Annotated in this window: 56 protein-coding genes and 1 pseudogene (2 of these 57 cut by a window edge); 4 read left to right on the top strand and 53 right to left on the bottom strand. The window is 46.0% G+C overall.

What is annotated here, in order from left to right; translation table 11 throughout:
* The 6 genes from BLP57_RS03165 to BLP57_RS03140 all read right to left on the bottom strand — a co-directional run.
* On the bottom strand, positions 1-684 hold the start of the coding sequence (locus tag BLP57_RS03165) for an ATP-dependent DNA helicase (RefSeq protein ID WP_092069478.1). It extends 1,683 nt beyond the left edge of the window; 684 of the gene's 2,367 nt are visible here — the first part of the coding sequence; it begins with the start codon at positions 682-684; the stop codon falls past the left edge of the window.
* Between the two features lie 178 nt (positions 685-862).
* A complete protein-coding gene (locus BLP57_RS03160; RefSeq protein ID WP_092069405.1) occupies positions 863-1,084 on the bottom strand; it encodes an HPr family phosphocarrier protein in 222 nt (73 codons plus the stop codon).
* Between the two features lie 428 nt (positions 1,085-1,512).
* Entirely contained in the window at positions 1,513-2,832 is a 1,320-nt protein-coding gene (locus BLP57_RS03155; protein WP_015525836.1) for an aspartate kinase, read from the bottom strand.
* A 182-nt stretch (positions 2,833-3,014) separates the two neighbouring features.
* A complete protein-coding gene (locus BLP57_RS03150; protein ID WP_015525835.1) occupies positions 3,015-3,296 on the bottom strand; it encodes a DUF2325 domain-containing protein in 282 nt (93 codons plus the stop codon).
* 143 nt (positions 3,297-3,439) lie between these two features.
* Positions 3,440-4,129 (bottom strand): tRNA (N6-threonylcarbamoyladenosine(37)-N6)-methyltransferase TrmO, encoded by a 690-nt coding sequence (gene tsaA / locus BLP57_RS03145; protein WP_059085197.1) that lies wholly within the window; start codon positions 4,127-4,129, stop codon positions 3,440-3,442.
* Between the two features lie 87 nt (positions 4,130-4,216).
* Complete coding sequence (locus tag BLP57_RS03140; protein WP_175442944.1) at positions 4,217-5,083, bottom strand: GGDEF domain-containing protein; 867 nt, start codon at positions 5,081-5,083, stop codon at positions 4,217-4,219.
* Between the two features lie 135 nt (positions 5,084-5,218).
* Between BLP57_RS03140 and BLP57_RS03135 the strand changes: the two genes are divergently transcribed.
* Positions 5,219-5,473 (top strand): hypothetical protein, encoded by a 255-nt coding sequence (locus BLP57_RS03135; RefSeq protein ID WP_092069400.1) that lies wholly within the window; start codon positions 5,219-5,221, stop codon positions 5,471-5,473.
* Between the two features lie 73 nt (positions 5,474-5,546).
* Here BLP57_RS03135 and BLP57_RS03130 read toward each other — a convergent pair whose 3' ends face one another.
* The 12 genes and pseudogenes from BLP57_RS03130 to ppdK form a co-directional block, all read right to left on the bottom strand.
* Positions 5,547-6,290 (bottom strand): DeoR/GlpR family DNA-binding transcription regulator, encoded by a 744-nt coding sequence (locus BLP57_RS03130; RefSeq protein WP_044961183.1) that lies wholly within the window; start codon positions 6,288-6,290, stop codon positions 5,547-5,549.
* A 71-nt stretch (positions 6,291-6,361) separates the two neighbouring features.
* On the bottom strand, positions 6,362-6,619 hold the full coding sequence (locus BLP57_RS03125) for an HPr family phosphocarrier protein (RefSeq protein WP_015525831.1): 258 nt from the start codon (positions 6,617-6,619) through the stop codon (positions 6,362-6,364).
* A gap of 39 nt (positions 6,620-6,658) precedes the next feature.
* Positions 6,659-7,873 (bottom strand): annotated as a pseudogene (locus BLP57_RS18640) (fructose-specific PTS transporter subunit EIIC).
* A gap of 20 nt (positions 7,874-7,893) precedes the next feature.
* Entirely contained in the window at positions 7,894-8,805 is a 912-nt protein-coding gene (gene pfkB / locus BLP57_RS03115) for a 1-phosphofructokinase (RefSeq protein ID WP_022426093.1), read from the bottom strand.
* Positions 8,806-9,069: 264 nt separating this feature from the next.
* Positions 9,070-9,864, bottom strand: coding sequence for an aminotransferase class IV (locus BLP57_RS03110; protein WP_092069397.1), 795 nt, complete (start codon positions 9,862-9,864; stop codon positions 9,070-9,072).
* Between the two features lie 86 nt (positions 9,865-9,950).
* On the bottom strand, positions 9,951-11,372 hold the full coding sequence (gene pabB, locus BLP57_RS03105) for an aminodeoxychorismate synthase component I (RefSeq protein WP_092069395.1): 1,422 nt from the start codon (positions 11,370-11,372) through the stop codon (positions 9,951-9,953).
* 4 nt (positions 11,373-11,376) lie between these two features.
* Positions 11,377-11,964, bottom strand: coding sequence for an anthranilate synthase component II (locus BLP57_RS03100; RefSeq protein WP_092069392.1), 588 nt, complete (start codon positions 11,962-11,964; stop codon positions 11,377-11,379).
* 153 nt (positions 11,965-12,117) lie between these two features.
* On the bottom strand, positions 12,118-12,327 hold the full coding sequence (locus tag BLP57_RS03095; protein WP_021650997.1) for a DUF1858 domain-containing protein: 210 nt from the start codon (positions 12,325-12,327) through the stop codon (positions 12,118-12,120).
* 144 nt (positions 12,328-12,471) lie between these two features.
* Positions 12,472-13,809, bottom strand: a complete 1,338-nt coding sequence (locus BLP57_RS03090) for an MATE family efflux transporter (RefSeq protein WP_173733058.1) — start codon at positions 13,807-13,809, stop codon at positions 12,472-12,474.
* Positions 13,810-13,871: 62 nt separating this feature from the next.
* On the bottom strand, positions 13,872-14,336 hold the full coding sequence (locus BLP57_RS03085) for a GtrA family protein (protein WP_015525821.1): 465 nt from the start codon (positions 14,334-14,336) through the stop codon (positions 13,872-13,874).
* A gap of 141 nt (positions 14,337-14,477) precedes the next feature.
* Positions 14,478-15,530 (bottom strand): 16S rRNA (cytosine(1402)-N(4))-methyltransferase RsmH, encoded by a 1,053-nt coding sequence (gene rsmH, locus BLP57_RS03080; RefSeq protein ID WP_092069475.1) that lies wholly within the window; start codon positions 15,528-15,530, stop codon positions 14,478-14,480.
* A 195-nt stretch (positions 15,531-15,725) separates the two neighbouring features.
* The gene (gene ppdK, locus BLP57_RS03075; RefSeq protein ID WP_015525819.1) at positions 15,726-18,356 is read right to left on the bottom strand and encodes a pyruvate, phosphate dikinase; all 2,631 of its coding nucleotides are present in this window, start codon (positions 18,354-18,356) and stop codon (positions 15,726-15,728) included.
* Positions 18,357-18,627: 271 nt separating this feature from the next.
* On the opposite strand from ppdK, the gene BLP57_RS03070 reads away from it, so the two are divergent.
* Positions 18,628-19,506 carry an aldose 1-epimerase family protein gene (locus BLP57_RS03070; RefSeq protein ID WP_092069387.1) on the top strand — a complete coding sequence of 293 codons (879 nt, stop codon included), beginning with the start codon at positions 18,628-18,630 and terminating at the stop codon, positions 19,504-19,506.
* Positions 19,507-19,595: 89 nt separating this feature from the next.
* On the opposite strand, the gene BLP57_RS03065 is transcribed toward BLP57_RS03070, so the two are convergent.
* From BLP57_RS03065 to BLP57_RS03050, 4 genes are read right to left on the bottom strand one after another with little or no spacing between them, the layout of a single operon-like run.
* Positions 19,596-21,776, bottom strand: coding sequence for an alpha-galactosidase (locus BLP57_RS03065; protein WP_092069384.1), 2,181 nt, complete (start codon positions 21,774-21,776; stop codon positions 19,596-19,598).
* A gap of 27 nt (positions 21,777-21,803) precedes the next feature.
* Positions 21,804-22,646 carry a carbohydrate ABC transporter permease gene (locus BLP57_RS03060; RefSeq protein WP_015525816.1) on the bottom strand — a complete coding sequence of 281 codons (843 nt, stop codon included), beginning with the start codon at positions 22,644-22,646 and terminating at the stop codon, positions 21,804-21,806.
* Positions 22,646-23,524 (bottom strand): carbohydrate ABC transporter permease, encoded by an 879-nt coding sequence (locus BLP57_RS03055; protein WP_092069381.1) that lies wholly within the window; start codon positions 23,522-23,524, stop codon positions 22,646-22,648. Before BLP57_RS03055 ends, BLP57_RS03060 begins: the two co-directional genes overlap by 1 nt.
* A gap of 2 nt (positions 23,525-23,526) precedes the next feature.
* A complete protein-coding gene (locus BLP57_RS03050; protein ID WP_092069378.1) occupies positions 23,527-24,822 on the bottom strand; it encodes an ABC transporter substrate-binding protein in 1,296 nt (431 codons plus the stop codon).
* A 461-nt stretch (positions 24,823-25,283) separates the two neighbouring features.
* Between BLP57_RS03050 and BLP57_RS03045 the strand changes: the two genes are divergently transcribed.
* Positions 25,284-26,156 (top strand): AraC family transcriptional regulator, encoded by an 873-nt coding sequence (locus tag BLP57_RS03045; protein WP_022426301.1) that lies wholly within the window; start codon positions 25,284-25,286, stop codon positions 26,154-26,156.
* Positions 26,157-26,187: 31 nt separating this feature from the next.
* Here BLP57_RS03045 and BLP57_RS03040 read toward each other — a convergent pair whose 3' ends face one another.
* From BLP57_RS03040 to BLP57_RS03005, 8 genes are all read right to left on the bottom strand, one after another.
* Positions 26,188-27,582 (bottom strand): glycine--tRNA ligase, encoded by a 1,395-nt coding sequence (locus BLP57_RS03040; protein ID WP_092069375.1) that lies wholly within the window; start codon positions 27,580-27,582, stop codon positions 26,188-26,190.
* A gap of 193 nt (positions 27,583-27,775) precedes the next feature.
* Entirely contained in the window at positions 27,776-28,534 is a 759-nt protein-coding gene (recO, locus tag BLP57_RS03035) for a DNA repair protein RecO (protein WP_092069364.1), read from the bottom strand.
* Positions 28,535-28,536: 2 nt separating this feature from the next.
* Positions 28,537-29,445: a GTPase Era gene (gene era / locus BLP57_RS03030; RefSeq protein ID WP_015525809.1), complete on the bottom strand. Its 909-nt coding sequence runs from the start codon at positions 29,443-29,445 to the stop codon at positions 28,537-28,539.
* A 68-nt stretch (positions 29,446-29,513) separates the two neighbouring features.
* Positions 29,514-32,435, bottom strand: a complete 2,922-nt coding sequence (locus BLP57_RS03025; protein ID WP_092069361.1) for an insulinase family protein — start codon at positions 32,433-32,435, stop codon at positions 29,514-29,516.
* Between the two features lie 141 nt (positions 32,436-32,576).
* Entirely contained in the window at positions 32,577-33,155 is a 579-nt protein-coding gene (locus BLP57_RS03020) for a DUF6553 family protein (RefSeq protein WP_015525807.1), read from the bottom strand.
* A gap of 57 nt (positions 33,156-33,212) precedes the next feature.
* Positions 33,213-33,806, bottom strand: a complete 594-nt coding sequence (locus BLP57_RS03015; protein WP_242872544.1) for a DUF5662 family protein — start codon at positions 33,804-33,806, stop codon at positions 33,213-33,215.
* On the bottom strand, positions 33,757-35,682 hold the full coding sequence (locus BLP57_RS03010; protein WP_242872543.1) for a Type II secretory pathway, pullulanase PulA and related glycosidase: 1,926 nt from the start codon (positions 35,680-35,682) through the stop codon (positions 33,757-33,759). Before BLP57_RS03010 ends, BLP57_RS03015 begins: the two co-directional genes overlap by 50 nt.
* Before the next feature lie 62 nt (positions 35,683-35,744).
* Entirely contained in the window at positions 35,745-36,500 is a 756-nt protein-coding gene (locus tag BLP57_RS03005; RefSeq protein WP_021977111.1) for an exodeoxyribonuclease III, read from the bottom strand.
* 200 nt (positions 36,501-36,700) lie between these two features.
* On the opposite strand from BLP57_RS03005, the gene BLP57_RS03000 reads away from it, so the two are divergent.
* Entirely contained in the window at positions 36,701-37,075 is a 375-nt protein-coding gene (locus tag BLP57_RS03000) for a DUF1292 domain-containing protein (protein WP_021977112.1), read from the top strand.
* 94 nt (positions 37,076-37,169) lie between these two features.
* Here the strand turns inward: BLP57_RS03000 and BLP57_RS02995 are convergent, their stop codons facing one another.
* The 23 genes from BLP57_RS02995 to BLP57_RS02885 all read right to left on the bottom strand — a co-directional run.
* Positions 37,170-37,682 carry a deoxyuridine 5'-triphosphate nucleotidohydrolase gene (locus tag BLP57_RS02995; RefSeq protein ID WP_015525804.1) on the bottom strand — a complete coding sequence of 171 codons (513 nt, stop codon included), beginning with the start codon at positions 37,680-37,682 and terminating at the stop codon, positions 37,170-37,172.
* Positions 37,683-37,725: 43 nt separating this feature from the next.
* Positions 37,726-38,217, bottom strand: coding sequence for an anaerobic ribonucleoside-triphosphate reductase activating protein (gene nrdG, locus BLP57_RS02990; protein ID WP_044961222.1), 492 nt, complete (start codon positions 38,215-38,217; stop codon positions 37,726-37,728).
* A gap of 3 nt (positions 38,218-38,220) precedes the next feature.
* Positions 38,221-40,314 (bottom strand): polyribonucleotide nucleotidyltransferase, encoded by a 2,094-nt coding sequence (locus BLP57_RS02985; protein ID WP_015525802.1) that lies wholly within the window; start codon positions 40,312-40,314, stop codon positions 38,221-38,223.
* Positions 40,315-40,511: 197 nt separating this feature from the next.
* Entirely contained in the window at positions 40,512-40,778 is a 267-nt protein-coding gene (gene rpsO / locus BLP57_RS02980; RefSeq protein WP_015525801.1) for a 30S ribosomal protein S15, read from the bottom strand.
* A gap of 155 nt (positions 40,779-40,933) precedes the next feature.
* Complete coding sequence (locus tag BLP57_RS02975) at positions 40,934-41,833, bottom strand: bifunctional riboflavin kinase/FAD synthetase (RefSeq protein WP_015525800.1); 900 nt, start codon at positions 41,831-41,833, stop codon at positions 40,934-40,936.
* Positions 41,834-41,867: 34 nt separating this feature from the next.
* Positions 41,868-42,758, bottom strand: coding sequence for a tRNA pseudouridine(55) synthase TruB (gene truB, locus BLP57_RS02970; protein ID WP_059085251.1), 891 nt, complete (start codon positions 42,756-42,758; stop codon positions 41,868-41,870).
* Positions 42,759-42,765: 7 nt separating this feature from the next.
* The gene (locus BLP57_RS02965) at positions 42,766-43,722 is read right to left on the bottom strand and encodes a DHH family phosphoesterase (RefSeq protein ID WP_022426620.1); all 957 of its coding nucleotides are present in this window, start codon (positions 43,720-43,722) and stop codon (positions 42,766-42,768) included.
* A gap of 9 nt (positions 43,723-43,731) precedes the next feature.
* Positions 43,732-44,100 carry a 30S ribosome-binding factor RbfA gene (rbfA, locus tag BLP57_RS02960; protein WP_015525797.1) on the bottom strand — a complete coding sequence of 123 codons (369 nt, stop codon included), beginning with the start codon at positions 44,098-44,100 and terminating at the stop codon, positions 43,732-43,734.
* Between the two features lie 12 nt (positions 44,101-44,112).
* Positions 44,113-46,806 (bottom strand): translation initiation factor IF-2, encoded by a 2,694-nt coding sequence (gene infB, locus BLP57_RS02955; RefSeq protein ID WP_092069354.1) that lies wholly within the window; start codon positions 46,804-46,806, stop codon positions 44,113-44,115.
* Positions 46,807-46,848: 42 nt separating this feature from the next.
* Complete coding sequence (locus BLP57_RS02950; RefSeq protein WP_021650310.1) at positions 46,849-47,166, bottom strand: L7Ae/L30e/S12e/Gadd45 family ribosomal protein; 318 nt, start codon at positions 47,164-47,166, stop codon at positions 46,849-46,851.
* Entirely contained in the window at positions 47,153-47,431 is a 279-nt protein-coding gene (rnpM, locus tag BLP57_RS02945) for an RNase P modulator RnpM (RefSeq protein WP_015525795.1), read from the bottom strand. Before rnpM ends, BLP57_RS02950 begins: the two co-directional genes overlap by 14 nt.
* On the bottom strand, positions 47,431-48,624 hold the full coding sequence (gene nusA / locus BLP57_RS02940) for a transcription termination factor NusA (RefSeq protein ID WP_015525794.1): 1,194 nt from the start codon (positions 48,622-48,624) through the stop codon (positions 47,431-47,433). Before nusA ends, rnpM begins: the two co-directional genes overlap by 1 nt.
* A 41-nt stretch (positions 48,625-48,665) precedes the next feature.
* Entirely contained in the window at positions 48,666-49,130 is a 465-nt protein-coding gene (gene rimP / locus BLP57_RS02935) for a ribosome maturation factor RimP (protein WP_021650312.1), read from the bottom strand.
* A 193-nt stretch (positions 49,131-49,323) separates the two neighbouring features.
* Entirely contained in the window at positions 49,324-51,198 is a 1,875-nt protein-coding gene (locus tag BLP57_RS02930) for an amino acid ABC transporter ATP-binding/permease protein (protein WP_092069469.1), read from the bottom strand.
* A 77-nt stretch (positions 51,199-51,275) separates the two neighbouring features.
* On the bottom strand, positions 51,276-53,012 hold the full coding sequence (locus BLP57_RS02925) for an ABC transporter ATP-binding protein/permease (RefSeq protein WP_092069352.1): 1,737 nt from the start codon (positions 53,010-53,012) through the stop codon (positions 51,276-51,278).
* 7 nt (positions 53,013-53,019) lie between these two features.
* A complete protein-coding gene (locus BLP57_RS02920) occupies positions 53,020-53,403 on the bottom strand; it encodes a YbaN family protein (RefSeq protein ID WP_092069349.1) in 384 nt (127 codons plus the stop codon).
* A 25-nt stretch (positions 53,404-53,428) separates the two neighbouring features.
* The gene (locus tag BLP57_RS18505) at positions 53,429-53,668 is read right to left on the bottom strand and encodes a hypothetical protein (RefSeq protein WP_092069346.1); all 240 of its coding nucleotides are present in this window, start codon (positions 53,666-53,668) and stop codon (positions 53,429-53,431) included.
* Positions 53,669-54,018: 350 nt separating this feature from the next.
* Positions 54,019-54,765, bottom strand: coding sequence for a hypothetical protein (locus BLP57_RS02910; protein ID WP_092069344.1), 747 nt, complete (start codon positions 54,763-54,765; stop codon positions 54,019-54,021).
* A 127-nt stretch (positions 54,766-54,892) separates the two neighbouring features.
* On the bottom strand, positions 54,893-55,360 hold the full coding sequence (locus BLP57_RS02905; RefSeq protein ID WP_255363752.1) for a metal-dependent transcriptional regulator: 468 nt from the start codon (positions 55,358-55,360) through the stop codon (positions 54,893-54,895).
* A 48-nt stretch (positions 55,361-55,408) separates the two neighbouring features.
* A complete protein-coding gene (locus BLP57_RS02900; protein ID WP_092069338.1) occupies positions 55,409-55,609 on the bottom strand; it encodes a hypothetical protein in 201 nt (66 codons plus the stop codon).
* Positions 55,610-55,777: 168 nt separating this feature from the next.
* A complete protein-coding gene (locus BLP57_RS02895) occupies positions 55,778-56,188 on the bottom strand; it encodes an HI0074 family nucleotidyltransferase substrate-binding subunit (RefSeq protein ID WP_022426615.1) in 411 nt (136 codons plus the stop codon).
* On the bottom strand, positions 56,175-56,465 hold the full coding sequence (locus BLP57_RS02890) for a nucleotidyltransferase family protein (protein WP_021650318.1): 291 nt from the start codon (positions 56,463-56,465) through the stop codon (positions 56,175-56,177). The genes BLP57_RS02895 and BLP57_RS02890 overlap by 14 nt, the downstream gene beginning before the upstream one ends.
* Before the next feature lie 74 nt (positions 56,466-56,539).
* A protein-coding gene (locus BLP57_RS02885) for a DNA gyrase/topoisomerase IV subunit A (RefSeq protein ID WP_092069336.1) crosses the window boundary here: on the bottom strand, positions 56,540-57,671 show its 3' portion. It continues 1,115 nt past the right edge of the window; the window shows 1,132 of its 2,247 coding nt (coding positions 1,116-2,247); the start codon falls outside the window, past its right edge; the stop codon is at positions 56,540-56,542.

Genomic DNA, 57,671 nt, shown 5'->3' with positions numbered 1-57,671 from the left:
GGCAGACATGGTTTTTCCCACACCGGTAGGCGCCTGAACAAATAAGGTCTTCCCGCTGGAAACCGTATGGTACACACCACTAACGATATCCCGCTGCCCTTCTCTGTATGGAAACGGAAACTGCAGATCCTTCATGGATGCATTTCTCTCTTTTTTCCAGTTAAGAGAATATGCGATCCATTTGTGATAGGCATCCAGAAGTTTCTGATACCAGCCTTTAAGCTCCTCTATGGAAAAATCCTCACGAAATCTCCTGGTTTCTTCCGTCTCAAGATGAGCGTAGGTCATCTGAATGTGGATTTCAGAAATCCCTTCTTTTTCTCCCCAGATCATTCCGTAACACATGGCCTGGGCACGGTGGACAGGTATTGGCATGTCCATTGCCTGGACATTTCCGTAAGTCCCCTTGATCTCATCAATATAAACGGCTCCGTCCTCTGTAAAGATCCCATCTGCACGGCCCTCGACCTGAATGACCACATCGTCGTATTCACTTTCTTTTTTCAGAGAAACCTCTGCCTGATAATCGCCCTTCATACTCCGCTGTATCTTGCGGTGAAGCCTTCCGCCTTTTAACATGGCTTCCTTATCTCCGGATGTCCCACTGCTGTTATCCAGATCTCCGCTCCTCAGTATAAATTCCACAAGATTTCTGACAGAAATCCGCACTCTTGGTTTTTCCATATTTTCACTCCCGGCAGCTACCGGAATTCCAGTCCGGCAGCTATTCTTTTTCCATGCTATACCAGGATTATACCATAAAATATGATTCGAAAGCTTCCCATAATAAAAAGGACGCATGTTCTGCTTTTCTTCTCATGAACTGCGCCCTTTTATCACCGTTTTTCTTTATTCATATTTCTCAACCTACTGCATACTTGGAAAGAACACGATTAAAATCCTCATCCTCTCCGTAACACTTTACTGTCAGAGTCTTTGTCAGATCCAGACTCAAAAGTCCGAGGATCGACTTTGCATCAATGATAATACGGTTATAAAATACATCAATATCAAAATTACATCTGCTGGCTGCATTGACAAACTCCTGTGCACTTTTTTCATCCAGTTTGATCTGTTTCTCCATAGCTGACCGCCTGCCTTTCTGATTTTTTCATATTTCAGTTTTACACAAAAGTTAAGTTTTTGTCAATACTGTTTATTTCATATCAAACTTTTTTCGACACAATGTACAATATCTTTGTCTTTCCTTTGGAAATCCTGTTGAATTTGATTGTATTATTTTTAGATAAATCTTGGATTTTTTCCAAAAAAATCCGCCGCAGGACGGTATGTTACACGTACTGCGGCGGTTTTAAATAAATCGGATATTCGGAATCCGCTTCGCTACTTCCTCATAAACAAAATCCGTTTCCGGATTTATATCAATCGGATATTCGAAATCCGCTTCGCTACTTTCTCATAAACAAAATCCGTTTCCGGATTTATATCAATCGGATATTCGGAATCCGCTTCGCTACTTCCTCATAAACAAAATCCGTTTCCGGATTTTGTTTATATCCGTGTCAGAACAAAAATATCGTAGATTGCTCTGACTGCTTTTTCGAAATCACGATTCTCTACACCGATGATGATATTCAGCTCACTGGAACCCTGGTCGATCATTTTTACGTTTACATTTGCATGGGCAAGAGCAGAGAAGATCCTTCCTGCAGTGCCTCTCTGGGATTTCATTCCACGACCAACAACTGCGATCAGTGCAAGGTCAGATTCCATCTCCACAAAATCAGGCTGCACCAGACGGTGGATACCTGCGATAACCTGCTGCTCTTTCTCCTCAAATTCGTCCTGATGAACATATACAGTCATGGTATCGATTCCGGATGGTACATGCTCAAAGCTGATCCCCTGATCTTCAAATACCTGAAGTACCTTGCGTCCGAACCCGATCTCACTGTTCATCATGGATTTCTCGATATTAATAGAGCAGAAACCTTTCTTTCCGGCGATACCGGTAATAGTAAATTTCGGCTTCTTACAGGTGCTCTCTACGATCAGAGTACCTTTATCCTCCGGGCTGTTTGTGTTACGGATATTGATTGGAATTCCCTCTTTACGAACCGGGAAAATGGCATCCTCATGAAGAACAGTAGCTCCCATGTAGGAAAGCTCACGAAGCTCTCTGTATGTGATTGCCTCGATAGGCTCCGGATTGTGAACGATACGCGGATCTGTTACAAGAAAACCCGAAACGTCCGTCCAGTTCTCATAAATATCTGCATGGATAGCCTTTGCAACCAGGGAACCTGTCACATCAGAACCACCTCTGGAAAATGTCTTTACTGTGCCATCTGCACATGCGCCGTAAAATCCCGGAATAACCGCATGCTGGGATTTGCTGAGTTTTTTGGAAAGGAGTTTATTGGTCTCCTCCGCTTCCAGATTACCAGCTTTATCAAAACGGATCACAGAAGCTGCATCCACAAAATCATATCCAAGATATGCAGCCATGATCTTACCATTGAGGAACTCTCCTCTGGATGCCGCATACTGGATTCCTGCCTGTGCACGGAAATCCTCATCGATCTTCTTGAACTCCTCCTCAAGAGAAAGGCTCAGTCCGAGTCCCTTGATGATCTCATAATATCGCGCCTTGATCGCATTGATCTTCTCAGTGATATCCTCCCCTTTGGATGCTGCGTCATAACATCCATAAAGCATATCCGTCACTTTGATATCCTCGTCAAATCTCTTTCCCGGAGCTGACGGAACTACATAACGGCGGCTCTCATCACTGCGGATGATATCGCCCACTTTCTGGAACTGCTCCGCATTTGCAAGAGAACTTCCACCGAATTTTACAACTTTTTTCATGATAACACCTCTCACCTGTAATTTCGACTTCCAGCGCCGCCTTTTCACCATTCACTGCAACGCTTTACCACAGAAACCTACGGCTATTTTATTGAATAATTTGTAATTTTGCAAGCCTTTCCGTAACATTTCTGCAAAAAAAATCAAATTATACAAGAGAAAAGTATCTTCTGACCTGTTTCTTATGCACAGTACTGCTTCAGAATGTTCTCGAGAGCTGCAGCGCTGCTTGTGTGACAGCGGCATACCGGAATGGATTTTTTCTTTGCTTCTTCTACTGCGCAGTTTACCATTTTGTGGGAAACGGTACTGGTGAACAGGATCATCAGATCCGGCACCCCGATCTTTTTCTTCATGGCTCCTTTTTCCTTGGCAAAAACTTTCGCCTTGCATCCGAAGCCTTTGCAGATATCCTCATACTGACATACCATTCTTTCATTACCGCCTACAATTACAACGCTCATAATTCACTCTCCTTTGATCTCTGAACTTTTATATGACTGTTTCAAGGTTATTTTAAACTAACTTTACTTTTAAAATATTGAGTTAGCACTTGCTAACTCATTTATTATAATACCATCTCACAAAAAGTTTGTCAAAGGTAATTTTAAATTCTGTCTGATTTTTTATATCCTGTGATCTCACATACTGTAAGTATGCCGTTTTTTACCTGAAAATGAACATCCATTCCTGCAAAAGGCATTCCGTATATCCTCTCTGGATCTTTCTGGTAGGCAGGCCTCGGATCCTCTCTGAGCACGCCTTCCAACGCAGTAAGCTTATCCTCCGGAATCCTTGCCTTCCATTCTTCCGGGATCTCTACCTGCAGAAAATGCTGCTCCACCTTCGTCGCAAAGCCGCCTAGCGCTTCCGGATGGCAGTCTGCCGCAGGCAGATATGGCTTAATATCATAGATAGGGGTTCCATCCATCAGGTCCGCACCGGATACGATCAGTACAGGAGCTTCTTTGCTTTCCAGATCGATCTTTTCAAGCTTCACACAGGATAAGCCTACAGGATTGGGACGGAAGGGCGATCTGGTGGCAAATACGCCCATCCTTTCATTTCCGCCCAGGCGTGGCGGACGTACTGTAGGGGACCAGCTCTCACGGATTGACTGTGAAAACTCCCACAGCAGCCAGATATGCGAAAAATCTTCCAGTCCCTTTACTGCTTCACGTACCCGGTATTCCGGTTCAAAAACAATACAGGCTGTCAGTTCTTCCACTCGACCGCTCTGACGCGGGATTCCGAATTTTGTCGGAAAATCACTTCTGATCCTTGCGATTATCTTCATATCCCTATTCTCCCTTTCACTTGCCAGATATACACCTCATGCGCCTGTTACATAATTCTGCTTTCAATGACTGTCATGTCATTTCCGTCAGATCCTCTTGTAGGCAACACAGTTTTTTTGCCGCTTGGCCTGATAGAGAAGCCTGTCCGCTTCCATCACTCCATCTCTGACCTTACAGCTTCCATATACACCTCCCACGCTCATGGAAAGCCGGATTTCTTTGTATTCCGGCACATCTGCCATTGCGATCTCTTCCCGGATATCTTCCAGCTTCTGCTGAAATACCTTTTCCGGGATTTCTTCAAACATCAGAAGAAATTCGTCTCCTCCATAACGCAGTACCACGTCATCTGCACGCACATGCTCAAAAATCATTCTGACAATGGTACAAAGCGCCGCATCTCCAGCTACATGGCCATAGCTGTCATTGATCTGTTTAAAATTGTCCACGTCGATCATAGCTATAGCCCCCATCTTATCCAGGGATTTCAGCTGTTCCTCAAAATATCTCCGGTTTCTGGCACCAGTCAACGGATCTTCATATAATTCCCGGTTGAATCTGCTGATCTTATCGATCAGAGATCCGCTTCCATAAGCTCCCAGAAAGATCTTATCCGTCATTTTAAAGACCATTTCCATGACAAGAGGTGTCCCGTCTATAACCACATATTTGGCGATTACCTGATAAATGTCATCATTGACGAACTCAAATTTCGTCATTTTGTTTTTACGGGCAAAAACTTTGGCAGAAATACAGTTCTCACATCTTCTGCCTTTATTCCACACTGCAAAGCATTTATGTTCTGCTTCATAAGAACAATCGTCTGAGCCAATATTTACCGGAGCTGTACGGCTGACATCCACCAGTCTTACAATGTCAAAAACCGTCTTCAGCATTTCTATTTCCATATTTACTTCCCGGGCAGTCATAAATACACCCTTATCTTTATCCATAATATTTTCCTGCGTTTCTGAAATATTATATACATTCATGATAACATATTGCACCTCAATTCACAATTGTATTTCATCGTCGTTTATGCTATTGTATAGTGTATAAGAAGCAATATTTTTATCAGGAGGTTTCATATGGCACAGAGACGTACAAAGATAGAAGTACTCAATGAGAAAATTTCCAAAGTAGATTCCAAGATTGCTGCCTGCACTGAAAAGATAGCAGCGCTGGAGGATGAAAAAACTGCACTGGCAGCTCAGCTGGATGAGATCCACAAAGCTGAGAAAAAAGCAAAGGAAGCTGCCGAGCTGAAACGTCTGCTCAAGCTGATGCACAAAAAAGACATTTCCGTGGAAGATCTGGAATCCATGATCTCCAAGGAAGACTGAGACAGAACCTCAACAAATAAAAAACCGGTTTACGAAGAATTTTTTCTTCCAAACCGGTTTTTTTGCGATCTTTCTATGATACGATCTGTATATTTCTGCAATCTTTATATTCTTTGGAACAGCTTTCCGTCAGGATCACCGCTCCGTCAAATGAAAAGAATGTCACCGCACTGATCTGTCCGAATTTGGAGCTGTCAGACACTACGTACTTTTCCAGACACTGCTCCATGGCGGTTCGCTTTACCAGTGCCTCATTGGATTCCGGCGTGGTAAAGCCTTCTCTCTGAGTCATCCCGTTGGTCCCGAAAAAGCCCTTTGTAAAATGATAATTCTTCAACATCTGCATGGCCTGACTTCCGATCACAGCTTCCGTAGATCCCTTCAGTTCTCCGCCGATCAGCAGCACACGGACTCCCATCTGAGCCAGAGCCCTGGCATGGGAAACACCATTGGTGACAAAAGTCGCCCCGGAGCCTTCCAGATGCTCCAGCATATATCCGGTAGTCGTTCCCGCATCCAGATACACAAAATCTTCCGGACGGATCAGAGCTGCCGCATAGGCTGCGATCTTCTTTTTTTCTTCAATATTCAGCTCAACTTTCTGGGCTACGGTAGGCTCATAGGCATTGACAGTATGTTCCAGCGCCACCGCACCGCCAAAAACCCTGGTCAGCTTCCCCGCCTTGTAAAGCGCCGTGATGTCTCTGCGGACCGTAGATTCCGATGCATCTAGGATATCTTTCAGTTCTGTTACCGTAACACTGTTTTTTTCTCTGAGAAGGCCGAGTATGATCTCGTATCTCTGCTCCGTCAGCATTCCTTTTCCTCCTTCAAAAAAGACATCCCGATCGACCGGACCGGGATGCCTTCTGTTCACTCATTCTGAGATTACAGGTTCTCCTGCATGAATTTGCTTACTGCCTCGTATGCTGCATCCTCATCTGCACCATCGAATGTAAAGGTAACCTCATGTCCCTTCTTTACGCCAAGTCCCATAAGTGCAAGAAGCTTTCTGCACTCTACAGTCTTGCCGTCCTTCTCGATAGTGATCTTGGACTCGAAACCTTTTACAAGCTTCACAAGCTCTCCGGCCGGACGTGCATGGATTCCTTCGTTATCTGTTACTACATACTTGAATTCTTTCATTTCTTTATCCTCCAGTTTTTTATTTTAATTTTAAAAAATTTAAGCAACTTTTTTCTTCAGTACCCCGAGAAGTACAGCTGAGATCAGAGTTCCCACAACCAGTGCGACCAGATACATCATTGCATTACCTACAACCGGGAATACGAAGATTCCGCCATGTGGTGCCATCAGTGTACAGTTGAAGAACATGGAAATCGCTCCAGCTGCTGCGGAACCGACGATACAGGACGGAAGTACATGAACCGGGTCAGATGCCGCAAAAGGAATCGCACCTTCTGTGATAAATGCAAGTCCCATAATAAAGTTGGTCGGTCCTGCCTCACGCTCTTCTTTTGTAAATTTGTCTTTAAACAGCAGGGATGCGAGTGCGATGGCACACGGAGGAGTCATACCTCCCACCATAACTGCTGCCATAATGTCATAGTTGCCTGCCGCAATAGCTGCTGTACCAAATACATATGCTGCTTTGTTGAACGGGCCGCCCATATCAATGGCCATCATACCACCAAGAACCAACCCTAAAATTACTTTACTTGAATTTCCCATGCCTGTCAAGGCATTATTTAATCCTGTATTGATACCGCCCATGATCGTCTCTACAACGAAGGTTATACAGAGTCCCATAAGAAGGACACCAGCAGCCGGATAGATCAGTACAGGCGCTATTGGTCCGCTTTGCTGATTCCATCCGAAACCTGACATTCGATGACTTTCTTTCCATCGAAACGATCCATGGGAACCTTGGCATCTGCAGCTACAATGATGCAGTCTGCCTCCCGGATCTCCTGATCCGTAAGTACATTTTTTGCTCCACCGGAGCCTCGTGTCTCTATTTTAATGAAACAGTCTTTCGCCTTCGCTGCCTTTTCCAGTCCCTCTGCTGCCATGTAGGTGTGGGCAATACCTGTGGGGCAGGAGGTAACTGCCAGCAGTTTAGCTCTGGCTCCTTCGGAACTTCCTGTATCTGCCAGTCTTTCATCAATATCTTTTTTCTCCTCATCGGCCTTGTCGATGATCTCCATAAATTCATCTACAGAACCTGCGTTACGTAAGGATTCTGTAAAAGATTCCCTTACCGATTCCTGTCGTACTTTCTTCCTCTCTTAAATACACCTGTTTCCGATAAGCTTCCCTGTCGCTGATCTTTTCACTTTTTACCATAAGATCTACGGCCATGTCCAGAGCTTCAGATTTCGTCTTCGGCGCAGCATCCAGTGATATGCTTCGTTTGTCAAGCAGATCTGTGATTCTCATCTTCCCTTCTCCTTTCTTCTTTACCCCTCTGTTACCTGTTCATATACTGCCTGAACTTCTTCCCTTGTGGCAAGATTTTCAGAAAATGCACTTGCGCTTCCTGCGGAAATCCCCATATGGAATGCATATTCGTGATCCTGTTTTTCCATCCAGCCTGCCATAAAGCCTGCTACCATGGAATCTCCGGCTCCTACGCCATTTACCAGTGTTCCTTTCGGCGCCGGTTTCTCAAACACCTGACCGTTTTCCGCTACCAGGACAGCTCCCTCACCGGCCATTGAGATCAGCACGTTTCTGGCTCCTTTTTCCTGGAGCTTCTTTCCGTAAGGGATCACATCCTGACGGTTCTTAAGCTCTACGCCAAAGATTTCTCCAAGCTCATGGTTATTGGGCTTCACCAGGAACGGATGATACTTCAGGACATTTACAAGAAGATCTCTCGTTGCATCCACAACGATCATCACGCCTTTTCCGTCCAGTCTCGCCATGATCTTCTCATACATATCATCCGGCATAGATGAAGGAATGCTTCCTGCCAGAAAAAGCACATCTCCCTCTTTCAGTGTGTCAAGCTTCTTCATCAGCTCCTGAACCTTTTCAGCGCTGATCTCCGGTCCCATTCCGTTGATCTCAGTTCCATCAATAGATTTCAGCTTCAGGTTGATCCTTGAAACGCCTTCCGGGATCCTGATAAAATCAGATCTCACTCCCATCTCCTCAAGCTTTCTTACAATCTCATCTCCGACGAATCCTGCCATGAAACCAAGTGCTGTATTCTCGATCCCAAGATTCATCAGCACGGTGGAAACGTTGATTCCCTTTCCGCCCGGAAGCATCAGCTCAGAGCTTGTCCGGTTGGTAAGTCCGAGTTTAAAATCCTCCACGGAAACGATATAGTCCAGAGACGGATTAAAAGTAACTGTACAGATCATTTTTTCTCCTCCCATATCTTTTATCCTGCGGTTTTTGACCGCTTTTTGTTGTTTTTCATTTGTTGAACTCAGTATACTTCCAAAGTCATTCAAAGTCAATCAAATTATTTCGCAAAATTCATGAACGTTTTTGGTTGAGTTTGCACAAAAAACGTGCATCAACCTTAGCTCTCCCTGGTTAATGCACGTTTATCCCTGACTGTATTGGTCACTTTCATTCAAATTCCATCACCTTTCCTGAATGTGATAGTTTCGCAATAACATTTATCTGATTTGTTTCTTATTCGCAGTATCTCTGACCATCTTCTGATATCTTCTCATCAGCTCCCTTGTCACTTTGTCTTCCTCAAACCGGATTCCTCCGATCTGACGCACCGGCATGATTCCCATCAGGGAATTTGTGACAAAGCATTCCTGATACCATTTAAGATCCTGAACATAGATATAGGTTTCTTCCACCGCTTCCGTGTCACAGAGATATTCACGGAGGATTCCCGGAAGAAGTCCGCAGCTGACTTTTGGTGTATAGATCACGCCTTTTCGCACAAAGAATACATTACTTACTGTCCCTTCCGATATCTGTTTCTTTGTATTCAGAAACAACCGTTCATCCATTCCTGCTGCTGTAGCATTACGTTTTTCCAGAATACAATCTCCGTAATTCATGGTTTTGTGATATACAAGAGGTGATGTTTCATTTCGTTTTACCTTGCTGACATCCATGATAAAGCCTTTTTCATAATTCTCCGGCGTATAATGATTGGCACGAAGAGAATACACTGCATTTTCCTTTGTAAGCATAAGCTTCAGCGCACAGTGTTCCAGTCCGCCAAATTCTTTCTGCACCCCCGGGCGTTTTTTTTGTTCTTCCAGATATTCTTCGATCCTCTCGGCTGTGATCCCACGTACTGCCGGATCACCCAGCTTCAGGAAATCTGCCGCTCGTTCCAGTCTTTTCAGATGCTTTTCCAGAAGTATGGGGGTTCCCTTTTCTATTCCGATGGTCTCAAATGCTCCCAGACCGAACTGAAAACATTCGTCTAAGGTTATGTTGTTCATTTCCTTTGACCTCCTTATGAAGTGTCCCTGTCAGATTCTCTGATCTGTCCACAGAGCCTTTCACTTTTACCGTTCTGTATGTTTCTCTACTGCAGCGCATCCAGGATCGCTTTCGCCTTCTGCAGAGTCTCCTCGTACTCAAATTCCAGATCTGACTCTGCTGTGATCCCGCCGCCAACGCCAAGGTGATATTTTCCGTTTTTATGAAGAGCTGTACGGATCACGATGTTGAAATCGCAGCTTCCGTCCAGTGTCAGATAGCCGATAGAACCTGTATAAAGATTTCGCTTGCCGTGTTCCAGCTCGTCAATGATCTCCATGGCACGGTATTTCGGCGCACCGGTAATAGAACCGCCGGGGAATGCAGCCTCCAGAAGATCCATAACATTTTTTCCGTCTTCCAGTTTTCCTTCAATATCCGATACCAGATGAAAAACCGTAGCGTATGCTTCCACTGTAAAAAGCTCGGTTACCTTCACGCTTCCCGGTGTACACACCCGGTTCAGATCATTTCGCTCCAGGTCTACGATCATAAGAAGTTCACTCTTATCTTTTCCGGAATCCTGAAGCTCCCGATGGAGCATTTCATCTTCCTCAGATGTTACGCCACGTTTTCTTGTTCCCTTTATAGGACGGGTATTTACATGACGGTCTTTCATCTTCAGAAAACGTTCCGGAGATGCACAGACGATCTGATAATCTCCGAAATCCAGATATCCGCCGAAAGGAGACGGATTATTTTTCCGAAGATCATAAAAAACATCCAGAGGTGGTTTTTCGCTTTCAATGGTCAACTGCTGCGTCATATTGGCAATATAGATATCGCCCTCTATAATATAGCGGATCATCCGGTCTACTGCCTGTTTGTATTCTTCTTTCTCAAAGTTGGGATGAACCTGGATCCTGAATTTCTCACGGTGAGAATTTTCCGTGACCATCCTGTTTCCGGATTCCTTTTTTTCCCCTGTTTCCGATCCTTCCTGTTTCCCCGCCTCTGTAAATTCCCGGATTGCTTTTTCCATCGCTCCGATTTCTGTTGTAGCGTCTGCACTGATTCCGTTTGACACAAGATAGGTTCTTTTTTCCTGACAGTCTTCTATGATAAAACAGTCATAAAACGTCAGAACTGCCTCCGGAACAGTCACAAGATCCTTTTCTCCGGATGATACTCCCATCTGTTTTCTTCCGTAATCATAGGAAAAATATCCTACTGCGCCGGATACGATGGGAAGTCCGCTGCTATTTTTGTCCTCATGGGTATTTAAATATTCCCGCATATAGTCTTCAAAGGTTGTTTCTGTTTCCGGCCTTCCGTTGATGGTAAAGGTCTCTCCGTCCTTTACCAGCTTCAGATACGGGCATCTTCCGATCACAGAATAATGTCCCAGCTCATTGACAAGGGAGGAATCCAGAAATGCTGCTCCGGGTTCCCTCTCGTAGATCCGGAAAATGTCCGCTGCAGGGATGTATGGGGTCAGTTCTTTTATTCTTCGTTGATTTTTGTACATATTTTTACTCCTCCTTCTGAAAATCCTCCGCGATCCTGCAAAAATTCTCAAGAAGCTCATGTCCATATTCCGTACGAACGGCTTCCGGATGGAATTGCACACCGTAGATAGGCAATGCTTTATGGGAAATTCCCATAACAGCACCATCATCAGAAAGCGCATCCACCTGATACTCCTCCGGGATGCTGTCTTCCCGAACAATCAGGGAATGGTATCTTGTCACCTTATATTTCTCCGGCAGGCCTGCAAACACTCCTGTTCCGTGGTTGTGGATCTCTGTTACTTTTCCGTGCATGGGACACACGCCCTTTTCCACTACTGCTCCCGCACAGTGGCCAATCACCTGATGTCCCAGACAGACACCAAGAACAGGAATCCTTCCCTGAAATCTTTTTACGGTATCTACGCAGAACTTCGCATCCCAGGGACGCTTCGGTCCCGGAGAAAGGATGATTCCTTCCGGGTTCAGCTCTTCCAACTCCTCCAGGGTGATCTCATCGCAGCGTCTGACCAGGATCTCTCTTCCAAGTTCCTGAAAATATGCCTTGAGATTATAAACAAATGAATCGAAATTATCGATCATCACATACATGCTTTTTTCCTCCATATCAAGCAGATATTTAAGACTCTCTTTATCGTCTGCTCACAAAAAAAGGGATAACGACGGCATGCCAAAAAGACATGCACAGTCGTTATCCCCTTGCGGTCCGTAATCTGTACGTTCTAATATAAATTGTACTGCTGATTATTTCTGTTTCTTGGTTTCCTCATAATGATGGATGTCTGCCAGTACAGCGTTTACATCAAGTCCGTGTACCATACATGCCTCCTCAAGAGACTCACCGATAGAAGACGGACAGCCGATACAGTGCATTCCTTCCTGCATAAGAATGTATGCAATCTTCTCATCGTATGCAAGCATCTCGCCCATTGTTGTTTCCTTTGTGATTTCCATGATCTATATTCTCCCTTCTGGATCTGTAATCTTACCCGGAATCCCGGTTTCCTGGTTTTTTCCGCAGTTATAATATCATTATAACTGTATCTTCCATAATTGCAAGCCTAAATTTATTCTTTTCATTTTCTGTATTATACCCACTCAGGCAGCAGTTTCCTTTTTTCCCCTGCTCCACTTTTTCATCACATAAATATAATACGGGATCAGAGGGATCAGCGCTGCGATCCATGCGGCAGGATCTGCCAGACATACACCTGCAAAACTTGTTTTTCCTGCAATAAACATAACGATCGCACTTCTTGCCGCCAGTTCAAACACACCGCCCAGCATGGGAACCAAGCCATATCCCAGTCCCTGAAGTCCGTTTCTGTAGAGGAAGATACTTCCAAGGAACGGATATGCCCAGAATACCGTATGAAAATAAGTAACAGAAACATTAATAACATCCGTCTGGGACTTGTCAATAAATAACCAGGTCATGTACTTTCCGAAAAAGAACATTATGATCATAGTGATCACACTCCAGATCAGGACCATGATCTGGGTATATTTCATTCCTGCTTTTACACGGTCCATCTTTCCGGCGCCCCGGTTCTGTCCTACATAGGTTGCCATCGTCGCACCAAAAGCTACAAATACCGTTGCAATGATATTCTGTATTTTTCCCGCAGCGGAAAATCCTGCCATATATACAGAACCGTAAATATTTACCGCACCCTGCACAATAATGGTTCCGATCGCTGTGATGGAAAACTGAAGTCCCATGGGAATACCAAGGGCCAGCAGATAACGGAAGCTGGTAAAAGAAACTTCAAAGTTTTCTTTCTTCAGATGCAGGATCGGGAACTTTTTGATAATATAGATCAGGCAGCAGACTGCGGAAATTGCCTGCGCGATAACCGTAGCATAGGCACAGCCTTCCACTCCCATCCCGATTTTTACAATAAACAGAATATCCAGGAACACATTGATCACTGCCGAAATGATCAGAAAATACAGCGGAGATTTTGAATCTCCAAGTGCACGGAGAAACGCTGCCAGTGAATTATATGCCGCTGTTACAATCAGGCCTGCATAAATAATTCCCATATATCCCTTCACAGATCCCATCAGATCCTCCGGTGAATTCATCAGCCGCAGAATCGGTTCATTCAAAGCCTCAAAGCCAATGGTCATCACAATGGCAAAGGCTGCTGCCAGATAAATGGACATAGCTACGTAATGACGCATCTTATCATATTGCTTCGCCCCGAACCACTGGGATACCAGAATGGCAAAGCCACTGCTCAGTCCGTTAAGCCATCCGGTAACAAAAAACATCAGTGAACCGGTGCTTCCGATTGCAGCCAGCGCATCTACTCCCAGGAACTGCCCCGCAACAATGGAATCCGCAATGTTATAAAACTGCTGAAAAATATTTCCGAGACACATGGGAATCATAAAGCGGATGATCAGGCTCACCGGATTTCCCACGGTCATATCATTGGTCTTGTCCTTTGTCAATTTCAGTCCAACTCCTTTTCCACAAATATAACTATCTTTTATTTTTTAAAAACAATCAATTTACTGATCACATAATTCAATACGATCACAACCACCTGAGCAACAAGTTTCACTGCCATGCTGTTAAATCCAAGCCAGGTGATAAATACCGCAAGGATTGCTTCCTCCACAATCAGAGTAAAGAGCCGTCCTCCGAAAAACGAAGCCATCTGCTTTAAAAATCCGGCGGCGGAATCCACCTGCCCATCGAATACCCATGTCCTGTTTGTAAAATACTGGAACAGTACGCAGACCACCCAGCAGATCACATTGGCAATCAGCGCATTCATGCCCAGGCCCTTATCCAGCCATGCATACAATGCAATGTTCAGAAAAAATGTGAGCCCTCCAAAGAACAGATACATCAGAACTTCCTTATGTTTCTTATAAAAAGGTTCAAATATATTCAGCACCGGAAGATGCATCAGTTTATCAAAAATGTCCTTCTTTTCCTCCACATCCATACCCTTTCTCCTATTCAGTTTAAGCCGTAGCTTTATCATATGTAAACTTATATAACATAGCAAAAAAAATCCCGAATGTCAACGCATTCCAGGATTTTTCTGTTTCTGTATTTGTATCAGAACTGCTCTTTCACTCTTCACTCAGGCCTTCACAGCCCAGCGCATCTTCGTGGATCTGGCGCGCCCATTCTGTGCACATTCCTGTGCGGAAGGACGGATCACATCTTTTGAATAGTCGGAATAGATGCCGTCTTTATAACCCTGCTTTAAGGCTTTCTTTACCAGCTTGTCCTCTCCGGAATGGAAGGTAAGGATTGCTACACGGCCGCCTGGCTTCAGCGCTCCGGGAAGTTTTTCCATAAAATCATAGAGGACCTCGAATTCCCGGTTCACATCAATACGCAGTGCCTGGAAAACTCTCTGGCATGTTTTTTTCACCGTGTCTTTCCTCTCTTTTTCAGGAAGGAAGGACAATGTCTTCTCAATGACTTCTCGAAGCTTCGTAGTGGTATCTATGTGGTTTCCTCTGCGGATCTCATCTGTGATGGCCTTCGCGATCTCCTCACAGTACGGCTCATCGGAATTCTCATCCAGCATTCCTGCAAGCTCTTCTCTTGAAATGGTATCCAGACGCTGTGCTGCGCTGATCCCGGTTTCCTGGTTCAGCCTTAAATCCAGAGGACCATCCACCTTAAAGGAAAAGCCTCTCTTGGGATTGTCGATCTGCATAGAAGACACCCCAAGATCCGCAAGGATAAAATCAAAGCCTCCAACTTCCTCTGCGATCTCATCAATGGTGCAGAAATTCTGGAGTTTAATTGTCAGGATATTTTCTCCGAATCCCTGCTCTGCCAGACGTTTTCTTGTCTTGGCAGATTCTTCCGGGTCCACATCCGTGGCGTACATGTGTCCCTGACCTTTCAGACATTCCAGCATGGCCTTTGTATGCCCACCGTAACCAAGTGTAGCATCAAATCCAACCTGTCCCGGCCTGATCTCCAAAAAATCAATGATCTCTTTTACCATAATGGAAATATGCATTCCAGCCGGTGTGTTTCCCTTGCTGATCACATGTTCAATGGTATCCTTATACTTTTCAGGCTGAAGCTCTTTATATTTCTCCTCGAATTTCTTCGGATATTTTCCTTTATATCGTACACGTCTCTTATGAGGTGTCTGTGATTCCTGATTCATAAAATTCTCCTTATCCTCCGGCTTTATCTGCCCTGTTTCTTTCATGATACCATGAATCCTATTTTTCGTAAACCGTCGGAATACTTCAAAAAATATCATAAAGAAAAAAAAGCCTCTGACAATCTGTATTTCTACAGACTGCCAGAAGCTTTATATATGCTCAGACTGAAACTTCAGCCTGAAATGTATTCTTACTTATGCGTTCTTCTTAGCGATTGCTGCCTGTGCTGCTGCAAGACGAGCGATCGGTACACGGAACGGTGAGCAGGATACATAGTCAAGTCCGATCTCGTTGCAGAACTCTACGGAAGACGGATCTCCACCGTGCTCACCGCAGATACCTACGTGAAGTTTCGGGTTAACCGGTTTTCCAAGCTCGATAGCCATCTTCATAAGTTTGCCGACACCTGTCTGGTCAAGCTTAGCAAATGGATCGTTCTCGAAGATCTTAGCATCATAGTATGCGTTAAGGAACTTACCAGCATCATCACGGGAGAATCCGTATGTCATCTGTGTAAGGTCGTTTGTACCGAAGCAGAAGAAGTCAGCCTCTTTAGCGATATCATCAGCTGTAAGAGCTGCTCTCGGGATCTCGATCATAGTACCAACCTCGTACTCAAGGTCAGAACCTGCTGCTTTGATCTCAGCATCTGCTGTCTCTACAACGAATTTCTTAACATATTTAAGCTCTTTGATGTCACCAACAAGCGGAATCATGATCTCCGGTTTGATGTTCCAATCCGGATGATTCTTCTTAACGTTGATAGCTGCGCGGATAACAGCGCTTGTCTGCATCTTAGCAATCTCTGGATAAGTAACAGCAAGACGGCATCCACGATGTCCCATCATCGGGTTGAACTCGTGAAGGGAAGCGATGATTGTCTTGATCTGCTCTACAGTCTTGCCCTGAGCATCAGCCAGTTTCTTGATGTCCTCTTCCTCTGTAGGAACGAACTCATGAAGTGGCGGATCAAGGAAACGAATTGTTACAGGATTTCCTTCAAGTGCCTCATAGAGTTTCTCGAAGTCTCCCTGCTGCTCCGGAAGGATCTTAGCAAGTGCTGCTTCTCTCTCCTCTACTGTCTCAGAGCAGATCATCTCACGGAATGCATCGATTCTGTTGCCCTCAAAGAACATATGCTCTGTACGGCAAAGACCAATTCCCTCTGCACCAAGCTCACGAGCTTTCTTAGCATCAGCAGGAGTATCAGCGTTTGTACGAACTTTCATTGTTCTGTACTTGTCAGCCCATCCCATGATACGTCCGAACTCACCAGCGATCTTAGCATCTACAGTCGGGATAAGTCCGTCATAGATGTTACCTGTTGTACCATCAATGGAGATTGCATCTCCTTCATGGAACTCTTTACCAGCAAGTGTGAATTTCTTGTTCTCCTCATCCATAGCGATATCGCCGCATCCGGATACACAGCAGGATCCCATACCACGAGCAACTACAGCTGCGTGAGATGTCATACCACCACGAACTGTCAGGATACCCTGAGCAGCTTTCATACCTGTGATATCCTCTGGGGATGTCTCAAGACGAACAAGAACAACTTTCTCTCCTCTTGCAGCCCACTCAACAGCGTCCTCTGCAGAGAATACGATCTTACCGCAAGCAGCTCCTGGAGAAGCACCAAGACCTTTACCCATCGGTGTAGCAGCTTTAAGAGCAGCTGCATCGAACTGCGGATGAAGAAGTGTATCAAGGTTACGAGGATCGATCATTGCAACAGCCTCTTCCTCAGTTCTCATTCCCTCATCAACGAGGTCACAAGCGATCTTAAGAGCAGCCTGTGCAGTTCTCTTACCATTACGTGTCTGAAGCATATACAGTTTACCATGCTCTACAGTAAACTCCATATCCTGCATGTCTCTGTAATGTTTCTCAAGAGTCTCGCAAACCTGTTTGAACTGTACGAATGCTTCCGGGAACTTCTGCTCCATCTCGGAGATGTGCATAGGTGTACGAACACCAGCAACTACGTCCTCGCCCTGTGCATTGGTAAGGAACTCACCGAACAGACCGTTAGCACCTGTAGCAGGGTCACGTGTGAAGGCAACACCTGTACCACAGTCATCACCCATGTTACCGAATGCCATCATCTGTACGTTAACAGCTGTACCCCAGGAATATGGGATATCGTTGTCACGACGATATACGTTCGCACGTGGGTTGTCCCAGGAACGGAATACGGCTTTGATTGCGCCTACCAGCTGCTCCTTCGGATCAGTTGGGAAATCAGAACCGATTTTAGATTTATACTCAGCTTTGAACTGGTCAGCAAGCTCATGCAGGTCAGCAGCTGTAAGCTCAACGTCCTGCTTAACACCTCTCTTAGCTTTCATCTCATCGATGAGCTCCTCGAAGTATTTCTTACCAACTTCCATAACTACGTCAGAGTACATCTGGATGAATCTTCTGTAGCAGTCCCAAGCCCAACGCTCATTGCCGGATTTCTCAGCAAGAGTGTTAACAACTTCTTCATTTAAACCAAGGTTGAGGATTGTGTCCATCATACCTGGCATAGATGCTCTCGCACCAGAACGAACGGATACAAGCAGAGGATTTTCTTTGTCACCGAATTTCTTACCGGTAACTCCTTCCATCTTGGTAATTGCTTCCATGATCTGAGCCATGATCTCATCGTTGATGGATCTGCCATCCTCATAGTACTGTGTGCAGGCCTCTGTTGTGATTGTGAAGCCCTGCGGTACAGGAAGACCGAGGTTTGTCATCTCAGCAAGGTTGGCACCTTTGCCGCCCAGAAGATTTCTCATAGTAGCATTACCTTCTGTAAACATGTAAACCCATTTTGCCATTTTACATTTTCCTCCTAATTATTGTTCTTTAAAACATAAAAAATGTATGTTTTCTACGCACATAATTATTTTATAGATTTATCCTTCATTAGTCAAGGTTATTCTTCCAAAAAACAGCAATTTCTCTTGTGAAATATGACAGATTTTCCAGTTATATTTTTCACAGATTGTATTTTTCTCGTTATCATCTGAAAAATGTGCTAAAATAGAAAAAAACATGCAGCAATTCCGAGGTAATATTACCCGAATGCTGTCATACAGGAGGTTTATCATGACACGAACGATTGAAAATAGCTTTCTTAAGATTTCCGTTTCCGATCACGGTGCTGAACTCACCGGCATCTATGACAAGACTAATGACAGGGAGATCCTCTGGCAGGCAGATCCGGCTTACTGGAAACGCCATGCGCCTGTACTTTTTCCCAACGTGGGACGTAACTACAAAGATATCTGGCGTCTGAACGGAAAGGAATATCCTTCCAGCCAGCACGGCTTTGCAAGAGACAGCGATTTTATCTGCACGGATATCACCGATACTTCCCTTTCCTTTGTCCTTAAGTCCTCTGAAGAAACCCTGAATGTTTATCCGTTTGCTTTCGCTCTGAAGATCACCTACACTCTGAAGAAGCACGACCTGGAAGTATGCTGGGAAGTAGTTAATAATGATTCTGAAACTATGTATTTTACCATCGGCGGCCATCCGGCATTCCGTGTTCCGGTACGTGAAGGCGAATCCCAGAGTGATTACCGTCTTGCTTTTGAAGGCCTGGACACTCTTACCTATCTCCTTATCGATACGTCTGTAGGAACAGTCCTTGCTGACGCGCCACATACACTTTCCCTTGAAAACGGAACCTGTTCCATTGCTCCTCACATGTTTGATAAAGACGCTCTTGTTTTTGATAACGGCCAGATCCAAAAGGCCGGTATCCTCTTCCCGGACGGAACTCCATATCTGACACTTACCAGTGAGGGCTTCCCGAATTTCGGTATCTGGTCCGTACCCGGTGCTCCCTTCGTATGCCTGGAGCCGTGGATGGGACGCTGTGATGACTGTGGTTTTGAAAAACCTCTTTCCGAAAAAGCAAATATCAATGTGCTGAAACCGGATGAGGAATTTATCAAGAGCTATCAGATCACCGTACACTGAGCTATGATAAAAAAGATCCGCCATACATCGGCTTTTTCAGCTGTCTGTATGACGGATCCTTTTATTTATCTTACTGTCTCAATACGCTCTTATTCTCTCACAAAATGATACTGATAAGCTCTGTACTCCCCAAACTCTGCAGGAAGCGGCATTCCACCATGCATCAGAGCAGCTCCGGAATAGATCCTGCCGGTAGTCTGTTCCTTATAAAGTGCACTCTCATCAAGGCCGCGAAGCTGCACATAATTCACAGTCATATTTCCATGGATCTCCTCCATGACAACATTGAGCAGAACTTCTTCCTGAGAATTTCCTACGATCTCCCATGCACAGACCTCACTCTTAAACGGATCTGTCAGGCGATAGTACCGTCCGTTCTGGATCAGTGGCGCATATTTACGGAATTCCCCGATCTGGCTGCGGACCTCATCTTTTTCTTCCTCAGTCAGCTTCAGAAGATCCAGCTCGTAGCCGAAGGTTCCGGACATGGCAACCACACCTCTGGTATGTAACGGGGTGATCCTTCCTGTCTGATGGTTCGGCACTGCAGACACATGTGCTCCCATGGCCGATACCGGATATCCGAAGGAAGTGCCATACTGGATCCGAAGCCTGTCAATAGCATCGGAGTTGTCGCTGCACCAGATCTGCGGTGTGTAATACAGCATGCCTGCGTCAAATCTTCCGCCGCCGCCGCTACAACCCTCGATCAGAAGATCCGGATAACGGTTCACCATACGGTCCAGAAAATCGTACAATCCCAGGACATAATCATACATTACACGTCCCTGTTCCTTTGTCATTACGGAAAATACATCCATCAGGCTTCGATTCATGTCCCATTTAACGTACTCAATATTGGCATTATCCAATACCGCACTGATCTGTCCGAAGATTCCGTCTACAACTTCTTTTCTGGAAAAATCAAGTACCAGCTGATTTCTGGATCTCACTGGTTTTCTTCCCGGAATCGTAAGTGCCCAGTCCGGATGCTCACGGTAAAGATCACTGTCCTCAGAGATCATCTCCGGCTCGATCCAGATACCGAATTTCACTCCAAGGTCATTGACTCTTTTTACCAGTCCGCCGAGAGTCTCTCCAAGCTTCTTCTCATTGACATACCAGTCCCCAAGACCACTGTTGTCATCGTCACGTTTTCCAAACCAGCCGTCATCCAGAACCAGCATATCGATACCAAGGCTCCTTGCCTCTTTTGCCAGATTATATAAAGTCTCCCCTGTAAAATCAAAATATGCTGCCTCCCAGCTGTTTACCAGCACCGGACGAACCTCTGTCTTATATTTACCACGGCAGATATGGTGACGGATGCAGCTGTGCAGATTCTGGGAAAGGCGGTTCATTCCCTGATCTGTGTAGCTTAAGATCACCTCAGGTGCATAGAAGGTCTCCCCGGCTTCCAGCGGATACCGGAAGCACTCCTCCTGTACACCAAGGAGCATTCTTGTCTGATTGTACTGATCTTTAAGAACCTCACCCTGGAAATTTCCACTATATACAAAGGACATAGCATAGCAGCCTCCATGATCCTCTGTTGTGTCCTTCTCTGCCAGGATCATCATCGGATTATACTGATGGCTGGATGTGCCACGGACACTGCCGATCATCTGACTTCCATGAGCCACCGGTACTCTCTGCAGATTCCGCTCCATGGCATGTCTTCCGTAAAAAGTAAGCAGGTCATAATCTCCGTAAAGAAAATCCAGTTCTGCGGACATCACCTTGTTCACATAGATCTTCTCACTGCTCTGATTGCGGATATAGACGCTTCTTGTAATGATATCCAGTTCCGGAAGTACACCGTAAAGAAGCATGGCCTCCACGCCGGTAGCCGGATCCTCCAGTACGATCTCCAGAGTCTGTGCCTCATCATTATCCGCATAAACCGCCGGAAGCCCCGGAAGGCTGTATTTACCGTCACGGATAGTATAGTTCTTGTAACGCATATCACAGCTCATGCTTCCGTCACCGTTTTCCAGCATCAGTGATGCACTGCGGAAATCTCCGTTTCCGTAGCAGGAAAGCTCCTGTGGAAGAGAGTCCATGGAATAGGTTCTGTCTGTTCCCGCATCATAGGGATTTCCGGAAAATCCTCTGTCATAGTAGGTCAGAAGATAATCCATGCAGCCTTCTGCCTTTTTACCATAATAGAGATGAAGAAGAAATCCGTACTGATCCACCTGCATCTGATATGTAGTTTCTTTTGTCTGCAGGGTAAACGTTCTGTCTTTCTCGCAGTAGATGATTCCCATATGTGAATCCTCCTTTTTCTTGTGTTTTTATTTTACGGCACCGTTTACAACACCATTTAAAATGTGCTTCTGGCAGATCAGATAAAACAGAAGGATCGGAAGCAGTGCCAGCAGATAAGAGGCAAACGCAAGGTTATAGTTTGTTCCGAACTGAGTCTGGAAATTCAGCTGTGCCAGAGGTAATGTGGTTCCACCTGTAGATCCGGACATGATAACCAGTGGAGTCATAACGTCATTCCAGGTTCCAAGTGCTGTCAGAACTGCCACTGTGGCATGCATCGGCTTCATGATCGGAAAGATGATCTTCCAATATGTTTTCCAGGTGCTGGCTCCATCCACACAGGCCGCCTCCTCAAGGGCCATTGGAATGTTTGTCAGATATCCGGAATAAAGAAGCACGTTCATAGGCATATAAAATACCGTATAAAGAATGATCACACCGACTTTGTTATCAAGGCCCATCTCAGCAGTCTGCTTTACAAGCGGCATCATCAGGATAGCAAACGGAACAAACATACCGCTCACTACATAGAGATAGATAAATTTATAAAATTTACTTCTCTTGTTTCTGGCTATAGCATAACCTAAAAGTGAATGAATTACAATAGCAAGAACCACTGTGATCACAGTGATCAATACACTGTTTCCAAGAGAATGCCAGAAGTCTGTTACCTCCATAGCTTCCCTGAAATTGGCAAGACTGAATTTCTCTGGCAGAGACAGGATCCCGGCTACACTGTTGGTCATCTCTGTCGGCTGCTTGAATGCGATCACAATTGTCATATAAAGCGGAAATACCACTGTAATAAGGCCAAGGATCAGAAGGATCGTTACCGGCCAGTTCGCTTTTTCTCTTACTTTCGTTTTCATTACAGCTGCTCCTCCTTTTTCCCTGTGATAGTCAACTGCACTGCAGAAATGATCACGATCACAATAAAGAATATAACCGCATTAGCGCTCTGGAATCCAAACTGACCGCCACTCATACCATTGTTATAGATCAGATAGGAAATGGATTCTGTACTCTGTGCAGGACCACCCTTTGTCAAAGCCATGATCTGATCAAATACCATCAGGAAGTTTTTCACACAGAGAACCATGTTGATACTGAAAAACGGAACGATCAGCGGGAATGTCAGGTAACGGAACTTGCTGAATCCGGTAGCACCATCAATAGCGCCTGCTTCGTATACATCCTCCGGCACTGTCTGAAGACCGGAAATGTAGATGATCGTATTCATTGCAATGGACTGCCATGCACACACGATCACGATGGCAACCCATGCAAGGCTCGTACTGGAAAGCATGCTGGAAGACAATGTTTTATTTCCGATCATCTTTCCGAATGCAGGCAGGATATATGTAAAGAAATAATTGAAAATATATCCTACGACCAGTGCGCCAAGTACATTAGGAATAAAATAAGCTCCACGCATTGCACTCTTGAAACGGATCTTGCTGTTCAGTCCAAGTGCCAGGATCAGGCTGAGTACATTCGTTACGATAGTTGCCACGATGGCCAGCTTAAAGGTAAACAGATAGGAACCGCCAACACGGCTGTCTGTAAAAAGATCCTTATAGTTTCGAAGTCCTACCCAGTCATAGCTTCCATAGCCTTTAAAGTTCGTAAAGCTGTAGATCACACCCTTGATCAGAGGCAGTGTGTTAAAGCAGAAAAATAATGCCACGATCGGAATGGTGATCAGAAGAAAGGTCAGCTTTCTTCCACTCATAGATTTTTTTCCCATGATCAGTTCTCTCCTTCCCCGTTCTTCTCCTCATAGTCCTGTACTTTACGGATAATGTCACGGTTATATCTTGTCCAGTCTGTATCAAATTTTTTCAGGAATGCATCTTTATCCTTTTTCATCAGGAAGGTCTGGATCTGTGCATCCACAGCCATCTCTGTAGGATAATAATGATCCTGGTAATCGGCCATCCTTCCCTCTTCTATGTATTCCTTCATACCATCCAGAGTAGAGGGAAGTGTGAAATCACCCTCTTTACAGGGAACTGCCTTCTGGTCATCCAGATATGTCTGTATATTCTCATCCTCAAGAAGGAAATCCAGCACTTCATATGCAGCTTCCTTATTCTCACAGTCATCCATCACACAGAACTGAAGGTCAACTCCGGAATTCAGTTTGTTTTCTGACGGATCATCGCTTGCCGGTGTTACAAAAGAATCAATATCCATATCCGGATTTACACTCTGGATCTGTGGGATCGCATAGCTTCCGATGGGATACATGGCAGCCTCCCCTTTTGCAAAAGCGGTGCAGGCTCCATTGTAATCATAGGCAAAGGGATCATCCGGTCCATACTGGATAAGCTCCAGCATACGGTCTGCTACTTCCTTATACTCTTTTGCAAAAGTAGTGTTTCCCTGGTTTACCTGGCGGCATACATCGGCTGGTGCAAGATCTACCGCAATAGAATTCCACGGTGCAAGACAGGTCCAGGTATCTTTAAATCCGAAATAAAGCGGCTGGATACCTGCATCCTGAATTTCCTGGCAAAGGCTCATAAATTCATCCCATGTAGTCGGGATCTGCCAGCCATGCTCCTTGAAAAGCTCACGATTGTAAAGGATTCCGGCGGCATTGGCCACGTAAGGAACCGCATAGACTCCGTCTTCCGGAACGAATTCCAGCGCTTTATCAATTTCTTTATATGCATCTTTGATCGAATCCAGTCCCTGATAATCGGAAATATCCATCAGCATATCAGAATCAATAAAATTGGAAAAGTTAACATCGCCTCCGATTCCAATGATATCCGGATTATCCTCACGGATAAATCTTGTCTTCAATACAGTCATAGCATCGTTTGGTGATTCGATGGTAAGATGGATATCATCATGAGTGGCATTGAATTTTTCTTCCAGTTTTTCAAATGCCTTAACCGCTTCCGGTTTATACTGCACAAGTTCGATCTCTGTCTTTCCGCTGTCCTTTTTACCTGTGCCGCATCCGCTCAATGTAACGGAAGCTGCCATGGTAAAGGCAAGTCCCATACAGAGGATCCATTTACTTCTGTTGCGCATCTTGTAATGCTCCTTCCTTTTCCTTTTATTTGATAAGTCGGATATCACCCATTTAACTGATATGGCTATCCGGGCTCTCCAATACTTATTCTCTGGTTTCTTTTTTCTGAAAGCTATTTTAACATAGCTTTATGCTTGCATAAATAGCAGTGTTTTTCTTGTTTTATGCCAAAATACAATTTTTCTCTGTCTTCATTAAAGTCATCTAGCATTTTGATATATTTTACACCTATATCACTACTTTTATCTAAAATTAGTATATTCCGAATTTATCGAAAATCAACAAGTTTCTCGAGAAACTTAATTTTCTCACAAAGTTTTATCGATTATCCTTCTCTTTTTAGTATATTTTACAGGCTGTTTTTGTAATTGCATTTTTATACATATGTTGAAGTTCCCTGCTGTTTTAATATATAATGTTACTGAAACCAGACAAAATCATACGCCTAAAGGATAAAAATATGAATGACCTTCTCTTCTCCGTTTTTCCAAATGAAAACTTTGTTGATATCGGATTATACCAATACGGCTGGGAGCACTGCGCTCCGGCACATTCATTCGGCCCGGCAGCACGAAACCATTATATTTTTCATTATGTGATCTCCGGTACCGGAACTCTGATGGCAGACAATTCCGCAGGAGAGACCATCACCTATCAGGTAAAAAGCGGCCAGGGTTTCATGCTTTTTCCCGGTCAGATCAACACCTACATTGCAGATACCGACTTTCCATGGGAGTACACCTGGGTGGAATTTGATGGGCTCCGGGCAAAAGAGATCGTGGAAACTGCAGGTTTAAGTCCGGACCATCCGGTCTATCACAGCCACTCTGCAGATCTCCGCCAGAAAATGATGGAGGAAATGCTTTATATCAGCCATAATTCCCAGGAATCACCCTTTCATCTTATCGGACATACCTGGCTTTTTCTGGATTACTTTATGCGCTCTACGGAAACTGTCCGCATGAAACAGGATGGAAGTATCCGTGATTTTTATATCAAGGAGGCGCTCTCTTTTATTGAACAGAATTTCCAGAATGATATTTCCATTGAGGATATCGCAGCCTGCTGCGGCCTGAACCGAAGCTACTTCGGTAAGATCTTCCACGACACCATCGGACGTTCTCCCCAGGAATTCCTGATCAGCTATCGCATGACCAAAGCTGCAGAACTTCTTAAGATCACAGCCCTGTCTATCGCAGATATCGGAAATGCAGTCGGATATCCCAATCAGCTGCATTTTTCCCGGGCTTTCAAAAATGTATACGGAATGTCGCCAAGAAACTGGCGGATGAAAAACAGACTTATTGAAAAAAAGCCTCCGGCCAGAAAATAGCCGGAGGTTTTTTATTAAAAAATGTATTTACTTAAAATGTAAATTTATCAGCAAAGTATGCATCAAGCTCATCGATCTTCACACGTACCTGCTCCATAGTGTCACGGTCACGGACTGTAACTGCACCGTCATTCTCAGACTCAAAGTCATAAGTGATACAGAACGGAGTACCGATCTCATCCTGTCTGCGGTAACGTTTACCGATATTTCCACGGTCATCGTACTCACAGTTGTACTTCTTGGAAAGCTGCTGGTAGATCTTCTCAGCACCCTCGTTAAGCTTCTTGGAAAGCGGAAGCACACCGATCTTAACCGGTGCAAGTACCGGATGGAAATGAAGGACTGTACGGACATCGTTCTTCTCTTCATCCAGAACTTCCTCATCGTAAGCGCTGCAGAGGAAAGCAAGTACCATACGGTCTGCTCCAAGTGATGGCTCGATAACGTATGGGATATATTTCTGTTTCTTCTCATCATCAAAGTATGTGAGATCCTGGCCGGATACATTCTGATGCTGTGTCAGGTCATAATCTGTTCTGTCAGCGATTCCCCAGAGCTCACCCCAGCCGAATGGGAAAAGGAATTCCACATCTGTGGTAGCCTTGCTGTAGAAGCTCAGCTCTTCCTTATCATGGTCACGGTAACGAACCTCATCATCCTTAAGTCCGAGAGCACTCAGCCAGTCAAGGCAGAACTTCTTCCAGTATGCAAACCACTCAAGATCTGTATCCGGCTCGCAGAAGAACTCAAGCTCCATCTGCTCGAACTCACGGGTACGGAATGTGAAGTTACCCGGTGTGATCTCGTTACGGAAGGATTTACCGATCTGGCCGATACCAAACGGAATCTTTTTACGAGATGTTCTCTGTACGTTCTTGAAGTTTACAAAAATACCCTGTGCAGTCTCCGGTCTTAAATATACAGTATTCTTGGCATCTTCGGTAACACCCTGGAATGTCTTGAACATCAGGTTAAACTGACGGATATCTGTGAAGTTGTGTTTACCACAGCTCGGACATCCTACCTCGTGTTCTTTGATGAAGTCCATCATCTTCTCCTGGGACCATGCATCTACGCTTCCCTCAATGGCAATGTCATGCTCTGCACAAAAGTCCTCAATGAGCTTATCTGCACGGAAACGCTCGTGGCACTCTTTACAGTCCATAAGAGGATCAGAAAATCCGCCAAGATGTCCGGAAGCGATCCATGTCTGCGGGTTCATAAGGATCGCACAGTCAACACCTACATTGTACGGAGACTCCTGAATGAATTTCTGCCACCATGCACGTTTTACGTTATTTTTAAGCTCTACACCGAGATTTCCATAATCCCATGTGTTTGCCAGGCCGCCGTAGATCTCGGAACCCGGGTAAACAAATCCTCTGGCTTTTGCAAGAGCTACGATCTTTTCCATTGTCTTTTCCATGATTTCTCTCCTCTTGACTTGCAGCTGTTCCGCCAAATGCGTCCGGAAAGCTCCGGAAAAAGCTGCTTTTTTACATTTTTGGTCTTATTATACTAGTATCCTCATGATTTTTCAAGGATATTTCCATTTGCATTGCATCCTGTCCTGCTTTTGAAAAATAAATCGTTACGGTTATTCCGCAGCCGGCAGTGATCTATCTCATCAATTCCAGGATCTCCAGACTTTTAAACCGCTTGTCTGTATTCAGCTCCGTATACCGGTAAATGTGGCGTTCCAGTTCCCGCAGCACATCATCCCGCACTGTAAACGTATACAGCTTTGCCAGGGGGGACACGGCTATGTAGCGCATGGCATACAGGGCAGCCGCTGAGATCCGTTTCCTGTCCATGGCCATCCTACTGCAGTCCGCACACAGGATTCCATGCTCGTCCTGGGAGAAAAAAAGTTCTCCGGTTTCTTCCTCCATAAGCTCTCTCCCGCAGCCCGCACACTGGAACAGCTGCGGCATCACGCCCTGGATCACCATAGTCCGCAGTTCATAGATACAGCGCACCAGCCGGTCTTCTATATGAGGATTCAAAATGGCTTTGATGGTCACATAGAGAAGATTCATCATCTCCTTCTCATCCGTTCCCTCTTTGCCAAAATAATCTGCCAGCTCCAGAAAATAATATCCATAGTAAACCCCCGGCTGCCGGGTGGCCAGCTCCACAAAATGATGTTGCACGCTGACCTGGTTCAGATTATAGCTTGTCCTTCCCTCATAAAGAGTAAAGCTTCCGAATACAAACGGGTTAGCTGCTGCCATGAACGGACTGTTCTGCCGTCTCGCTCCCTTGGCAAAAGCGGAGATCTTCCCCCTCTCTCTTGTGAGAAGGACGATCCGCTTGTCATAATCCCCTACCGGCATGGCAGAAAGTACCACTCCCTGTACGGTAATCAGATCACTCATTTTCAGATTTCTTTCTTATCATATCCAAAGTTCTTGATCAGGAAATCACTGTCTCTCCAGTTCTTAGTCACCTTGACCCAGAGCTTTAGGTTTACCTTTGCTTCCAGCATACGCTCCAGCTCATAGCGGGCATTGCTTCCGATCTTTTTCAGCATGGCACCCTGTTTTCCGATGATGATGCCTTTGTGGGAATTACGCTCGCAGATGATGGTCGCATCAATATCTATAATGTTGCTTCTTCCCGGACGTTTCTTCATCCGGTCAATGGCAACGGCGATTCCGTGAGGGATCTCCTCATCCAGTGCATGCAGAGCCTTCTCACGGATGATCTCTGCGGCGATCTGGCGCTGAGGCTGGTCGGTAACTGTATCTTCATCATAGAACATCGGTCCGTACGGAAGATATTTGAAAATACTTGGAATGATATCCTGTGTGTTTTTTCCGCGGAGGGCAGAGCAAGGAATGATCTCTGCAAAATCACAGATCTTACGGTAGGTATCGATCGCAGGAAGAAGCTCTTCTTTTTTTACCGTATCGATCTTGTTGATGATGAGAATCACAGGAACTCCAACCTTCTGCAGCTGCTCGGCAATGTGGCGCTCTCCCGCACCTACGAACGTGGACGGCTCCACCAGCCACATAATGGCATCTACTTCCTTCAGGGTTCTCTCCGCAACCTGTACCATGTATTCTCCAAGCTTATTTTTTGCCTTGTGGATACCCGGTGTGTCCAAAAATACGATCTGTCCCTCATCACAGGTATACACGGTCTGTATCTTGTTTCTGGTTGTCTGTGGCTTGTTTGATGTGATGGCGATCTTCTGTCCGATAAGATGGTTCATCAGCGTGGATTTTCCAACATTCGGTCTTCCGATGATTGCAACAAAGCCTGATCTAAAATTATTATCCATTCTTTATCCTCTCATAATCCTTTCACAGCCTGCTATCCCATTTAACGGACAGCAGGCTTTGTTTCTCCTCAGCCGATCAGTGGCTTCACTTCCATGAATACATCTTCCGCCTTCTCTATTGCAGTCTCACTTCCTACTACGCAGATCTGATCATCGGAAAGTACTGCTTCTACAAGAGCTGCCAGTTTCTGGATATCCTCCTTCTGCGCTCCGAGGATCTGATTTCTTTCCTTCTGGAGCATATCCTCTGTAACATTGGAGAAATATGCGGTTTTTGAGATACTTCCCTGCATCTGCGGAGTTCTCGGCACATCCTTGTTGCTGATCGTTCCGATGATATATTTTGTCATCTCACGCTCGTCTGCCTCAAAGGCACGGATATAATCCGGCACTCCCTGGTATACTTCCAGGGTTCTCTTTAGATGGGGGTCACGGTAGGATACCAGGAAGCTCTCTCCGTTTCTCTTAAAGCCACTCATGCAGCCATACGCTCCACCCTTTACACGAAGGTTGATCCAGAGATAATCGTAGCTTAAGATCACTTTCAGGATCTCCAGTGCACCGGTATACTCCAGGCCTTTTTTGCGGAAGTTTCCATTCTGTGCCACATACTGGACCTGGCCGGAGGTCTTGAAGGCTTCGTTTTTCTTTATGCAGGGGGCCTGCTTCACAGGCTCCGGCTTCTGTCCGTTAAACAAGACTTTTTTGATCCCGGCAGCCTGTGCTTTTACTACATCCAGAGATTCTCTCTCTCCGGTATAGCTTACACAGAAATTCTCCGGACGAAGTACCTCTTCCATCACCTTACGGAGATTTTTCACGATCTCATCCTTGCAGCTGTCAAAATCCTTCTCCAGTTTTTCGATAAACTGATAATATCCGATTCCTGCCATCTCATCCTGGAATGCCGCCATCGGAGATGCGTAGGAAGCACCACGGAGAACGGCGGTGGAATGGCCTGCACTTGCAAGGCTGGCCTGGGCTCTGGATCTCACTCTGGCAATGATCTCGTAGAGACGTTTGGTGTCATCCAGCTTCGAAGTTGTAAGAACCTCCCGGATCATGGAAAACATGAAATCCATCTCCGGATATAACGCTTTTCCTCTTACGGCAAACATGGCACGGAATGCATCGGTATCCTGGGCATCATCAAAAACCTCTATCCCATAGGCAATACCGCCGGTTCTCGCATTCACTTCATTAAACAGCTCGCCATACGTGTAATTCTCCGTATCCACTGCACCAAGCACAGATTTCAGAAGTCCCAGATAATGGACTGTATCAACATCAAAGTCATGGATCTCAAAAAGAAGATCCGCATAACCGATACCATTGGTGCACACATCATGATACAGAAACAAGCTGTCCTCCACATGGTGCTCCTCGTTTGTCAGCCCTGTGATCTCTTTTTTGATGTCTTCTCTGGAGAGCATGGGGATGCAGGTCAGCGCTTCCGGAGCTTCCTCCGCTTCCTGATAAGCCTCCAGCGCTTTGGTATTCTCTACCATCCGGGTAAGCTCTTCATCAGAAAGGCTCTTTCTGTAATTCTCCAGCTTTTCTTCCAGTTCCTTATCCCTCTTTGCTGCAAGGCCCTTCTCCGGTACCAGGGAAAGGATCGCACCATGAGTGTTGCCCAGAAGATATTTTCGGATCAGCTCCTCAAAATATCCCTCTTCCAGGGCTTTCTTAAGGAACTCAAAGCCCTCCAGAAGCTGCACCTCACAGAACGGCTTCGTATCATCATAAAGCCAGCTGCTTAAAATATCCAGGCCATACATCAGCCCCTTCGGATAGGAAGAAAAATCTGCTTCGCGGAAACGGAATTCATAGTAATTGATTCCGGCTGTTACCGCCTTTTTGTCGATGCCTTCCTCTGCGATCTTTGTGAGAGTGTCACGGATCACCTTTATGAATTCCTCTTTCCGACTTAAGTTTGCTCCCTTTGCCACAATGGAGAAATAGGTCTGCTTGATACCGTCCTCAAAGGAGCCGTAGATATCTTTGCCGATCTTTGCATCCAAAAGTGCCTGCTTCAGTGGTGCACCCGGTGCGCTTAAGAGAGCATAATCCAAAACCTCGAAAGCAAGACTCAGGTTGATATCTGCCGCTTCACCCACAACCATATTGTAGGAAAGATAGGTGTTATCCTCTTCTCCCTCATCCTCTGATACCGGATAAGACTTCTGGATGTCCTTTACCTGAGCAAAGGCTTCCTGATCCCGGATCTCGGAATCAATGACAAGAGAATCAAAGGCAGACAGATAATGGCTGTCAAGAAATTCCAGCTTCTCCTCCATATCCATGTTTCCGTAGAGATAGATAAAGCTGTTGGACGGATGATAGTACTGTCTGTGGAAATCCAGAAATTCCTCATAGCTGAGATCCGGAATATTTACAGGATCTCCGCCGGACTCACAGCCATAGGTTGTATCCGGGAACAGCGAATTCATGATCTCTCTCTCCAGAACATCATCCGGTGAGGAAAAAGCACCCTTCATTTCATTGTAAACGACACCGTTGTATTTCAGCGGGCCTTCTTTTTTCTCCAGATGGTAGTTCCAGCCTTCCTGACGGAAGATCTCTTCTTTTTTGTAAATATTCGGATAGAATACCGCATCCAGATATACATGCATCAGATTCTGGAAATCCCGGTCATTACAGCTTGCTACCGGGTAGCAGGTCTTATCCGGATAGGTCATGGCATTAAGGAAGGTATTAAGAGAACCTTTTACCAGCTCCACAAAAGGATCCTTAAGCGGAAATTCCCTGGAGCCGCACAGTACGCTGTGTTCCAATATATGAGCAACACCTGTGCTGTTTTTCGGCGGTGTACGGAATGCAATGTTAAAAACCTTATTCTCATCACTATTCTCGATGAGCATCACTCTGGCTCCTGTTTTTTTGTGTCTCAGAAGCCATCCTTTTGAATGAATATCCTGAAGCTCCTCTTCCTTCAGGACTTCATATGCGTTCAGATGATTGGGATTCATAAAATAGTAACCTCCTGAATGTTTCTCTTCACACCCGACATGGATCTTCGTTCAAAAAATCTCAGAATATTTTATCGGATGCATGGCAACAAAAGGCTGCCTGAGTAGTCAGACAGCCTGAAACGGAAGCTCTCCGGCCTCCTAAATGTTTCCTTCGTTGGGATAATACTGCCTGTAGATTTCTCTGGCAGCTCTTGTGATGATTCCAAGCTCAGCTTCCATTCCAAGATTAGCCGGAAGCTCCACAGCTGTTTCCCTGATGTCTCTCTGGACCTTGGCCTTCGCACTGTCCTCCTTGATGTGGATCAGGCCGAAAATCGTTGTGTTATAGGATTTATCTGTCTGACAGAGATCCATGTAGACCAGAACCAGATGACAGCATTCCCGGTAAAGAAGCTCCTCATAAAGGCCGCCCCTTTCCTGGAGCTCCTGAAATTTCAGCTTCTTAAGATACTTGCCTATCTCTTTCTTCGCACTTCTTGTACCAAAGAATCTGGAAGCGGAATTCCGGTTAAACTCCATGGTCATCCAGAGACCGAGATAACCGTCTGCCCTGGTATCACCAGTCTCAGCTTTATCGCTGTAACGGATCTCCCAGAGTTCCTTGCGGATCCTGTTTTCTTCTGGTTCTTCTCCTGCTGCAATGGACTGCTCCAGAAGCTTCAGGCGCTCCATGGGATCTTTCTCTCTATAGTATTTCGCAATTGTTGGTGTATCCATTCATTCTTCCTCCTGATATCTGAATATTATATCAGACAACCTGCCAAAAATACACCCCTATCTGTGATTTCGAAGCTTTTTCCCAGGGCTTTTCACTTTTTTTCCGCGGTTATCACATAGATATACATTGCGGATATACCACAGGGTCTTATCCTCTCCGTATTTATCCAGGATCCGGAGAAGTCCCTCCAGCTCTTTCTTTGTCTGTGGGTGGATAAACCACAGCTTCTCCTTGCTTTTCAGAAAATACTGCAATGGTTCATGATAGGTATATTCCTCTCCCAGATAGTTTCTGGATGCACTGATCCGGTCCATGACCATTTCCGCCACATATTTTCTGGGCATTCTGGCTCCCATGATCACATGCTCACCGTCAAGGGAATAGTCTACCCAATGTTCAAAATGGTGTCTGTTTCTTCCCTTATGGTGCAGCCAGGACATGGATACGCCGGTTGCCTCACGTTCCGCGTTGTTGGGGCTTCTTGTCCCCTGATAATATTTACAGCCTACCAGAAATTCCGTCGGGGAATATTTGGACAGGTCATGAAGCAACCCCTGCTTATATAACCCGATACGAAAACAATATTTCATCACCAGAAGCTTATGCCTCGTGATGGTCCTGAAGTGCAGCCACAGGTGCCATGATCGCATCTTTCTCCGCCTCCTGTCTGCCCAGCAATACCACAATGGCGCGGGGGCCTATTTCGATTGATTTTTTATATTCTTCTTCCTCCTCCAGACAGAATCCTGTTCCGTGAAGAGAGGTATCTGCAATTTTTTTCCAGCACATGCCTTCCGGGAGATTGGGCAGAGCAAGGCTCCGGTTTTCCCAGTGGAAATTATAGCCGATGTAAATAAAATCATCTTCTGCAGCCTCCAGATCCTCTTTTTCCCTTGCATAGGCTCCGTAGTACATCATACCAAGAAGCCTGCTGGTATTCTCATAGCTCAGATACCAGGCACGTTCCCCGTGAAGAGACACATCCGGGAACCCCTTGGTCAGATAATCTACCCCTTTCAGTTCCACCGGCATATGAAGAACGGGATGGGCCTTACGAAAAGCAATGGCATCCTTTACAAATTCCCTCAGTCCCTGGTTTCTGGAAAGGCCCTTCCAGTCTGTCCAGCCGGTAGCATTATCCTGACAGTAGGCATTATTGTTTCCGCTCTGGGAATTGCCGAATTCATCACCGTGATAGATCATGGGAACACCCTGACTCAGCAGCATCATCAGAAAGGCATTTTTGATCTGGCGTTCCCTCATCTGACGGACGGAAACCTTACGGGTAGGGCCTTCCACACCACAGTTCCAGGAATAATTATAGCTGCTTCCGTCCTGATTGCCTTCGCCATTGGCCTCGTTATGTTTATAATTGTAGCTCACCAGGTCATTCATGGTAAATCCGTCCTGGCAGACCATGTAATTGATCACTCCATGATTCTCGCTGTTATGACGGATATGCCATGCTGCAGCCTCCACCATACCTTCATCGCTTTTCAGGAAACGGCGCATATCCTGGAAAAAATTCATATTGCTCTCCGCTCCGCAACGTCTAGCCGGAAGCTTTCCTCTGTAAAAATGATCAAAATCAAAGCCCTGGAAGATCAGTTTTGCTCCGGAAAGGATTCCATCCCGAAGAAGCATCTCCCGGTTAAAGCCCTCTCCCAGCACATGAAATCCATCTACATGGTAAAAATCTCTCCAGAACTGCAAAGCTCGAAGAGCCATCAGGCTGTCTGTTTCCTCCGGAAAATAGAATTCCATGATACAGGCAATGCCGTTCTTGTGCAGTTCCCGGATCAGATACCGAAATTCCTGCTCCGGTTCTCTGGTGCTGCAGTAAGCACTCTTCGGGCTGAAATAAAAGCCGGATGCATAGCCCCAGTAATTCACTACATTTTCCTTTCGACGGGTCTTGATGTGTTCACTGCCTTCCTTCGGTTTATTGATCGGAACCTCACAGAATTCATAGGCAGGCATCAGTTCAATGGCATTGATCCCAAGTTCTTTCCAGTAAGGGATCATCTCTGTCAGGCCAAGAAAAGTCCCCTTATGGGAAACCATCTTTCTGGCAAGCTTCGTATAACCACGGACATGAAGCTTGTACAGGATCATATTTTCATATTCTACTGCCGGTGCAGTTTCATTTTCCCAGCCGGAAACATTCTCATTAAGGAAGCGACAGCGGACCTCCTTTTCCGGATCGTAAGGTACTCCGAAATGCTCTCTCCCGTGAAGTCCGTATGCATACGGATCCTGCACGATCTCACCGTCTATTTTATAATTATATTCAAACTCCTTCAGAGAAGCACTGCACAGCTTCAGCGCCCACACACGTCCTGTATGGAAATCCTTTGGAAAAACAATCTCCACCGGTGCGGCAGCTCCTCTTTTTTTATATAAAAGCAGGGACACTTCGGAATCCTCCGATGCCTCCACTGCAAAATTATAACCGCCCTCCATTCTGTTGGCTCCAAGTATCAGCGGCTGACCTTTTTCCACTCGACCTAATCTGCGGCTTGCCAAGGCAACTCCTCCTTTTCTCTTTTTATTATTCAAATCCATGGAAATCCGTTTCACCGGATCCGTCACAGATCAATATCCAGCTCAACCGGGCAATGATCAGATCCCATGATCTCTCCGTGGATCTTCGCATCCTGAAGCTTTTCTTTCAGGGAAGGGGAAACAAGGAAATAGTCGATACGCCAGCCGGCGTTCTTCTCTCGTGCACGGAAACGATAGGACCACCAGGAGTAAACTCCCTCTTTATCCGGATAAAAATAGCGGAATGTATCAATAAAGCCACTCTCAAGGGCTCTGGTAAAGCAGGCTCTCTCTTCATCCGTAAAGCCTGCATTTTTGCGGTTGGTCTTCGGGTTCTTGAGATCGATCTCCTGATGTGCCACATTAAGGTCGCCACAGCAGATCACCGGTTTCTTTTCCTGCAGTTTCAGAAGATAAGCCAAAAAATCCTCTTCCCATTTCATACGGTATTCCAGACGGCGGAGCTCGCTCTGGGAGTTGGGAGTATATACAGTCACAAAATAATACTCTTCGAATTCCAGTGTGATGACACGTCCTTCTTTATCATGCTCCTCTATCCCGATCCCGTAAACTGCAGACAATGGCTCCCTCTTTGTAAAAATGGCTGTACCTGAATAGCCTCTGCGATTTGCGTAGTTCCAGTACTGATGATATCCGGGAAGTTCCAGTTTCACCTGTCCCTGCTGGCATTTCGTCTCCTGCAGACAGAAAATATCCGCATCCAGCTCATGAAAGCGTTCCTCAAAGCCCTTGGTGATACAGGCCCGGATCCCATTTACATTCCAGGAAATAAATTTCATATTTTTATATTTTCTCCTCATTTTTTCGTCATATTTTTATTATATCTCACATTGTCGGATTAAGCAAAAAATATTTTGAAAGTTTTCTCAGGCTCTCAAATATTTTGTTGCTGTTCTACGTCATATCTGTTAAAATGTTCTCTATATCATGCAGAGCTGCCCTCTTATTTACAGGCAGCAGCAGAACGGAGGATTTTTTTATGAGTGATGAATTTAACAAAAGCGGATGTGCACCAAGCGACTGCGCTTCCTGCACAGCTAACTGTGAAAGCAGGGTAGATGAAGCACATCATACCATCACCCTGACTATGGATGATGATACTGAGGTAGAATGTGCCATCCTTACTATTTTCCCTGTAGAGAACAAAGAATATATCGCACTTCTCCCACTGGATGAGAACGGCCAGAATGAGACCGGTGAGGTTTATCTCTACAGCTTCTCCCGCACAGCAGACGGCGATCCGATGCTGGCAAACATTGAAGATGATGAAGAGTACGACGCTGCCGCAAATGCCTTTAACGCAGTCGTGGAAAAAGCACGTGCAGACGAGGAGGCAGACGCACCTCTCAGCTAAACAGTGCATTTATCGGAAAGCAGTAACTACACAAAACAAGCCCGGAAAATCGGATGTATGTGGTCTTCACACCTCCGCCTTCCGGGCTTTTGTTTTATTTTGTGGTACTTCCGAAGCCGCCGTTTCTTACTGCATCTGCATCGTCATCCACGGTGATTCCGTATTCCACAAAGATCCCCTGCATAAAACCGGTTCCTGCCGGGATCTGGATCGTTTTATCTTCTCTTGTATCGTTAGTCAGCTTGGCAAAGATATGACCTTCGTTGTCAGAAAAGAAATAGTCGCTGTCAATGATCCCCACGGTGTTATTCAACTGCAGCCGGAATTTAAATCCCAGTCCGCTTCTCGGATAACATTTCAGAACCCAGCCCTCTTCCATCTCTACACGGATACCAGTCGGTATCTTTACGATCTCACCTGGCTTCATGGTCACATCCACAGGTGCATAAAAATCATATCCTGCACTTCCGGTCGTAGCTCTCTTCGGAAGCTTCAGACTGTCGTAGATATTCCGGATCTCCTCTTCTGAATACTGTTCAAAGGTATCCTTCCAGTCCTTTGCAAACTGTTCAAAACTTACCTTGTGAAATTTCGCAATTCTTTTCATTTTTCGTTCCACTCCCAATAGGTAATTTCAAAAAAACCTCTGATCACTCCGTGTACAGAACCACACGGTTCTCACGAAGTGACGCCTGTACATCGATCACCCTCTGATTTGAGGAGCCTTTCCATTTCAGACGAACCTCTTTCTTGTCCACCTGAAATTCCCCGTCCACGCATACATCCAGATAATGGATGATCTCGTACTGCTGGATTTCTTCCCAGAGAGAACCCGTATACAGCCAGATCGTCTTATCCGGATACTTCTCTCTGATCTCTCTTGCAAGAGCTGTTACCTCAGCGATATTGGAAGGATGCAGAGGATCGCCTCCTGAAAAGGTGATCCCGCTGATATAATCCTTGTCCAGCTCTGCAAATATCTCAGCTCGCTCGCTGTCCGTAAAGGGCAGACCTCCATTCGGATCCCAGGTAATGGGATTCTGGCACTCCCGGCAGCCGTGTGAACAGCCGGCTACCCAGAGCACTACACGAAGTCCGTCTCCGTTTAACATATCGTCCTTGGTAATATTGTGGTATCTCATCATTTATGCTTCTTCCGGTACATCCTTCATGCTGAAGCTGATTCTTCCCATCTTGTCCTTGCCAAGGCAGATAACCTTAACTTTGTCGCCAAGTGTAAGAACATCCTCAACACGGTTGATCCTCTGTTTGGAGATCTTGGAAATGTGTACCATTCCCTCCTTGCCCGGTGCAAACTCAAGGAATGCGCCAAACTCTTTGATGCTGACTACGCGTCCTGTAAAGATCTGTCCTGCCTCAAACTCGGTAGTGATGATCTCGATCATACGTTTTGCTTCATCCATACCCTTCTGGTCGGTTCCGCAAATGGAAACTGCGCCGTCATCTGTGATATCGATCTTCACACCTGTACGCTCAATAATGGTGTTGATAGTCTTTCCTCTCTGACCTACAACATCACCGATCTTCTGCGGATCGATCTGGATCTGGATGATCTTCGGAGCAAACTCTCCTACTGTTGTACGAGGCTTGTCAATACATTTCTCCATAACTTCTGTCAGGATATATTCTCTTGCCTCTTTTGTTCTGCGGATCGCTTCCTCAACAATCGGTCTTGTAAGACCATGGATCTTGATATCCATCTGGATCGCTGTGATTCCGTCATGTGTTCCGGCTACCTTGAAGTCCATATCTCCGAAGAAGTCCTCAAGGCCCTGGATATCTGTAAGAACGATGTAATCATCGTCTGTTTCACCTGTAACAAGTCCGCAGGAAATACCTGCAACCGGTTTTCTGATCGGTACACCGGCAGCCATCAGTGACATGGTAGATGCACAGATACTTGCCTGGGATGTGGAGCCGTTGGACTCAAATGTCTCAGATACGGTACGGATTGCATATGGGAATTCTTCCTCTGTAGGAAGTACCGGTACCAGTGCTCTCTCAGCAAGTGCTCCGTGACCGATCTCACGACGTCCCGGTCCTCTGGAAGGCTTGGTCTCACCTACAGAGTAGGACGGGAAGTTGTAGTGGTGCATATATCTCTTGGATGTCTCAAACTCATCCAGTCCGTCAAGACGCTGTGCCTCTGTAAGAGGAGCAAGTGTAGTAACGGTACAGATCTGAGTCTGTCCTCTTGTGAACATGGCAGAACCATGAACTCTCGGGATGATATCTGTCTCTGCAGCCAGCGGACGGATCTGTCTGATCTCACGTCCATCCGGACGTTTATGATCTTTGAGGATCATCTTGCGGACAGTCTTCTTCTGGTACTGATATACAGCCTCACCGAGAACGGCAAGCCATTCCTCATTGTCTGCAAAAGCTTCTTTCAGCTTATCAGTGATCTCGCTGATGTTATTCTCACGTGTCTGCTTGTCATCAGAGAATACGGCAACCTCCATCTCTTCCGGAGGAACGATCTTCTTGATCTCATCAAAAAGCTCCTGAGGTACTGCACAGGACTCGTAGGAATGTTTCTCTTTTCCGCACTCTGCTACGATCTGGTCGATGAATTTGATGATCTCCTGGTTCACTTCATGAGCCTTGTAGATAGCCTCGATCATCTTATCTTCCGGGATCTCATTAGCTCCGGCCTCAATCATGATAACCTTCTCTCTTGTAGAAGCAACCGTAAGCTGAAGATCAGAAACTGCCTTCTGTGCAAGTGTCGGGTTGATGATAAACTCGCCGTCGATCATACCAACCTGTGTGGTTGCGCATGGACCGTCAAATGGGATATCAGAAATACAGGTTGCAATGGAAGAACCAAGCATAGCCGGGATCTCCGGATTGCATTCCGGATCAACAGACATAACCATATCTACCAGAGTTACGTCATTTCTGTAATCCTTTGGAAACAGCGGACGCATCGGACGGTCGATAACACGGGATGTAAGGATTGCATGCTCGCTTGCCTTACCCTCTCTCTTGTTGAATCCTCCCGGGATCTTTCCTACTGCATACATCTTCTCCTCATACTCAACACTTAACGGGAAGAAATCGATTCCTTCTCTTGGCTCTTTGGATGCGGTAGCAGTAGCAAGGACTGTAGTATCACCATAGTGCATAAGAGCAGCACCATTGGCCTGTTTCGCTACACGTCCGATATCTACAGTCAGTGTTCTTCCTGCAAGTTCCATGGAATAACTTTTGTACATATTCGTTCTCCTTTTCTTATTATATTAATATCTGACAGGAGCCCGAAACAACTGAAAAGACCACTTCCTTTGAAAAAGATCTCGACCGGAAATGGGCTTTTCAGTAGTCTCGGAAATCACTCCTGCGGTAATTCCGTCTGTGTTTATCACACATGTTAAAATGGGGCGGATGGAATCATCCGCCCCTCCCGTAGCAATTATTTTCTTAAACCTAATTTCTCAATCAGTGCACGGTATCTTTCGATGTCTGTTTTCTTAAGATAAGCAAGAAGGCCACGTCTCTGACCTACCATTTTCAGAAGACCTCTTCTGGAATGATGATCTTTGTGGTGTGTTTTAAGATGCTCTGTGAGCTCCTGGATTCTTGCTGTAAGAACTGCAACCTGAACCTCCGGTGAACCTGTGTCACCCTCTGTTCTTGCATACTCTTTCATGATCGCTGTTTTCTTTTCTTTAGAAATCATTATTGTTTCCTCCTTGAAATTTTAATTAAACGCCGGGTATTAAGAAGTGGTCGGAGTCTCCGGCTTCTGAATACTGGCTTTTTTCACCTCGAACAGTATAGCACACGGTTTCTGACCTGTAAACTGTTTTTTCGAAAAGTTTTTCCCGAAAGTTTTTATTTTTCGAGGCTGCGGAAATAAGCCTTTCCCTTTTCTGCATCCTTCAGGAGCTGCTGCTTCAGTGCTTCTATGGACGAAAAGCGCTTCTCCGGTCTGGAATAATGAAAGAATTCCACTCTGCAGGGCTCTCCGTACAGATCCTCTTCACAGTCAAAAAGATAGGTCTCAACACCCAGGAATTTCTCTCCTATGGTTGGTTTATATCCTACGTTTGTGATCCCGCAAAGGGTTCTGTCCTTAAAATGGGACACTGTATCATAAACGCCATTTGGCGGCATCAGCTTTTCTTTTGCAGGAACGATATTAGTAGTGGGAAGAAGGACCTTATGTCCCATTCCTCTTCCATGTTCGATCACACCGTCCACAAAAAAGGGGATTCCCAGCAGATCATTAACCTTTTCCATATTTCCCTTTTTCAGTTCCTCACGGATAAATGTACTGCTGATCTTTCTGCGGCCTTCCATTTCTTTCGGAACAACATCCACAGTAAAGCCAAGCTTCCTTCCCATAGTCTCCAGAAGCTGTGGTGTTCCCTTGCGTTCATACCCGAACCTGAAATCTTCTCCCACTGCAACATGCTCCGCCTGAAGATCTCCCACCAGGATCTCTTTAACAAAGGTTTCTGCCTTCATATGACGGATCCGGTTATCCAGCGGACATTCGATCAGCACATCCACGCCTGCTTTCTCAAGAAGCTGACATCGTTCCTCTTTTGTAAAGATCATCTGACTGCCGATGCCAAGAGAAAAAAGGACTGTCTGCAGACCTTTTTCTTTCTGTTCCAGGATCTTCTCCACCAGTTTCTGGTGTCCACGGTGTATGCCGTCAAATTTTCCAAGTGTCACCGCACTCTTTGAAAGGCGCGGAAATTCTCCGTCGATCTTCAAGTATTCCATATCTTCTGCTGCTCCTGCAAGTTTTTATAAAATGTCATACAAAAAACATGCGGATGGGTACGTATTTCTGTTTTCTTTCATCCCAGCCGTATATTCCTGTGAAATTTCCGCTGCTTTTATACATCCGGACTTTTTCTTCCCTGCTGCCTCCCTGTACCAGTTCTTCCGGAAGCGGGTTTCCGTTATTGAGAAGTCTGTCTCCCTCCGGTGTACAGGTAAGGACCGGATACATGGAAAGTACATCCTCGATGGAAACAAGCTTTTCCCCGATGGTCCCATCGGCAACCGCCTCCTCCACCTGGGAAAGTGTCATGCTCTCTTCCAGAGTGAAATTTCCGGACCTGGTCCGAAGCAGCTCTTCCATGGCTCCGCCGCAGCCTAATTTTTCTCCGATGTCATTGCAAAGTGTACGGATATAGGTGCCCTTGCTACAGGTAACGCTTATGCGTACCAGCGGAAGCTCCATATCCAGTATCCTTATCTCATAAAAAACCACAGGGCGCGGCTTACGCTCTATGGTTTTTCCTTCTCTGGCCAGTTCGTAAAGCTTCTTTCCGTTTACCTTCAGAGCCGAATACATAGGAGGGATCTGCAGCTGTTCTCCCACAAAGGATCCCACTGCCTCACGGACTTCCTCTTCCGTGACGGTCACAGGTTTCTCAGAAAGAACAGCTCCGGTCATGTCCTGGGTATCTGTGGAAACTCCCAGCCTTAAAACCGCCTCATATGTTTTTTCTTTTTCTGTAAGAAGCTCCACCAGCCGGGTCCCCTTGCCCAGTGCAACAGGAAGTACTCCCTCTGCTGCCGGATCCAGAGTCCCAGTATGGCCAATCTTTTTCATGTGGAGAATCCCACGCAGCTTTGCAACAACATCATGAGAGGTATAACCTTTTTCCTTTCGGATCACAAGTATTCCGTCCATGATCTTATCTTTACTCCTCTGCAAGCTGTTTTTCAATTTCAGCAGTAAGGTTATTGATCACATCGTACATGGAGCCCTGCATATCACAGCCGGCTGCACGCACATGTCCGCCGCCTCCGAAAAATACGGCAATCTTGCTTACATCCACCTTACCATTGGAACGGAGAGATACCTTAAAGAGCTGCGTCTGCATCTCATAGATAAAGATCGCAACCTCCACACCAGCAGTCAGACGGAGCTGGCTCACGATTCCCTCCAGATCCTTTCCTTCCACACTGTAGAAATCCATCTCCCGTTTTTTCAGATATCCGACCACACACTTACCGCCCTGAAGGAGAATACTCTCTGCTAGGACACGTCCCATGACCTGATTCTGAAGATATGTTTTCTGGTAAAAGGACTCATCGATGATCCTGCTGAAATCAAATCCTGTTTTCATCAGTTCTCCGGCGATCCTCATGGTTTCCGGTGTTGTGGAAGAATACTGGAACACGCCGGTATCATGTGCCATTCCTGTATAAATAGGAACCGCAATAGAACGATCGATCTTGTCTGAATCCAGAAGTCCGTAAAGAACTTCGCTGGCAGAGCTGATCTCGCCTCTTACATGATTGACATCCGCAAATCCGTTATTGCTCACATGATGATCAATGCAGGCTGTCTTTTTTGCTGCATCGAAATATTTCCGAGCAACAGCAAGCCTGTCCAGTGCGCTGACATCACAGGTGATAAAAAGATCATACACCTTATCTTCTTCTGCTTCTGTCTTAACCTCATCCATTCTGTCAATGTAATCAAATACAGGTTTCCGGTCTTCCAGATAAACATCTGCTTCTATATCAGGAAAATATTTCCGGATATAGAGATACAGAGCCATACAGGAACCAATGCAGTCTCCATCCGGACGGATGTGACCGCCAATGCCAACGGTTTTTACATTTTCCAGTATTTCTGAAATGTTTTTCATTTTTTCCACCTATTCCTCTGTTTCCATCCCACTCATTACGTCATTGATCTTCTTTGACATATTTACACCATATTCAATAGACTCATCCAGAACAAAACGGATCTCCGGTGTATTGCGGAGATTCAGTCTTCTGGCCAGTTCTCTCCGAACATAGCCCTCTGCATTCTTTAAGCCCCGGAGGGTGGAATCCTTGGCCTGCTTCTCGCCCAGCACACTGATGTAAGCTTTGCAGGTCTTAAGATCCGGTGCCACCTCAACAGCTGTCACAGAAGTCATCGGATGAATTCTGGGGTCCTTGATCTCGCTGTGTATGATGGTGCTGAGTTCTTTTTGAACTGCACCATTCACACGTGTATTTTTAATGCTGTTTTTTCTCATTACGAATCACTCCTATCTTGGTACCTCTACCATGATATATGCTTCGACTTTATCTTCTTCTTTGACATCATTAAAGTCATTAAATACAAGACCACACTCATATCCGGCACGAACTTCCTTGACATCATCCTTAAATCTCTTCAGGGATGCAAGCTCACCCTCGAAGATCTGGTCCTCACCTCGTGTGATACGAACCTTACAGTTACGCTGGAATGTACCATCCAGCACATAGCTTCCTGCGATGGTTCCGACACCGGATGCCTTGAACAGCTGACGAACCTCTGCGTGACCGATAACCTTCTCCTCGAATACAGGATCCAGCATACCCTTCATAGCTGCCTCTACATCCTCGATCGCCTGATAAATGACTTTATAAAGTCGAAGGTCAACGCCCTCCTGCTCAGCAAGCTGTTTTGCTGTAGTATCCGGACGTACGTTAAAGCCGATGATGATCGCATTGGATGTTGCAGCAAGGCTGACATCAGACTCATTGATGGCACCTACACCACCATGGATCACCTTAACGATAACTTCCTCGTTGGAAAGCTTGGTAAGGCTCTGTTTAACAGCCTCAACAGATCCCTGTACATCGGCCTTGACGATGATCGGAAGCTCCTTAAGATCGCTGGCCTGGATCTGGTCAAACAGGTTATCCAGAGAAAGCTTGCCTTTGGTCTCCTCGAGAAGACGGCTCTTGTTCTCTGTAACGAATGCGCCTGCAAAGTTCTTGGCTTCTTTATCGCTCTCAAAGGACATCAGGATCTCACCTGCATTAGGAACATCACCAAGTCCGAGGATCTCAACCGGAGTAGACGGACCTGCCTCTTTTACACGACGTCCCTTATCATCCATCATTGCACGTACCTTACCATTGCATGCACCTGCGGCAATAAAGTCTCCCACATGAAGAGTACCCTTCTGAACAAGGATGGTAGCAACCGGTCCTTTACCTTTATCAAGCTGAGCCTCAATAACAAGACCTCTTGCCTCACGGTTCGGATTGGCTTTGAGCTCGGAAACCTCAGCAGTAAGAAGAATCATCTCAAGAAGATTCTCAATTCCTTCTCCTGTATGTGCGGATACCGGAACAAAGATGGTGCTTCCGCCCCAGTCCTCAGGAATCAGTTCATACTCGGAAAGCTCCTGTTTTACACGCTCTACATTTGCACTTGGTTTATCGATCTTATTGATGGCAACGATGATCTCAACACCGGCTGCCTTTGCATGGCTGATCGCCTCTACTGTCTGCGGCATTACACCATCGTCTGCGGCAACGACCAGAACTGCGATATCTGTAGCGTTGGCACCACGCATACGCATAGCTGTGAACGCCTCATGTCCCGGTGTATCCAGGAATGTGATCTTCTGACCTTTGATATTTACCACGTAAGCACCGATGTGCTGTGTGATTCCGCCGGCCTCGCCTCTGGTTACGTTTGTATTACGGATGGCATCCAGAAGAGATGTTTTACCATGGTCAACGTGACCCATAACACAGACTACCGGAGGTCTCGGAACCATATCATCCTCATCCTCTTCGTCCTCTTTGAGGAGCTCTGCGATCACATCCACCTTTTCTTCCTTCTCAGCAATGATATCAAAGCCAAGTGCGATCTCCTCTGCCTTTTCAAAGTCGATCTCCTGGTTTACTGTTACCATGACACCTTCCATGAAAAGCTTCTTAACGATCACTGACGGCTGCATCTTCATCGCGTCCGCAAGCTCACGGATAGTAAGCTTCTCCGGAATGGTGATCTCCTTGATCTCCGGTTTCTTCTCTTCCTGCTTCGGCTGTGGATTCGGTTTCTGAAGTGCTTTCGGGATTCTGGAATTCGGTCTGCGTCCGCCCTGATTTGGTCTGCGTCCGCCCTGGGTACCTTTCTCGAATTCTTTCTTCTTGTTCTTATTCTCTCTGTCACGCTCACGCTTGCTGTCCTTGGATGTCTTGGTCAGCTCCGGAGTGAATACAGCATCTGAAGAGCCACCGCTTCTTCTCTGTCCCGGACGCTGTCCGCCGCCCTGGCCACCACGGTTTGCTCCGCTGAAACGGTTGTCTCCGCTTCTTCCGCCTTCGGAACGTCCGCCCTGGCCTCCCTGGCCACGGTTTGCTCCACCGCCGAAACGATTTCCTCCGTCTCTTCTTCCTTCAAAGCTTCCGCCCTGACCTCCCTGGCCACGGTTTGCTCCACCGCCGAAACGGCTTCCGCCTCTTCCGTCATTCTGACGTGGGCCTCTGTTTCCCTCGCCCTGTCTTGCCGGACGTCCCTCACCATTCTGGGAACGGTTTCCGCCAAAACGATTTCCTCCGTCTCTTCTTCCCTCGAAGGTTCTTCCGTCACGATTTCCGTCTCTTCTTCCTTCCGGACGGTTGCCCTGCGGTCTTCCGCCCTGAGTACGATTCTGACCACTCTGACCGTTTCTCTGCTCACCGGACTCACCATTTCTTGTGTTTGCTCCTGCGCTTCTCTGACCGCCGTTCTGTGGACGTGCCGGTCCCTTTCTCTCGCCTGCTGCCGGTTTTCTTCTTCCTTTACCGCCATCGCTGGCATTCTGTGCATGAAATACACGGATGATATTTTTTTTCTTTTTCGGTGCTTCAGATTTGTTACCCTCTGTATTCACCGTTGTTGTCTTTTCTTCTGTTTTTGGAGTATCCAATTGTCTATATTGCTCCTTTCCCGATCTGTTGAATTTATCTTTTATCATTTCTATCGTCAAACCTCCTTACAGACGCCTGTATCATGCAGGTTATCTGCCGGATTCTTTTTCCAGCGCCTTCATGATCGCCTTTGCAAAATTTTCGTCCTGCACGGCAAGGCTGGCACGGAATTCTTTGCCCATTGCTCTGCCCAGGCTCTCTTTGTCTGAAAGGAAATATAACGGAACTTCATAATAGGTACACATATTCCGAAATTTCTTTTTTGTGTTTTCGGAAGCATCATCTGCCACCAGTGCCAGGAAACCTTTTCCTGTTTTTACGGATTTCTCTGTGGAAAATTCTCCGCTCACTGTTTTTCCTGCTTTTGTCGCAAGTCCGATGAGTGATAAAACCTTATTGTTTTTCAATTGATCCAAACTCCTTTTTGAGGTTCTGATACACTTCATCCGGAACTGCCATTTTCAAGGAACGCTCCAGGCCATGGTTTTTGATAGCCTTTTCCAGGCATTCCTCTGAGAAACAAAGGTATGCGCCGCGTCCGTTTTTCTTACCTGTAGCGTCCAGGATGATCTCATTCTCTGATGTCCTGAGAACTCGTATCATTTCCTTTTTGCTTTTCATTTCCCTGCAGCCGGTACACTGACGCATGGGAATCTTGGTTCTCGTTTTCATTATTCTTCGGCATCTCCATCTGCTGTTTCTTCAGCTTCTGTTTCTGTCTCTTCTGTATCTTCCTCTACTTCTTCAAGCTCTTCGGAAACAGCCTCTTCTGTCATTTCTTCCTCTGCTTCCTCGTGTTCCTCATCGTAATCATCGTAGAAGTCACCGGACTCTCTTGCCTGTGTCTCGCTCTTGATGTCGATCTTGAAGCCTGTAAGTCTTGCAGCAAGACGTGCGTTCTGTCCTTCCTTACCGATAGCAAGGGAAAGCTGGTAATCCGGAACTACGACCAGTGCGGTCTTCTCATCCGGGTCAGCCATAACTGCGATAACCTTTGCAGGGCTTAATGCATTCTCAATAAGGATCGCCGGGTTCTCATCCCAGTTGATGATATCGATCTTCTCACCGTGAAGCTCGTTAACAACTGCCCCTACACGTGCACCGTTCATACCAACGCATGCTCCCACAGCATCTACATCCGGATCGTTGCTCCATACAGCGATCTTGGTACGGGAGCCTGCCTCACGGGCAATGCTCTTGATCTCAACGGTACCGTCTCTTACCTCTGCAACCTCGGACTCGAAAAGTCTCTTTACAAGACCGGGATGTGTTCTGGAAACCAGGATACGCGGTCCCTTCGGTGTATCCTTAACTTCAAGAATGTAAACTTTTACTCGCTCAGTTGGCTGGAAGGTCTCACCCTTTACCTGTTCGTTCTCTGTAAGTACTGCGTCTGCCTTACCAAGGTTGATGCTGACATTTTTGCCCATTACTCTCTGAACAATACCGGTTACCACTTCTTTTTCGATTCCATAGTACTGATCGTAAAGAACTTTACGCTCTTCCTCACGGATTTTCTGAAGAATGACATTCTTTGCATTCTGGGTTGCGATACGTCCGAATTCCTTGGACTGGATCTCAACCTTCATAACATCACCGATCTCTGCGTTCGTGTTTGTTTTCTGTGCATCCACCAGAGAAATCTCCAGCGCCGGATCCTCCACATGCTCTACAACAGTTCTGTCAGCGTAAACACTGAAGTCACAGGTCTCCGGATCGATCATAACGTGAACGTTATCTGCCTTTCCGAAATGGTTCTTACATGCCTGGATCAGTGACTGCTCAATTGCCTCCAGCAGTGTATCCTTACTGATGTTTTTCTCTTTTTCGAGAACGTCCAGCGCATCTCTTAAATCTCTGCTCATTTTTCTTTTTTCCTCCTGAATTTTACAGATTCGATTCTCTTTTAGAATTCGATCGCGAGACGAATCAGGGCAATATCTTTTTTATCAAAGGTACGTTCTGTGCCGTCTTCATCGATTGTCACACTGTTACTATCATATGCATTTAAAATACCGCAGAATTCTTTCTGTTTCTCGATGGGCCGGTAGGTACGGATCTCCACCAGCTTGCCAAGGCTTCTCTTAAAGTCTTTTTCTTTTTTAAGAGGCCGGTCAAGTCCCGGAGAACTGATCTCCATAATGTAGCTGTCCTCGATGAAATCCTGCTCATCCAGTATATCGCTGAATGCACGGCTTACGTCCTCGCAGTCATTGACTGTGATTCCGCCCGGCTTGTCGATATAGCCTCTGAGATACCAGGTTCCGGCTTCCTTGACATACTCCACGTCTACCAGCTCAAAGCCCCTGGACTCCACGATTGGTGTAAGGATCGCCTCTGTCTTCTGTTCATATTCTTCCCGTCTGCTCATGCTTCCCACCTGCCTTTCCTATTTCTGCCTATTTCTGAACAAATTCCTTCTCAGCAAATAGGAGCGGGCTCTCGCCCACTCCTATGCCAACAAGTTCTTAGTTTCGTTCATTGTAACACCAATGTCTGTTAAATGCAAGTATTAATTGCGATTTCCGGTTTTTGTGGTTTTTGTACATCCAACGTGCTATCTCTTATGATAATCTCCCATTCTCCATCTCGTACACCACATCTGCCACGTTCATGGTGGAGACTCTGTGGGATACCAGGACTACAGTGCGGCGGGTGGTGTCTTCTTTCAGGGACTTGAGGATGATGCCTTCGTTGAGGGAATCCAGATTGGAGGTTGGTTCATCCAGAAGCAGAAGGGGGCTGTCATGGAGGAAGGCTCTTGCAATGCCGATTCTCTGTTTCTCGCCGCCGGAAAGGGTATCGCCCAGTTCCCCGACTTCTGTGTCATAACCTTTGGGTAGCGTCATGATAAAGTCGTGGATGGAGGCTTTTTTTGCGGCAGCCATAATCTCTTCACGGTTGGCTCCCGGCTTTGCAATGGCGATATTATTTGCGATGGAATCGTGGAACAGGTGGGTTTCCTGTGTCACATAGCTTTCCAAGTCGCGAAGATGACGGGTGGGGATTTCCCGTACATCTTTGTTATCTACGGAGATATTTCCTTCGTTCACATCCCAGAAACGCATGAGAAGCTTCAGCAGTGTGGATTTTCCGGAGCCGCTGGAACCGTGGATACCGGTAATCCTACCCGGTGCAAGCTTCAGGGAGTAGTCATCCAGGATGGTTTCCTCTTCATATGCGAATGTCACATGAAAAGCTTCTGCACCTAAAAATCCAACAACAGATTCATTTTCAATCTTCTCCGAATCAGAGCTATATACTTCATCCTTTTCCCAACCCTTAACATACATACCAACTGTTATCCGTTCCGGTTCATTTTGTTTCTCCACATCATTAAACCTTCCAACTGCGTGAAGCCCGGTTCCATCCGGAATCTCCTCCACCAACGGCTTCTCCTCCAGAAGAGACAGCACACGCTCACCGCTTGCCAGAGTCTGGTTCAGATTATTGGAAAGGCTGGACAGCGCCACAACCGGGCCAAAGGATCCCATCATGGCAATGGTACAGGTAAGGATTCCATCAAAACCGATCTCTCCCATTCCATACAGATGGATCGTCAGTGCCAGCATTCCGAAAGAAGCCACCAGAATCACCAGATTTGTAAAGGATCTCTGGGAGCCCTCCATCCGGCTTAAATCCTCCTGCATTCCTGCAAGCTTTCTGGATTGATCAGACATCTGTGCTTTTCTTTTTTCGCCCTGACTATACTGGATCGTCTCATCAAGACCACGAAGTGAATCCAGCACAAAACTGTTCAGCTCACCGAACTCTGTACGGAATTCCATACCCTTCTGACTTCCACGCTTTCCGTTCCACATGGGGATCACCACGCCTACGATCAGATAGGCTGCCAGAGCCAGTACTCCGGCAAGCACATGGTATCTTCCGATAAAGATCACCATGATCACAGAAGTCAGCGTTGCAATAGCTATCGGGGAAATGGTATGTGCGTAAAAAACCTCCAGAAGCTCGATATCCGTAGTGATAATGGAGATCAGGTTACCCTTGTCACGGCCTTCCAGCTTTGCAGGACAAAGTTTTCGCAGAGCCGCAAATACCTTATGACGTATGATCGCCAGAAGCTTAAAGGCGATAAAATGATTGCAATACTGTTCCATATAATGAAAGATACCACGAAGCACCGCAATAAGGATCATCACTGCAAGGATCCTGTTCACAGAAACTCCGGAAAGCCAGGTACTCTTCATTGCTGCTTCCGAGATCACGGAGATCCCTGCACCTGCATCATTTCCTGCCAAACCATGAAGAATCACCTGACCTGCCAGGATCGTCAGGAAAATAGCACATAAATATCCAACGGTTCCCAGTATGATCGCCGCCGCCATAATATGTAGAAGTGGTTTCACCAGACCAATAAGACTTCCCATGATAGCAATGGCACTTCTTCGCTTTTTCTCTGCATCTGTTCCCGCCATGGCCATATCTGTCTTCTGCTTGTATATATTTTTCTGAGTTTCAGCCATTTCACGTGCGTTATTGTTTTTGTCACTCATCACACATTTCCCTCCTTCCCATAATTTTCCAGTGCCCTCTGGCTCTCATACAGATGACAGTAATCGCCACCCAGGGCCATCAGCTTCTCATGCTTTCCGCATTCTCTGATCTCACCGTCCTTCAGGAAATAGATCTGATCGGACTGTACCACATTGGCAAGTCTGTGAGAGATCAGAAATACTGTCCTGGTTTTTGCCATCTCGTGGATCACATCCATGATCAGCTCTTCACTTTCCACATCAATGTTGGAGGTGGCTTCATCCATAATGTACACAGGGGCATCCGCAAGAAGTGCCCTGGCGATTGCAAGCCTCTGGCACTGTCCGCCGGAAAGATTTCCAGCCTTTTCCAGAAGGAGCGTATCCAGCCCGTTCTGGGTATCCAGAAATCCAAGGAGATTGACCTTTTTAAGAACCTCCCGCATTTCCTGATCCGTAGCATCTTTTTTTGCCATCTGAAGATTCTCACGGACTGTACCCTTAAAGAGATAACTGTTATGCCGCACCAGAACCACATGTTCCATCAAGTCATCCTCACGGACGTCCCCAAGTGGCACCCCGCCAATACAGATCTCACCGGAAAATTCCCGGTTCTTTCCGGAAAGGATCCCCGCAATGGTACTCTTACCACAGCCGGACTCTCCAACCAGGGAAACAAAGCTTCCCGCAGGAACATCAAGGTCAATTCCCTTAAAGATCTCACGATCCTTCTCATAAGAAAAATGCACATTCTGGAAAGAAATATCCAGGCCGCCTTCAGGCAGTGTCTTCTCTCCTACTTTTGGCTCCGGAAGATCCAGGATCCGAAATATCTTGTCACTGGCAGCCATACCGTTCATGGCAATATGGAAAAAGGAGCCCAGGAGCCTGAGCGGAAGAAAAAATTCACTGGCCAGAAGTACAATGCAGAACGTCCCGGAAAGGCTCAAATTCCCGTGAAGGAACTCTGTCACTGCCACAGCCATACCAACAGCCGCACCGCCATAAGCCACAATATCCATCACACTGGTGGAATTCAGCTGCATGGTCAGGACCTTCATAGTAATCTGACGGAACCGCTGGGATTCCGTATCCATCTCATTTGCTTTCTGCTGATCCGCCTGATAGATCTTCAGGGTAGTCAGGCCCTGAAGGTTTTCCAGAAAGGAATCTCCAAGACCGGTATAAATGCTCCAGTACCTGTTAAGAAGCTTCTTCGCAACCTTCTGTACCACCACAATGGAAATGGGAATCAGCGGCACGCAGATCAGAAGTACCACACTGGATCTCAGGCTTACCCGACAGAGGATCACAAACAGCGTCACCGGCGCGATCAGGCTGTAAAACAGCTGTGGGAGGTATTTTCCGAAATAGGTTTCCAGCTGCTCTACTCCCTCTGTGGAAACCTGCACCACCTCAGAGGAGGAAACCTGCTCTCTGTAGGAAGCACCAAGCTTCAGCATTTTTTCATAGATCTTTTCCCGGAGGATCCGTTTTACATCCACACAGGCCAGATGGGAAGACCTTGCCCCCATCCTCTCGCAGCAAAAACGGACCACCACAGCCAGGATCAGGGTAATAACCGTATGCTGCACCCCCGCCGTGGTCACATCTCCGTAAAACACTTTTTCCAGAAGACCTGCAATGGAAAAAACAGCCATCACCTGTGACAGCAGGGCCAGCCACTGCCACAGGATCGTATACACGATATATTTTTTTGCGTGGGATAAAAGCCCCACCAGTCTTGTCTTTATCATCAGCTACTTACACCTCCGCCTCCACAGTTCTTACTCTGAGAAAGAAATACAGTATGTGGCATACCCACACAACGGCAATACAGATTCTTCCCGCGGGTACATTTTTCATGCAGATAAATCCAATGGCCATAACTACGGTCACCATGCCGATGATCTTGCATTTGGTTCCAATCGTCATAACTCTTTTCTGCACAAAACTGTCCAGATGTTTTTTGTAAAGGTTTGTTCCTGTAAACCAGGTATGGAGCCATTCCGAGCTTTTTGCAAAGCAGAACAGCGTTGCCATATAAAAGGGAACCGTAGGCAAGATCGGAAGGACAACTCCGATGGTGCCAAGTCCAAGGCAAAGAAACCCCAGCAGAATCCAGAATATTTTCGATGGATTTCTCATTTTCTTTTCCTTTCTTATATACGCTTTAGACGGTTAAAACGAACTTACGTCCATCTACTTTTGCTACTTTCAGATCAATACCATAAAGTTCATGGATGCTTTCCTCTGTGATCACCTCTTCCGGCTCTGCTGTTTCTTCTGTCTCTACAGAAGCCTCATCCTGAAAATCCACCTCTGCTGCAGCCACAGGCACAACGGATGTGGTTGCGATCAGCGCTGCCATTGTGCAGGATGACAAACGAAGCCATAAATTCTTTCTTCTCATTTCTTTCCTCCTTATGTCGTACCAGGTGTCATGCACCGTTCTTTTTAAGTCGTTTCAGGTAAACAGCCGCGTGTTACCTGTAACTAACTCTCTGATGCTATTCTAATCGCAAATGTTAGTTTCGGTCAACTCTTTTTTCTTTTTCCGTTCCTTCCGGGAACCATTTTCAAAATAGAAAAAGCCTGTAAACATCAGCATTTCCCATTTTTTTGCACAAAAAAAGCCGAATTTTCTTCATTTCGGCTTTTAATCTTCCTAGTTTTTCTACATCCAGAACATCAGGAGTGCAGTGCTTTCGGGCATATGGGCTTTTCCCACGCTGCAGGTGACGGTGATGGGAATTCTTCCTTTCACATTTCCCAGGCGTGTTTTGAAAAATGGCATGCACTTAGAGGGATCCTTACTTTTCCGTCGCGGAGCACAGCTTCATGGAGCTGCCCCTGATCCTCATATTTCAGGGAGGAAAGTATTCCTGTCATATCTGCGTCATTGATCCTGGAGTGTGCATGCATTTCTTTTGTGGTCAGCTCCAGCCAGCTTCCCCGGTTGTTGTTCCGAATACAGGCAAGGTGCTCAAATCCATTGTTGGCCATGGAGAGGCGCGTTACTTTGTCCGCTCGCATCTGGTACAGGGCAATGCCCACCTCGAAGCGTCCTTTGTCCAGGACATTTTCCAGATAATAGGGTGTTTCTTCTTCCGCAAGGCTCTGGTTTCTGGGTTCGTTCACCTGCCCGGAATTTCGGGTCATGGTCATGAGCAGGCTGTAGTCCACATTTTCTACAAGCTGTCTTGTTTTTTCCGGGATCTCCATCTCCGGGATCCCGACCCGTTCCAGATACAGGCTGACTTCTTTCAGGATGCGCTGATAGGTCTTCAGCGCCTGGGTTCCTTTTTCCGTAAATTCGTAGGTGTCTGTAAGATAGCCTGCGCCGATGCGCTCCTTAAAAAAACGGCTGACCGGACCGTGACTGACTCCGCAGGTATCCGCGATCAGTGCCACGCTGCCTCTTCTTTTACCGATCTTTGCAAGCTCCGAGAGATAGCATATCTGTAGCATGGACGGATGCATCAGATCTTCTGTGTTTGTTTTTTCCATTTTCCCCTCCTACCAGATATGTACGTCCAGCTCTCGGCTGTTCCATTCCACGGGCTTCTCTCCTTCTCTCAAGAAGGCTACCAGCGCGGTTCCTTCCACTACGGGGTCCTGATGCCGGATAAAGTATTCAAAAACGCCGGTTGGGATCCGGGGATTTCCGTTTTCTTCTTCGGCTTTTACCCAGCCGGTTTCTGGGTCCACATACCAGAGAACAGTTTTTTTCCTCCGGTGCTGTGCAGAACAGTTCAAAATAGCTGTCCTCTTTTTTTACATGAAGGCGGATCTGTTCTTTATAATTCTTAAATTCACCGGCCAGTCTTCTTGGACAGGTTTTTTCCATGTAGTAGATTCCCATGAGAAAGGAGTATTCCCCCGGCTCATAGCGGTATCTGAGGTCTGTGTTCCGAAGAGCATGCTCAAAGGTGCTTCCGTAATTTACAAAATTGCAGATTTGCTGCACGGTCTCATCGCTTACCACGTGCTCCATGCGGCAGGCATCTTCTTCTGCAATGCGGCTTTCTACTCCTACATATTCCAGAAGCTGGGTGAAGGTTTCATGGCGGTGGCGGCATTCCTCGCCCCGGATCCGTCCCAGCTCTGTGAGGCAGACGCAGATGTTTTTTTCTTCGATTTTTACGTAGCCCTAGGCGGTCAACTGTTTCAGACAGGCCAGAACCTCCCGTCTGCTCATCTTCATCCGCCCGCAAATCTCGGAGATTCCGATCAGGGCGTCCTTTTTTGCAAGAGAGCAAAGCTCCTCCAGTATGTCTTCCTCGATTTCTCTTTTGGATAAGGGTATGCTGTGGCCCAGCTCTTCTGTGGATTCATATGTTATTTTTGTCATTGTTTTTTTCTGAACCTGTTTTATATTTGTGGCTGTGTTAGTTCAGTCTAATTCCTTATAAAAGATGGCTCATATTTCTGTCAAGAGGGCAAAAAAATCCCCACCGGTCGGATTAATTGTACCTGATCGGTGGGAAGTATATATTCTGTAAAATTGTATTCTCTTTATTTACGTCCAGTCGCTCTCCGCTTCTGCCAGCTTCTCCCTCAATGTTTTCTCAAGAGCCACAAAAGCCGGAATAAAGCTGTCGCGGATGAGCAGGATCATCTCATCTACTTCCTGCTCATTATATATATGGACAGATGTGTTACGCTTTTTCAGCATGAGCAGCCACACTGCTGAATCGTTTACGAAGCCCAACTTATAGCCAAGCTGCAGGATTTCTCTCGGTGAACCGGTGTCTGCTCCTTCTGCCCCGTGGAGTCGCAGGATCTCCTGAAGAGCTTTCCAGGCAAGCTCGAAAGTCAGGTTGAACTGTCCGATCACGCCGGTTCTGTAAATATCGTTGTTATCCGCAAGTTTGAAATCTGCATTTCTTAATATAGTAAGACAATTAGAAAAATTATCAAGCTTTTTCATAGATCACAACTCCATCCTTTTTAATTTCTTTTTTGAGTTCTTCAGAAATTGAAGCATCTGCATTAATTACATCAAACATCAGAAGTGAATGGATATTTTCTTTGATATCCCAGTAAAAGGAATCAAAATCTCCTCCATATACAGCAATATCTACATCACTTCTTTCTGTATTGTTTCCTCTTGCACGGGACCCAAAGAGGATGATCTTTCTGACAGAATGTTTTGTGGCAAATGAAAATAGTTCTCTTATAACTCTTTCCGGAAGATCATATCGCATTTTTAACGCCTCCCATTTTCATATAACCCTATCATATCCTATCTGCCAGTTATCCGCAATCCTCTTCGCGTCTTTTATACCCTCGGCTTCACACCCTTCGTATCTCTCTTAGCCAGCTTAACTTTATTCAGCACATACGGCTTATCATGATATTCAATGGCATACTCCTGCCTGCTTTCCAAAAGATACGCGTGGTGAATGCGGTCTTCGCCGGTAAGCTTCATGCCGCGAACACCCATAGCGTTTTTCTTAGTGACGGAGATCTCGGTTTTCATGATACGGAGGAAGTAACCCTTTTCAGACTGGAACACAACCTGATCCATCTCGTCCGCTGCTCCTACGAATACAAGGCGGTCATCCTCTGCAAGCTTGGTGGAAACAATGGTACGCTTGGAAGCACGGAACTCGTCTCCTTTTACCAGCTTGCACATGCCATTTTCTGTAACAAAGAGCACTGTGGAGGCTGCTACCTGACTCAGCGGTGCCACATAAAGGATCTGCTCGGAAGTACTGTCATAATTACCCAGATTATCTGCCGGAACACCTTTATCACGGAAACGCACCAGCGGGATATCCTCTGCCTTCACTGTGTGGAGCTTGCCGGTATCTGTAAAGATACAGATCTTGTCCGTATTCATGCAGGTAAAGACATAGCGGCTCTCTGCATGAGCGGCATCCTTATTACGCTCGTAGGCATTCTTGTCAATGAGACGCATATATCCGAAACGATCCATCAAGAAGCAGACTTCGGTCTCTTCCATCTTCTTCTCCTCATAAACAGCTTCCTCTGCATTTTCAATAGAAGTCTTACGCTTGCTGCCGTATTCCTTCTTGATCTGATCCAGTTCACCCATGATCACGGCTGCCATGGAGTCATAATTATTCAGGATATCCTCATAAGCAGCAATGTTCTTCATGGTTTCCTCATGCTCCTTCATCAGAGCATCGATCTCCAGACCGATCAGCTTGTAGAGACGCATGTCCAGGATGGCTGTGGCCTGTTTCTCTGTGAATTTCAGGGATTTTGCCGCTTTTTCGGAGGTCTTGGTCTTGAATTTGATCCCTTCTGTGATACCGTCGGTCAGACATTTCTTTACCTGGTCACGGCTCTTGCTGCCGCGGAGGATCTCGATGATCAGGTCAATGACATCGCAGGCTTTGATAAGGCCTTCCTGGATCTCCCGTTTCTCCTGTTCCTTGGCAAGA

It is taken from the genome of Blautia sp. SF-50 (assembly GCF_900101315.1).
Lineage (GTDB): Bacteria > Bacillota > Clostridia > Lachnospirales > Lachnospiraceae > Blautia_A > Blautia_A fusiformis.
The sequence above is the reverse complement of the archived record's forward strand: the minus strand, read 5'-3'. Positions and strand labels throughout refer to the sequence as shown.

Excerpts from the sequence above, each read along its gene's own strand:
- rpsO (WP_015525801.1), bottom strand. The coding sequence starts at position 40,778 with ATGATTTCTAAAGAAAAGAAAACAGCGATCATGAAAGAGTATGCAAGA.
- BLP57_RS02995 (WP_015525804.1), bottom strand. The coding sequence starts at position 37,682 with ATGAAAAGAATTGCGAAATTTCACAAGGTAAGTTTTGAACAGTTTGCA.
- BLP57_RS03090 (WP_173733058.1), bottom strand. The coding sequence starts at position 13,809 with ATGACCGTGGGAAATCCGGTGAGCCTGATCATCCGCTTTATGATTCCC.
- rimP (WP_021650312.1), bottom strand. The coding sequence starts at position 49,130 with ATGAGCAGACGGGAAGAATATGAACAGAAGACAGAGGCGATCCTTACA.
- BLP57_RS02925 (WP_092069352.1), bottom strand. The coding sequence starts at position 53,012 with ATGATAAAGACAAGACTGGTGGGGCTTTTATCCCACGCAAAAAAATAT.
- BLP57_RS03055 (WP_092069381.1), bottom strand. The coding sequence starts at position 23,524 with ATGGGAAAAAAATCTATGAGTGGAAGAAAGCTGACCTTTCTTCTGATC.
- recO (WP_092069364.1), bottom strand. The coding sequence starts at position 28,534 with ATGAGTGATCTGATTACCGTACAGGGAGTGGTACTTTCTGCCATGCCG.
- BLP57_RS02975 (WP_015525800.1), bottom strand. The coding sequence starts at position 41,833 with ATGGAATACTTGAAGATCGACGGAGAATTTCCGCGCCTTTCAAAGAGT.
- BLP57_RS03085 (WP_015525821.1), bottom strand. The coding sequence starts at position 14,336 with ATGGATGTGGAGGAAAAGAAGGACATTTTTGATAAACTGATGCATCTT.
- BLP57_RS03135 (WP_092069400.1), top strand. The coding sequence starts at position 5,219 with ATGGCACAGAGACGTACAAAGATAGAAGTACTCAATGAGAAAATTTCC.
- nrdG (WP_044961222.1), bottom strand. The coding sequence starts at position 38,217 with ATGAGATACCACAATATTACCAAGGACGATATGTTAAACGGAGACGGA.
- BLP57_RS03005 (WP_021977111.1), bottom strand. The coding sequence starts at position 36,500 with ATGAAATTTATTTCCTGGAATGTAAATGGGATCCGGGCCTGTATCACC.
- BLP57_RS02910 (WP_092069344.1), bottom strand. The coding sequence starts at position 54,765 with ATGGAAAAAACAAACACAGAAGATCTGATGCATCCGTCCATGCTACAG.
- BLP57_RS03025 (WP_092069361.1), bottom strand. The coding sequence starts at position 32,435 with ATGAATCCCAATCATCTGAACGCATATGAAGTCCTGAAGGAAGAGGAG.
- ppdK (WP_015525819.1), bottom strand. The coding sequence starts at position 18,356 with ATGGCAAAATGGGTTTACATGTTTACAGAAGGTAATGCTACTATGAGA.
- BLP57_RS02930 (WP_092069469.1), bottom strand. The coding sequence starts at position 51,198 with ATGGCGGGAACAGATGCAGAGAAAAAGCGAAGAAGTGCCATTGCTATC.
- BLP57_RS03015 (WP_242872544.1), bottom strand. The coding sequence starts at position 33,806 with ATGCGATCATGGCACCTGTGGCTGCACTTCAGGACCATCACGAGGCAT.
- rnpM (WP_015525795.1), bottom strand. The coding sequence starts at position 47,431 with ATGAAAACGAGAACCAAGATTCCCATGCGTCAGTGTACCGGCTGCAGG.
- BLP57_RS03060 (WP_015525816.1), bottom strand. The coding sequence starts at position 22,646 with ATGAAAACGAAAGTAAGAGAAAAAGCGAACTGGCCGGTAACGATCCTT.
- BLP57_RS02985 (WP_015525802.1), bottom strand. The coding sequence starts at position 40,314 with ATGTACAAAAGTTATTCCATGGAACTTGCAGGAAGAACACTGACTGTA.
- BLP57_RS03040 (WP_092069375.1), bottom strand. The coding sequence starts at position 27,582 with ATGGAAAAGACAATGGAAAAGATCGTAGCTCTTGCAAAAGCCAGAGGA.
- pabB (WP_092069395.1), bottom strand. The coding sequence starts at position 11,372 with ATGTACAAAAATCAACGAAGAATAAAAGAACTGACCCCATACATCCCT.
- BLP57_RS02965 (WP_022426620.1), bottom strand. The coding sequence starts at position 43,722 with ATGAAAAACATTTCAGAAATACTGGAAAATGTAAAAACCGTTGGCATT.
- BLP57_RS03110 (WP_092069397.1), bottom strand. The coding sequence starts at position 9,864 with ATGAACAACATAACCTTAGACGAATGTTTTCAGTTCGGTCTGGGAGCA.
- BLP57_RS03155 (WP_015525836.1), bottom strand. The coding sequence starts at position 2,832 with ATGAAAAAAGTTGTAAAATTCGGTGGAAGTTCTCTTGCAAATGCGGAG.
- tsaA (WP_059085197.1), bottom strand. The coding sequence starts at position 4,129 with ATGAAGATAATCGCAAGGATCAGAAGTGATTTTCCGACAAAATTCGGA.
- BLP57_RS03000 (WP_021977112.1), top strand. The coding sequence starts at position 36,701 with ATGAGTGATGAATTTAACAAAAGCGGATGTGCACCAAGCGACTGCGCT.
- BLP57_RS03070 (WP_092069387.1), top strand. The coding sequence starts at position 18,628 with ATGACACGAACGATTGAAAATAGCTTTCTTAAGATTTCCGTTTCCGAT.
- BLP57_RS02920 (WP_092069349.1), bottom strand. The coding sequence starts at position 53,403 with ATGAGAAATCCATCGAAAATATTCTGGATTCTGCTGGGGTTTCTTTGC.
- BLP57_RS03160 (WP_092069405.1), bottom strand. The coding sequence starts at position 1,084 with ATGGAGAAACAGATCAAACTGGATGAAAAAAGTGCACAGGAGTTTGTC.
- BLP57_RS03140 (WP_175442944.1), bottom strand. The coding sequence starts at position 5,083 with ATGGATAAAGATAAGGGTGTATTTATGACTGCCCGGGAAGTAAATATG.
- BLP57_RS03100 (WP_092069392.1), bottom strand. The coding sequence starts at position 11,964 with ATGTATGTGATGATCGATAATTTCGATTCATTTGTTTATAATCTCAAG.
- rsmH (WP_092069475.1), bottom strand. The coding sequence starts at position 15,530 with ATGAATCAGGAATCACAGACACCTCATAAGAGACGTGTACGATATAAA.
- BLP57_RS03065 (WP_092069384.1), bottom strand. The coding sequence starts at position 21,776 with ATGGGAATCATCTACTGCGAGAAAGACAGAACGTTTACCCTGCAGACA.
- nusA (WP_015525794.1), bottom strand. The coding sequence starts at position 48,624 with ATGAGCAGAGATTTAAGAGATGCGCTGGACGTTCTCGAAAAAGAGAAA.
- pfkB (WP_022426093.1), bottom strand. The coding sequence starts at position 8,805 with ATGATCTGTACAGTTACTTTTAATCCGTCTCTGGACTATATCGTTTCC.
- BLP57_RS03150 (WP_015525835.1), bottom strand. The coding sequence starts at position 3,296 with ATGAGCGTTGTAATTGTAGGCGGTAATGAAAGAATGGTATGTCAGTAT.
- BLP57_RS03095 (WP_021650997.1), bottom strand. The coding sequence starts at position 12,327 with ATGGAAATCACAAAGGAAACAACAATGGGCGAGATGCTTGCATACGAT.
- era (WP_015525809.1), bottom strand. The coding sequence starts at position 29,445 with ATGGATAATAATTTTAGATCAGGCTTTGTTGCAATCATCGGAAGACCG.
- rbfA (WP_015525797.1), bottom strand. The coding sequence starts at position 44,100 with ATGAGAAAAAACAGCATTAAAAATACACGTGTGAATGGTGCAGTTCAA.
- infB (WP_092069354.1), bottom strand. The coding sequence starts at position 46,806 with ATGATAAAAGATAAATTCAACAGATCGGGAAAGGAGCAATATAGACAA.
- BLP57_RS03045 (WP_022426301.1), top strand. The coding sequence starts at position 25,284 with ATGAATGACCTTCTCTTCTCCGTTTTTCCAAATGAAAACTTTGTTGAT.
- BLP57_RS03125 (WP_015525831.1), bottom strand. The coding sequence starts at position 6,619 with ATGAAAGAATTCAAGTATGTAGTAACAGATAACGAAGGAATCCATGCA.
- BLP57_RS18505 (WP_092069346.1), bottom strand. The coding sequence starts at position 53,668 with ATGAGAAGAAAGAATTTATGGCTTCGTTTGTCATCCTGCACAATGGCA.
- BLP57_RS02895 (WP_022426615.1), bottom strand. The coding sequence starts at position 56,188 with ATGAAAAAGCTTGATAATTTTTCTAATTGTCTTACTATATTAAGAAAT.
- BLP57_RS02900 (WP_092069338.1), bottom strand. The coding sequence starts at position 55,609 with ATGACAAAAATAACATATGAATCCACAGAAGAGCTGGGCCACAGCATA.
- BLP57_RS03050 (WP_092069378.1), bottom strand. The coding sequence starts at position 24,822 with ATGCGCAACAGAAGTAAATGGATCCTCTGTATGGGACTTGCCTTTACC.
- BLP57_RS03130 (WP_044961183.1), bottom strand. The coding sequence starts at position 6,290 with ATGCTGACGGAGCAGAGATACGAGATCATACTCGGCCTTCTCAGAGAA.
- BLP57_RS02890 (WP_021650318.1), bottom strand. The coding sequence starts at position 56,465 with ATGCGATATGATCTTCCGGAAAGAGTTATAAGAGAACTATTTTCATTT.
- BLP57_RS03020 (WP_015525807.1), bottom strand. The coding sequence starts at position 33,155 with ATGGATACACCAACAATTGCGAAATACTATAGAGAGAAAGATCCCATG.